This is a genomic window from Phytohabitans flavus (genome assembly GCF_011764545.1).
Classification (GTDB): domain Bacteria; phylum Actinomycetota; class Actinomycetes; order Mycobacteriales; family Micromonosporaceae; genus Phytohabitans; species Phytohabitans flavus.
On the sequence record NZ_AP022870.1, the window covers coordinates 1942282 to 1999952 of the forward strand.

49 protein-coding genes and 1 pseudogene (2 of these 50 only partly in view) are annotated in these 57671 nt (G+C 69.7%); 29 read left to right on the top strand and 21 right to left on the bottom strand.

Annotated features, from left to right (window positions below; translation table 11 throughout):
- The 6 genes from Pflav_RS08195 to Pflav_RS08220 all read right to left on the bottom strand — a co-directional run.
- Positions 1 to 531, bottom strand: partial view of a hypothetical protein gene (locus tag Pflav_RS08195; protein ID WP_173035026.1) — the 5' end (the start) only. It extends 1479 nt beyond the left edge of the window; the window shows 531 of its 2010 coding nt (coding positions 1–531); the start codon lies at positions 529 to 531; its stop codon lies beyond the left edge, outside the window.
- Positions 532 to 792: 261 nt separating this feature from the next.
- Positions 793 to 1662, bottom strand: coding sequence for an AraC family transcriptional regulator (locus Pflav_RS08200; protein ID WP_173035028.1), 870 nt, complete (start codon positions 1660 to 1662; stop codon positions 793 to 795).
- A 191-nt stretch (positions 1663 to 1853) separates the two neighbouring features.
- A complete protein-coding gene (locus tag Pflav_RS08205; protein ID WP_173035030.1) occupies positions 1854 to 2351 on the bottom strand; it encodes a MerR family transcriptional regulator in 498 nt (165 codons plus the stop codon).
- A gap of 9 nt (positions 2352 to 2360) precedes the next feature.
- Entirely contained in the window at positions 2361 to 3221 is an 861-nt protein-coding gene (locus Pflav_RS08210; RefSeq protein ID WP_173035032.1) for an SDR family NAD(P)-dependent oxidoreductase, read from the bottom strand.
- Between the two features lie 305 nt (positions 3222 to 3526).
- Positions 3527 to 3892 (bottom strand): hypothetical protein, encoded by a 366-nt coding sequence (locus Pflav_RS08215; protein ID WP_173035034.1) that lies wholly within the window; start codon positions 3890 to 3892, stop codon positions 3527 to 3529.
- Between the two features lie 79 nt (positions 3893 to 3971).
- Complete coding sequence (locus tag Pflav_RS08220; protein WP_173035036.1) at positions 3972 to 4133, bottom strand: hypothetical protein; 162 nt, start codon at positions 4131 to 4133, stop codon at positions 3972 to 3974.
- A 300-nt stretch (positions 4134 to 4433) separates the two neighbouring features.
- Between Pflav_RS08220 and Pflav_RS08225 the strand changes: the two genes are divergently transcribed.
- Positions 4434 to 7913: a galactose-binding domain-containing protein gene (locus Pflav_RS08225; protein ID WP_173035038.1), complete on the top strand. Its 3480-nt coding sequence runs from the start codon at positions 4434 to 4436 to the stop codon at positions 7911 to 7913.
- A 57-nt stretch (positions 7914 to 7970) separates the two neighbouring features.
- Here Pflav_RS08225 and Pflav_RS08230 read toward each other — a convergent pair whose 3' ends face one another.
- Positions 7971 to 11102: an RCC1 domain-containing protein gene (locus tag Pflav_RS08230; protein WP_173035040.1), complete on the bottom strand. Its 3132-nt coding sequence runs from the start codon at positions 11100 to 11102 to the stop codon at positions 7971 to 7973.
- Between the two features lie 645 nt (positions 11103 to 11747).
- Here Pflav_RS08230 and Pflav_RS08235 point away from each other — a divergent pair.
- A complete protein-coding gene (locus Pflav_RS08235; protein ID WP_173035042.1) occupies positions 11748 to 13379 on the top strand; it encodes a proprotein convertase P-domain-containing protein in 1632 nt (543 codons plus the stop codon).
- Between the two features lie 80 nt (positions 13380 to 13459).
- Here the strand turns inward: Pflav_RS08235 and Pflav_RS08240 are convergent, their stop codons facing one another.
- Both Pflav_RS08240 and Pflav_RS08245 read right to left on the bottom strand, forming a co-directional pair.
- Positions 13460 to 13969, bottom strand: a complete 510-nt coding sequence (locus Pflav_RS08240; protein ID WP_173035044.1) for a trypco2 family protein — start codon at positions 13967 to 13969, stop codon at positions 13460 to 13462.
- Between the two features lie 12 nt (positions 13970 to 13981).
- The gene (locus Pflav_RS08245) at positions 13982 to 16942 is read right to left on the bottom strand and encodes a CHAT domain-containing protein (protein ID WP_173035061.1); all 2961 of its coding nucleotides are present in this window, start codon (positions 16940 to 16942) and stop codon (positions 13982 to 13984) included.
- Positions 16943 to 17412: 470 nt separating this feature from the next.
- On the opposite strand from Pflav_RS08245, the gene Pflav_RS08250 reads away from it, so the two are divergent.
- Positions 17413 to 18069: an RICIN domain-containing protein gene (locus tag Pflav_RS08250; RefSeq protein WP_173035063.1), complete on the top strand. Its 657-nt coding sequence runs from the start codon at positions 17413 to 17415 to the stop codon at positions 18067 to 18069.
- 80 nt (positions 18070 to 18149) lie between these two features.
- On the opposite strand, the gene Pflav_RS08255 is transcribed toward Pflav_RS08250, so the two are convergent.
- The 3 genes from Pflav_RS08255 to Pflav_RS08265 form a co-directional block, all read right to left on the bottom strand.
- Positions 18150 to 20864 (bottom strand): helix-turn-helix transcriptional regulator, encoded by a 2715-nt coding sequence (locus Pflav_RS08255; protein WP_173035065.1) that lies wholly within the window; start codon positions 20862 to 20864, stop codon positions 18150 to 18152.
- 143 nt (positions 20865 to 21007) lie between these two features.
- Positions 21008 to 21283 carry a hypothetical protein gene (locus tag Pflav_RS08260; protein ID WP_173035067.1) on the bottom strand — a complete coding sequence of 92 codons (276 nt, stop codon included), beginning with the start codon at positions 21281 to 21283 and terminating at the stop codon, positions 21008 to 21010.
- 676 nt (positions 21284 to 21959) lie between these two features.
- Complete coding sequence (locus tag Pflav_RS08265; RefSeq protein ID WP_232071089.1) at positions 21960 to 23282, bottom strand: FAD-binding oxidoreductase; 1323 nt, start codon at positions 23280 to 23282, stop codon at positions 21960 to 21962.
- A gap of 140 nt (positions 23283 to 23422) precedes the next feature.
- Between Pflav_RS08265 and Pflav_RS08270 the strand changes: the two genes are divergently transcribed.
- From Pflav_RS08270 to Pflav_RS08305, 8 genes are all read left to right on the top strand, one after another.
- Entirely contained in the window at positions 23423 to 24340 is a 918-nt protein-coding gene (locus tag Pflav_RS08270; protein ID WP_173035071.1) for a LysR family transcriptional regulator, read from the top strand.
- Between the two features lie 202 nt (positions 24341 to 24542).
- The gene (locus tag Pflav_RS08275; protein WP_173035073.1) at positions 24543 to 25784 is read left to right on the top strand and encodes an ABC transporter substrate-binding protein; all 1242 of its coding nucleotides are present in this window, start codon (positions 24543 to 24545) and stop codon (positions 25782 to 25784) included.
- 19 nt (positions 25785 to 25803) lie between these two features.
- On the top strand, positions 25804 to 26658 hold the full coding sequence (locus Pflav_RS08280) for a branched-chain amino acid ABC transporter permease (RefSeq protein ID WP_173035075.1): 855 nt from the start codon (positions 25804 to 25806) through the stop codon (positions 26656 to 26658).
- Entirely contained in the window at positions 26655 to 27611 is a 957-nt protein-coding gene (locus Pflav_RS08285) for a branched-chain amino acid ABC transporter permease (protein WP_173035078.1), read from the top strand. Before Pflav_RS08280 ends, Pflav_RS08285 begins: the two co-directional genes overlap by 4 nt.
- Complete coding sequence (locus tag Pflav_RS08290) at positions 27604 to 28359, top strand: ABC transporter ATP-binding protein (RefSeq protein WP_173042304.1); 756 nt, start codon at positions 27604 to 27606, stop codon at positions 28357 to 28359. The genes Pflav_RS08285 and Pflav_RS08290 overlap by 8 nt, the downstream gene beginning before the upstream one ends.
- Before the next feature lie 11 nt (positions 28360 to 28370).
- Complete coding sequence (locus Pflav_RS08295; RefSeq protein WP_269474612.1) at positions 28371 to 29105, top strand: ABC transporter ATP-binding protein; 735 nt, start codon at positions 28371 to 28373, stop codon at positions 29103 to 29105.
- Entirely contained in the window at positions 29102 to 30373 is a 1272-nt protein-coding gene (locus tag Pflav_RS08300) for a metal-dependent hydrolase family protein (protein WP_173035081.1), read from the top strand. Before Pflav_RS08295 ends, Pflav_RS08300 begins: the two co-directional genes overlap by 4 nt.
- On the top strand, positions 30373 to 31338 hold the full coding sequence (locus Pflav_RS08305; RefSeq protein ID WP_232071093.1) for a dihydrodipicolinate synthase family protein: 966 nt from the start codon (positions 30373 to 30375) through the stop codon (positions 31336 to 31338). Before Pflav_RS08300 ends, Pflav_RS08305 begins: the two co-directional genes overlap by 1 nt.
- Before the next feature lie 8 nt (positions 31339 to 31346).
- On the opposite strand, the gene Pflav_RS08310 is transcribed toward Pflav_RS08305, so the two are convergent.
- Positions 31347 to 32072 (bottom strand): hypothetical protein, encoded by a 726-nt coding sequence (locus Pflav_RS08310; RefSeq protein WP_173035085.1) that lies wholly within the window; start codon positions 32070 to 32072, stop codon positions 31347 to 31349.
- 56 nt (positions 32073 to 32128) lie between these two features.
- Positions 32129 to 33598, bottom strand: a complete 1470-nt coding sequence (locus tag Pflav_RS08315; RefSeq protein WP_173035087.1) for an aldehyde dehydrogenase family protein — start codon at positions 33596 to 33598, stop codon at positions 32129 to 32131.
- 93 nt (positions 33599 to 33691) lie between these two features.
- Here Pflav_RS08315 and Pflav_RS08320 point away from each other — a divergent pair, with 93 nt between their 5' ends.
- The 7 genes from Pflav_RS08320 (at position 33692) to Pflav_RS08350 (ending at position 40766) form a co-directional block, all read left to right on the top strand.
- Entirely contained in the window at positions 33692 to 34495 is an 804-nt protein-coding gene (locus Pflav_RS08320) for an IclR family transcriptional regulator (RefSeq protein ID WP_197938216.1), read from the top strand.
- A gap of 134 nt (positions 34496 to 34629) precedes the next feature.
- Positions 34630 to 35937: an ABC transporter substrate-binding protein gene (locus Pflav_RS08325; RefSeq protein WP_173035091.1), complete on the top strand. Its 1308-nt coding sequence runs from the start codon at positions 34630 to 34632 to the stop codon at positions 35935 to 35937.
- Entirely contained in the window at positions 35937 to 36695 is a 759-nt protein-coding gene (locus Pflav_RS08330) for an ABC transporter ATP-binding protein (RefSeq protein WP_173035093.1), read from the top strand. Before Pflav_RS08325 ends, Pflav_RS08330 begins: the two co-directional genes overlap by 1 nt.
- Entirely contained in the window at positions 36692 to 37405 is a 714-nt protein-coding gene (locus Pflav_RS08335) for an ABC transporter ATP-binding protein (RefSeq protein ID WP_173035095.1), read from the top strand. Before Pflav_RS08330 ends, Pflav_RS08335 begins: the two co-directional genes overlap by 4 nt.
- A 1-nt stretch (position 37406) precedes the next feature.
- On the top strand, positions 37407 to 38273 hold the full coding sequence (locus tag Pflav_RS08340; RefSeq protein ID WP_173035097.1) for a branched-chain amino acid ABC transporter permease: 867 nt from the start codon (positions 37407 to 37409) through the stop codon (positions 38271 to 38273).
- Complete coding sequence (locus Pflav_RS08345) at positions 38270 to 39286, top strand: branched-chain amino acid ABC transporter permease (protein ID WP_173035099.1); 1017 nt, start codon at positions 38270 to 38272, stop codon at positions 39284 to 39286. The genes Pflav_RS08340 and Pflav_RS08345 overlap by 4 nt, the downstream gene beginning before the upstream one ends.
- Positions 39287 to 39302: 16 nt before the next feature.
- Positions 39303 to 40766, top strand: coding sequence for a benzaldehyde dehydrogenase (locus tag Pflav_RS08350; protein ID WP_173035101.1), 1464 nt, complete (start codon positions 39303 to 39305; stop codon positions 40764 to 40766).
- 18 nt (positions 40767 to 40784) lie between these two features.
- Here Pflav_RS08350 and Pflav_RS08355 read toward each other — a convergent pair whose 3' ends face one another.
- From Pflav_RS08355 to Pflav_RS08365, 3 genes are all read right to left on the bottom strand, one after another.
- Complete coding sequence (locus tag Pflav_RS08355; protein ID WP_173035103.1) at positions 40785 to 41354, bottom strand: sigma-70 family RNA polymerase sigma factor; 570 nt, start codon at positions 41352 to 41354, stop codon at positions 40785 to 40787.
- Positions 41355 to 41405: 51 nt separating this feature from the next.
- Entirely contained in the window at positions 41406 to 42170 is a 765-nt protein-coding gene (locus Pflav_RS08360; RefSeq protein ID WP_173035105.1) for a zf-HC2 domain-containing protein, read from the bottom strand.
- A gap of 125 nt (positions 42171 to 42295) precedes the next feature.
- On the bottom strand, positions 42296 to 42805 hold the full coding sequence (locus Pflav_RS08365; RefSeq protein WP_173035107.1) for a copper resistance CopC family protein: 510 nt from the start codon (positions 42803 to 42805) through the stop codon (positions 42296 to 42298).
- Positions 42806 to 42913: 108 nt separating this feature from the next.
- Between Pflav_RS08365 and Pflav_RS08370 the strand changes: the two genes are divergently transcribed.
- The 3 genes and pseudogenes from Pflav_RS08370 (at position 42914) to Pflav_RS08380 (ending at position 45305) form a co-directional block, all read left to right on the top strand.
- A complete protein-coding gene (locus tag Pflav_RS08370; RefSeq protein WP_173035109.1) occupies positions 42914 to 43486 on the top strand; it encodes a copper chaperone PCu(A)C in 573 nt (190 codons plus the stop codon).
- Positions 43486 to 44696 (top strand): annotated as a pseudogene (locus tag Pflav_RS08375) (Dyp-type peroxidase). Before Pflav_RS08370 ends, Pflav_RS08375 begins: the two are co-directional and overlap by 1 nt.
- Positions 44697 to 44807: 111 nt before the next feature.
- On the top strand, positions 44808 to 45305 hold the full coding sequence (locus Pflav_RS08380) for a YcxB family protein (protein ID WP_173035111.1): 498 nt from the start codon (positions 44808 to 44810) through the stop codon (positions 45303 to 45305).
- A 65-nt stretch (positions 45306 to 45370) separates the two neighbouring features.
- Here Pflav_RS08380 and Pflav_RS08385 read toward each other — a convergent pair whose 3' ends face one another.
- The 4 genes from Pflav_RS08385 to Pflav_RS08400 form a co-directional block, all read right to left on the bottom strand.
- Positions 45371 to 46282 carry a WD40 repeat domain-containing protein gene (locus Pflav_RS08385; protein ID WP_173035113.1) on the bottom strand — a complete coding sequence of 304 codons (912 nt, stop codon included), beginning with the start codon at positions 46280 to 46282 and terminating at the stop codon, positions 45371 to 45373.
- Positions 46283 to 46425: 143 nt separating this feature from the next.
- Entirely contained in the window at positions 46426 to 47655 is a 1230-nt protein-coding gene (locus tag Pflav_RS08390) for an Hsp70 family protein (protein ID WP_173035115.1), read from the bottom strand.
- Between the two features lie 466 nt (positions 47656 to 48121).
- Complete coding sequence (locus Pflav_RS08395) at positions 48122 to 48490, bottom strand: hypothetical protein (protein ID WP_173035117.1); 369 nt, start codon at positions 48488 to 48490, stop codon at positions 48122 to 48124.
- 104 nt (positions 48491 to 48594) lie between these two features.
- Positions 48595 to 49500, bottom strand: coding sequence for a LysR family transcriptional regulator (locus Pflav_RS08400; RefSeq protein WP_173035119.1), 906 nt, complete (start codon positions 49498 to 49500; stop codon positions 48595 to 48597).
- A gap of 153 nt (positions 49501 to 49653) precedes the next feature.
- Between Pflav_RS08400 and Pflav_RS08405 the strand changes: the two genes are divergently transcribed.
- The 8 genes in view from Pflav_RS08405 to Pflav_RS08435 are tightly spaced (at most 58 nt apart) and all read left to right on the top strand, a layout consistent with a single transcriptional unit that may run on beyond the window.
- On the top strand, positions 49654 to 51156 hold the full coding sequence (locus tag Pflav_RS08405) for an ABC transporter substrate-binding protein (protein ID WP_173035121.1): 1503 nt from the start codon (positions 49654 to 49656) through the stop codon (positions 51154 to 51156).
- Between the two features lie 49 nt (positions 51157 to 51205).
- Positions 51206 to 52177, top strand: coding sequence for an ABC transporter permease (locus Pflav_RS08410; protein ID WP_173035123.1), 972 nt, complete (start codon positions 51206 to 51208; stop codon positions 52175 to 52177).
- Positions 52174 to 53031 carry an ABC transporter permease gene (locus Pflav_RS08415; protein WP_173035125.1) on the top strand — a complete coding sequence of 286 codons (858 nt, stop codon included), beginning with the start codon at positions 52174 to 52176 and terminating at the stop codon, positions 53029 to 53031. Before Pflav_RS08410 ends, Pflav_RS08415 begins: the two co-directional genes overlap by 4 nt.
- Positions 53028 to 53441, top strand: a complete 414-nt coding sequence (locus tag Pflav_RS45100) for an ATP-binding cassette domain-containing protein (protein WP_232071095.1) — start codon at positions 53028 to 53030, stop codon at positions 53439 to 53441. The genes Pflav_RS08415 and Pflav_RS45100 overlap by 4 nt, the downstream gene beginning before the upstream one ends.
- Positions 53330 to 54820, top strand: a complete 1491-nt coding sequence (locus Pflav_RS08420) for an ABC transporter ATP-binding protein (protein WP_232072645.1) — start codon at positions 53330 to 53332, stop codon at positions 54818 to 54820. Before Pflav_RS45100 ends, Pflav_RS08420 begins: the two co-directional genes overlap by 112 nt.
- A 58-nt stretch (positions 54821 to 54878) precedes the next feature.
- Entirely contained in the window at positions 54879 to 56486 is a 1608-nt protein-coding gene (locus Pflav_RS08425; RefSeq protein WP_269474474.1) for a dihydroxyacetone kinase subunit DhaK, read from the top strand.
- On the top strand, positions 56483 to 56737 hold the full coding sequence (locus Pflav_RS08430; protein WP_173035131.1) for a (2Fe-2S)-binding protein: 255 nt from the start codon (positions 56483 to 56485) through the stop codon (positions 56735 to 56737). The genes Pflav_RS08425 and Pflav_RS08430 overlap by 4 nt, the downstream gene beginning before the upstream one ends.
- A protein-coding gene (locus Pflav_RS08435; RefSeq protein ID WP_173035133.1) for an FAD/NAD(P)-dependent oxidoreductase crosses the window boundary here: on the top strand, positions 56734 to 57671 show its 5' portion. 409 nt of this gene lie beyond the right edge of the window; only the first 938 of its 1347 coding nucleotides appear in the window; its start codon is at positions 56734 to 56736; its stop codon lies off the right edge, out of view. The genes Pflav_RS08430 and Pflav_RS08435 overlap by 4 nt, the downstream gene beginning before the upstream one ends.

The window sequence follows — 57671 nt, forward strand, 5'->3', positions numbered from 1 at the left end:
TGTGACCAGGTCGGACTTCGGCTCCAGCCATTGTGTCGCGGCGAGCAGGCGCGCTTTGGCCTGCGGCTCGTCCTCGACGGCGAGCCGGGCACGTAGCGCAGGCAGGCTGGCCTTCTTGCGCTTCGGGCACTGCGACAGCGCGAAGGCCACGCCCGCCCGTACCTCCGGATCCGGGTCGCCGAGCAGGGGCAGCAGCCGGTCGACCTCCGCGCTGACGGCGGCCCGGACGGCCGCGATGTGTCTGGTGCGCTGGTTGTTGTACGCGGCCATCTGGCCGAGCAGCCAGGCCAGCCCACCTCTGTGGTGCGTGCCGCCGCTGACCAGCAGCTCAGCCAGGAAGGGCACGACCGGAGCCGACACGGAGTAGGTGGTGCCCTGGTGGCAGGCCATCCCCTCGATCTGCCGCCGTGCCTTGCCGGCAGCCTCGGCGTCCGGCCCGCTCAGCGCCCGCAGCAGGTCGGGCACCTCCCCGGCCGGCCCGTACGCCCCGTGCAGCGCCGTCCAGTCCACCGCGTCGAGTCCGTCAAGCATGCGCGCGAATGTAACTCAGTACTGCGACAGTGCCCGACGAAGGACCTTTCAGGATAGGAAGGCGCCGTACGGGCCGTTCAGGATGCGATCCTTCTGCGTCTGGCTGAAGTGGGTGTTCGGATAGTTGTAGAAGGACGCGGACATCGGCGTGCCGTCGGTGGAAGTCGAGTCGGGCAGGCCGAATGCGTGGCCAGGCGCCGGCCCGACTCCCAGCGAGGAGGCGGGCCGGATCCTTGAGGCTGTTGGATTGGTGCAGGTCCGTCAGACCGGTTCGACGGGTAGCCACAGCTCGCAGGTGGCGGTGCTGAAGTCGTCCGTGTGATCGAGTACCGCGACGATCGAGGGGCCTGGCCGCAGCCGCCACGGGTTGGAGGGGAACCACTCGGTCGCGGTCGCGGCCCAGGTCTCCTGGAGGGTCTGCGGGTGGGGTCCGGCGGTGCGGAAGATCGCCCACCTGCCGGCCGGTACCTCGATGGCGTCGAGGTCGTCGGGGGCCGGCGTGTCCTGAGAGACAGCGACCCCGTGCAGGTAGGTCAGTTCGCTCCCCTCGGTGCCGTCGGGGTCGACGTCGTCGCTGACTTGCAGCAGGCCCATCGGCTCGGTGTCGCTGAGGGCCTTCAGTCGGACATGCTCGTCCTGCGGCAGTGCGGTGATGTGCTGCTGGATGTGCGGGTTGATGCCCTGGTGGATGAGCGGGACCCGGGCTGCGTGTCCGACGAGCCGGAACGCGGGGCGGTCGACGATGTGGGTGTCCATGGGGATGCTCCCTTCGACGGTCAGGCGGAACCTGAGCTGCGGTTGTGTGCGAAGGGGGCCTCCATTGCGGCGTACGTCACCGGGATTGGCGCCGTGGACCGCGCGGAACGCTCGTCCGAACGCCTCGGTCGAGCTGTATCCGTGCCGGACGGCGATGCTCAGCAGATCGTCCTCGCCCCGGACGACGCCGGCGGCGGCGACGGTCATGCGGCGCCGGCGCACGTACTCCGACAGCGGCATGCCGGCCAACGACGAGAACATCCGGCGCAGGTGGTACTCGGTCGTGCCAAGCGCCCTGGCCAATGCGATGACGTCGAACTCCTCGCCGAGGTGCTCTTCGACCAGATCGACAAGCCGGTTGAGTGCCGAGATCATGAGGCCTCCTATCGACGTCAACTCTGGCGGACGACAACCCGGCCGTGCCCGACCGCCGCGATCCGATCCGATCATCCGAACACGCCTGAACTGACGCGGAGCTGACGCAGGCTCATGCCGCGGACAGCGCCGCGCACTGTCATGCCTAATGCAGTGCAGGCGTCATCGGCACGGTTCGCGCGGGCCGGGCCCTACAGTTCGGTGGCGGTGTCGAGGGCCGCAGCGTCTGGTCCGGTCGAGCCGCCATACGTGGCGATCTTGTACTCGGTCGCCGCCAGGGAGAGGGTCAGCTCACGAATCCGGCGACGGATGATGTCGCGATGTTCAAGCAGCATGTCGAGCCGCTCGGGCACCGTGTCCTGCCCGGCGTCCACGAGCGAAATGTAGTGCTGTAGGTCGCGCATCGGCATCCCGGACAGCCGCATCCTGGTGAGGAACACCAGGCGCCGCACCGCCTCGGCGTCGTAGACGCGATGACCGTAGCGATCGCGGGCCACCTCGACCAGCCCGGCCCGCTCGTAGTAGCGCAGCGTGTGAGGCGTGATGTCGAGGAGGTCGGCGACCTCGGCGATCGTCATCGGCTCAGGGACGTCGGCCAGGTCGGTGAGGCGGCGGATCACCTCGACCGACAGCGGGCCGTCATCCCCAACCAATGCCAGGGCCCTGGTCATCAGATCGTCAGTGGCCATGACATCACCCTAGATCGGCCGGACCGACGCCGGGACGCCGTCGAAGTCGGCGCTGCGGGCAGTCTCGGCCCACCGCTCGACCTCGTCCAGACCACGCCGGTACACGCCCGAGATACGCTCGACCGCTTCGCGCCCGAGCGGCAGGCGCAGCGGCACCTCGTCGCTGTGCGCGAGGGACACGATGATCTCGGCCGCCCGCGTTGGGTCACCTTCCTGGCGGCCGTCGGTCCCGGCCATGTCCGCGCGGACGGCGGCGAGCAGGTCACGGTAGGTTTCGGACGCCTCGGTGAATTCGAGCACGTCGGCGGCGTTGAAGTCGGTCCGGAACCGGCTTGGTTCGACGATCATCACGCGGATCCCGAACGGTGCGACCTCCCCAGCCAGGGCCTCGGACCAGCCTTCGAGGGCGAACTTCGACGCGGAGTAGGCCGATACGCCGGGAAACGACATCCGCCCGCCCTGGCTGCTCATCTGCACGATCATCCCGGCGCCCCGGGTACGCATCGCGGGCAGCGCCGCACGCACGAGCGCGGCCGGGCCGAACAGGTGCAGATCCATCAGCTCGCGGAGCTGCGCGTCGCTGACCTCCTCGACCGCTCCGACCACAGCCCGGCCCGCGTTGTTGACGAGAACGTCGAGCTGACCGAAGCGGTCGAGGGTGGCCCGCACGAGCGACGCCGCCGCCGCGATGTCTCGGGCGTCGAAGCTTGCGATCAGAAAGTTGTCGGGGTATTTGGCCGCCAGGTCGGCCACGCTGTCCGGCCGGCGTACCGCCGCCACCACCTGGTCGCCCGCGGCGAGCGCCGACTCCGCCAGTGCTCGCCCGAAACCGCGGGACGCTCCGGTGATGATCCAGGTCTGTGTCGTCATGGCGGCGACGCTATGGCTTTGAGCGCGCGCGAACGCAAACCCGCTGTGACGCAAATCCTCTGGTCGGCCGTAAGGAGCAGTGTCTGCCCTGCGTCTTGGGCAGCGTTCGAAGAGTCTGTCCAAGGTCGTCCAAGGTCGTCCAGATTGGCCTACCGACGGTGCCCTCGCATTCATACTCGCCCCATCGAGGGACATCGACATTTGGAGGACACTGTGCGTCTACTCCGCTCACTGAGAACCAGTAGGTGATTCTCGTGGCCGATCGTCCCGACTGGAAGTCCGCGCTGGACGGCCTGGTGGTCGAGTCAGCTGTCGGTGACGTGGGCCCGGATCGCTGGGGTGAGTTCGTCGAGGACTGCGGCGACGGCATGGACCAGAGCTTCGCCGTCCGGCTTGCCCTCGACTGCCCAGACCTCCCGGTCTTCCTCATCAACCTGCGTCACCCCGTCAACCGCTGTCAGCGCCGCGTGGATCCGTTGGCGTAGCTGGCTTTCCAGTGGCTCGCTGCGCACGAATTCGGCGGCGGCCACCGTCACCATCCAGGGCCAACCACGCTGTGGAAGAAGCACGCTGACGCCGCGCACGTCGGGATCGTCGGTGTCCAGGGTCCACTCCTCGACACCGTCGACGAGGTGGTCCGGACGTCTGCGGACGGCATCGGGCACGATCATCAGCCTAGCGTGACCAGTTCGCCGTCGACGGGGGCGGCGAAAAGGCCCTCGTTGGTGTTGGCGGCGTGCAGGTCCGACCTTACCGAGCGGGGCCGTGGTACTTGATGCCTAGCGACGGGCGGGCCAGGGCGGCGACCGTGCGGTCGTCGCCCTCGTGCCAGCCGAGGTACGCCTGCTTGGTACCGCCGACCCAGCCCCAGCCGACCCGGCGGGGCGTGGTGCCGACCGCTCCATCAGCCACCGGCGTGCCGCCGTGTGCAAGGTCGATGAGTCCACGTCACAGAATCCCACGACCGCCGGGCATCGATCGTGGACTTTTCGAGTCTTCAATCAAAGTTGCAGATATGTCGACGGAACATCTGGACACGACGACAAAAGTCTCTTAGCGTGTCGGTCACGACATCGGTCTTCGGCGATGCCATGTCGGTCGCAACAAAGATCCACGTTTCCCTCCGGTGGGTGACGGTGACGGTGTCTTGACAACGTTGTCCCTGGTCAGGCCTTGCTGCCGTCGCCCCACCTTCCCGCTCAAGGAGAAGCGATGGGCACTTGGCAGCGATGGCGGCGTGGCCGCCACGCGAGCAGATCCGTCGTCATGGCGTTGGCCGTGGCGTTGACGGTCACCTTCGTTCCAACCCCGGCGCAGGCGGCTCCGCCACCACAGGAGCCGGGCGTGACACTGCGGGTCTACGACGTGCAGACACCACTCAACGAGATCTGCGCCCTCAAGTCGGGCCAGACCCCCAACGTCGACAAGCTGATGTCCACAGTCAACTGGTCGGCGGTCGCTGACTTCGGCTTCGACAACTTCTTCGTCGCCCACGTCCTCGGCTACGTCAACATCAGCACGGCCGGCAGCTACACGTTCCGGCTGACCAGCGACGACGGCTCGCGGCTGCTGATCGACGACACCCTGGTCATCAACCACGACGGCCTACACGGTCCCACGCCGATGGAAGGCTCGATCAACCTCACCGCCGGCTACCACGCATTGCGGATCGAGCACTTCGAGCGGGACGGCGGGCAGCAGCTCACCCTGGACTGGCGGCCCCCGGGCGCGTCGGCGTTCACTCTTGTGCCCAACTCGGTGCTCAGCACCGACGCCGGTGTCGTGCGGGTGACTGCCCCAGGCCGCAAGGAGTGCGAAGGCGCCGGCGACTCCCCGGGCGACGGCCTCCAGCTCACCGGTGTGCATCCCGGCTACACCCTGACCAACCTGCGACCCGGCACCTTCCAGCCGAAGGTGACTGGAATGGACTGGCTGCCGGACGGCCGCCTCGTCATCAGCACCTGGGGTGGCAGCGACGACTCCGGTACCTCGCAGGCCGGCGAGGTGTGGATCCTCGGCAACACCGGTGGCAACACCAGCCCGGGCAACGTGACAACGAAGCGGATCGGCAGCGCCCTCAAGGAACCCATGGGCCTGAAGATCGTCGACGGCACCGTCTACGTCACCGAGAAGCAACGGCTCACCGCGCTTGTCGACACCAACGGCGACGAGGTGGCCGACCGGTACGACACGATCGCCACCTGGCCGTACGGCGGTACATTCCACGAGTTCGCGTTCGGCCTGCTGTACAAGGATGGGTTCTTCTACATCAACCTCTCGGTGGGCATCGACTACGGTGGCAACACGTCCAACCCGCAGCCCGCGCCGAACCGGGGAACCACCATCAAAGTCAACCGGTCGAACGGCGCGGTGTCCTATGTGGCCGGTGGGCTGCGCACGCCGCACGGCATCGGCTGGGGACCGGAGGACGGCATCTTCGTCACCGACAACCAGGGTGGCTGGCTGCCGTCGTCGAAGCTGCTGCACATCAAGCAGGACCGGTTCTTCAACCACTACATGAACCCGGCGGGTCCTTTCGACACGAGGCCGCCGACCACGCCGGTGCTGTGGATGCCGCAAAACGAGATCGCCAACTCGCCAAGCACGCCGGTGCTCATGCCGACCGGCACCTTCGCGGGGCAGCTCGTGATCGGTGACGTCACCTACGGCGGCCTGCAGCGGGCGTTCCTGGAGAAGGTCAACGGCGAGTACCAGGGCGCCCTGTTCCGGATGACCCAGGGCCTGGAGGCCGGCGTCTCGGAGGTCAACCTCGGCCCCGACGGCGCCATCTACGTCGGCGGGCTCGGCGCGGGCGGCAACTGGGGCCAGACTGGCAAGCTGAGCTACGGCCTGCAGAAGCTGACTCCCAACGGCAGCAACCCCTTCGACATGCTCGCGATGCGGGCGCTGCCCAACGGGTTCGAAATCGAGTACACCCAGCCGCTGTCGGCCGCGACGGCCACCGCCCTGGCCACCAAATACCGGGTCAAGCAGTGGCGCTACGTGCCGACCGCGGCCTACGGCGGCCCGAAGGTCGACGAGGAGACCCTCGCTGTCAGCTCGGCCACACTGTCGGCGGACGGCAAGAAGGTCACGCTGGCCATCAACGGACTCAAGGCCGGGCGGGTGGTCCACATCAGATCGCCCAAACCGTTCAGCGCCGCCAACGGGCAGTCGCTGTGGAGCACCGAGGTCTGGTACACGCTCAACGCCATCCCGGGGCAGCAGGCCGTCACCAACCTGGCGCTGGGGAAGCCGGCGACGGCCGACAGTTCCTGCGCGACGTCCGAAGGCCCGGAGAAGGCGGTCAACGGCACGGCCACCGGCGGCAACCTGGACAAGTGGTGCTCGCTTGGCGCGAACAAGTGGCTGCAAGTCGACCTCGGTTCGGCGCAGACGGTCAGCCAGTTTGTCGTCAAGCACGCCGGTGCCGGCGGTGAGAACACTGCCTGGAACACGCGCGATTTCACTATCCAGATCAGTACCAACGGCACTACCTGGTCGACAGTCGCCACCGTCACCGGCAACACTGCCAGCACCACCACACACAACATCACCGCCACGCAGGCCAGATACCTGCGGCTCAACATCACCGCACCGACAAACACCACCGACGCCGCCGCACGGATCTACGAGTTCGAGGCGTACGGCACCGCGGCACCACCATCGGTCAACCTGGCCCTTGGCAAGCCGGCGACCGCGGACAGCTCGTGCAGCGCGAGCGAGGGTCCGGCTCAGGCGGTCAACGGCAGCACCACCGGTGGAAACAGCGACAAGTGGTGCTCGGGCGGCGCGACGAAGTGGCTTCAGGTCGACCTCGGTTCGGCGCAGACGGTCAGCCAATTTGTCGTCAAGCACGCTGGCGCCGGCGGTGAGAACACTGCCTGGAACACGCGCGATTTCACCATCCAGGTCAGTACCAACGGCACCACCTGGTCGACAGTCGCCACCGTCACCGGCAACACTGCCAACACCACCACACACAACATCACCGCCACACAAGCCAGATACCTGCGGCTCAACATCACCGCACCGACAAACACCACCACCGATACGGCCGCACGCATCTACGAGTTCGAGGCGTACGGCACCGGCTCGAACCCCGGGCGCGTGGTCCTGTTCGACGGATCCAACATGAACAACTTCGTCGGCAGCAACGGTGGCGCGGTGACTTGGCCGCTGGGCAACGGCGGAGTGGAGGTGCTCGGCGGTGACATCCGTAGCCGGCAGAGCTTCGGCGACTTCCGGCTCCACATCGAGTTCTGGGAGCCCAACCTGCCGGCGAACGTTACCGGGCAGGCCCGCGGCAACAGCGGGATCTACCTACAGGACCGGTACGAGCTACAGGTGCTGGACTCGTGGGGTGACACCACCCTGGCCAACGACGAGTGCGGCTCCATCTACGGCAAGCTCGCGCCGTCGGCCAACGCCGCGACCGCGCCAGAAACTTGGCAAACCTACGACGTCACTTTCCGCGCCGCCCGCTTCAACGCCTCGGGTGTCAAGACCGAGAACGCCCGCGTCACGGTCGTGTGGAACGGCGTCACCGTGCACAACAACGTCCAGATCGACGGGCCGACCGGCAACGGCGCGCCGGAAGGGCCGTCCGTGGGTCCGATCCGGTTGCAGGACCACGGCGATCCAGGCGCGAACGTGTTCTACCGCAACATCTGGGTCGAGCCGATGACCTGACGCGGTAGCGGGGCCGCCGTGCGCGGCGGCCCCGCTACCTTGGGTCATGGTCAGGGACTAACCGGCGCAGTTGAGGCCGGCGTACTGGACGGTGTAGACCGTGGTCACGGCCTTGCCGTCCACGGTCCCGGTCGCCCGGACAGTGGCCGAGCCCGCCGCGACCGAAGCAGCCCGGGTAGTGAACGACTGGTAGGCGTTCGCACCCGGGGCCACGTTCGCGACGGACCGCTCGCCGTACGCGGTCTTCAGGTCGATGCTCATCGGGCTGTCGTGGTCGTTACGGGCCTGGACCGCGACGTACGCCTTGCCGGCCAGGCACCGCGGCGTGGCGGTCACCGTGGCCGCGAGGAAGTCCGCGATCGTGAACGTGTCGGTGTACGCCTTGCGAATCGGGCGGGCAAGGTCCTTGGCCGCGGTGGGCCCGTAGAGCGGCGCGTCACCGGTGTCGCTCACAATCTCGACCTTCGCGCCGCCTGCGATCCGGTCGGGCATGATGCTGATCGCCTCCCACGCACCGCCGACCCGGGCGTCGATCGTGGGCAGGACCTGGTTGAACACCGGGGCCGCGGCCGGGTCGCCGTTCCACATGTAGAGCGCCCACGTGTCGTTCCCCAGGCCAGGGCCGGCCGAGATGAGGTACTCGTCGTGCGCGTTCTTGCGGATGTCACGGATCGTGCGTCCGCCCAGGTCGAGCAGGATCGGCGCGCCGAACTGCGGCTGGGGCGCGGTCCCGGCCACGAGGGTGTCGAAGTTCGTGACCGGCACGATAAGCGCGCGTTCGGTGCCGTCGACCGTGATCGACGGCGCCCGGAAGCTGAGGTATGCCGTGCTGGTCGAGCCGGGCGCGAACGCGAAGCCCTCGATGTTGAAGCCGTTCGGCGGGTTCGGCTGGACGCCGCTCCTGGCGCCCGCGACGAACTTCAGGCGGTTGGCTCCCAGCCCGTGGCCGTTGCCGGAGTCCCAGGCCAGCAGGGCGCTGAACAACGACGAGGGAGTGGCCGGCAGGACCGAGGCCAGCGTGAGCTCGGTGTTCGCCCCGGAGCCGGTCACCGTGGTGGTGAAGGTGGTCTGGCGCTCCACACGGGACTCGCCGTCGCGGTTGTTGCCGTACGACCCGATCCAGTAGACCAGATCGCCCACCCGGGCCGCGCTCTCGATGTCGAGCTCGCGTCCGCCGGGCACCGCGGCGAAGTCGTACTCCTTGACCGGGTTGCCGCTCTGGCCAGCCTTGTAGAGCTTGATGATCTCGTGCTCGTCGTCGGCCACCAGGATGTACCCGTCACCCGCGTCCACGGCGGCCGACGCGTCCGCGTCGCCGTAGTAGTACGTCGCCGTCGGCGAGGCCACGGCCAGGGAGGCGTAGTACTGTACCTGGACCTGGCCGGTGTTTCCGTCCGGGTCTCTGGCCGTGAACGTCAGCGCCGCCCCGTTGATCCGGTCAGCCGTGGCGGGTTCGATCCGTACGGTGCGGGTCGCTCCGGTACCGGTGATCGTGATCCGGTCGGCGGGGACCTGCGCGCTGTTGGACGACACCGTCAGCGTGACGTCCTCCAGGGGGTTGTCGCCGTCGGTCAGCGTCAGGGTCAGGTCCGCGTTCTCCTGCGTGCCGAGCGTCGTGGCGACCTGGGTGCGGTTCGCGGTGAGCCTCGGCTTCGGGGAGAGCCCGAAATCCGCCGTGACCGGCTGGGAGGTCGACGCGAGGAAGTACAGCGGCCGGTCCGGCGTGAACTCCGCGACGAGCTGCTTGCTGCCCGACGCCGTGACGGTCGCCGTGACCTGCGCGGTCCCGCCGGCGAGCGTCCCGGTGGTGCCGAGCGCGCTGCCGGTGGCCGAGTCCCGCAGCCGCACGGTGCCGGCGGCGGTGGCGGGGGAGACCGTGACGGTCGCGGTGAACGGGACATCCGCCCGCAGGTTGCCAGGAAGGCTCAACGTCGTGCTCGTCGGCTCGGCAACGATGGAGCCGGCGTCGAAGACCGCCGCCGTCGGCGCGAGCCGGACGCCCCGGCCGCCGTTACCGACCTGCCCCTGGCCGTTCGAACCCCACGCGTAGACCTTCGCGTCGGAGCCGAGGGCCACGGCCGTGGCGCCTCTGCCCGCGACCGTGGTCAGCTTGACCCCGTCGGGGATCTCGCCCTGCACGCTGGGTGTCAGCCTCGACGAACCGTCGCTCGCTCCGTTGCCGAGCTCGCCGGCGGAACCCTGGCCGCATCCGTAGGTCTTGCCATCGTCACCGAGCGCGAGCACCGTGCCTTCAAGGGCCGTGACCTGCACCAGGCGCACCCCCTCCGGCAGCGCACCCGTCGCGGCGACCGGAGTCGCCTGCTTCGTCTGGAAAGTGCCGACGCACAGCTGGCCGTACGAGCCCTCGCCCCAGCCGTAGAGCTTGCCGTCGTCGCCCAGAGCCGCGTTGAAGTAGCTGCCGCCGCCGACCTTGACCAGCTTCACCCCGGCCGGGATCTGCCCCTGCGGGATGGCGACCGGCGCCTGGGCCACGGTCACATTGCCCAACTGGCCGTTGGCGGCATTGCCACCCCATCCGTACGCCATGCCGTCGTCGCCCAACACGACCACGGTGCTGGCGCCGGCAGCGACGTCGACGAGCTTCACACCCGCGGGAATCACGCCCCGCGCGATCGGCCCCGGCGTCCGCCGGGCGACGGTGGAGCTGTCCCCGTCGCCGAGTGCGTTGAAGCTGTCCGAGCCCCAGGAGTAGAGCCAGCCGTCGTCGCCCAGGGCGTACAGCGTCGAGGCGCCCGCCGCGACTTTGACGATCTTCACGCCTTCCGGGATGGCGCCCTGCACGACCGGCCCGGGCACGTTCCGCTGGGTCGTGGTGCCGTCGCCCAGCTGGCCGTTGGAGTTCCAACCCCACGTGTAGACCTTGCCGTCGTCACCAACCGCCACGGAGGTGTACGACGACGTGATCTGGACGATCCGAACGCCCTCGGGGATGGTGCCCCGCTGCACCTGGACCGGCGTCGGCGCCTGCGTGGTCGTACCGTCACCGACCTGACCGAAGTTGTTCTGCCCCCAGGCGAACACCGCACCGTCGCTGCGGAGCGCCATCGTGTTGACGCTACTGGACGAGACCTGGGTGAAGGTCCACGACGACGCCGGGGGCTCCTCGGCGGCGGATGCCACGCTGACCCCCGCGGCGGGGGAGACCACGACCGCGACGGCGGCGAGCATCGCCGCCCACCGTCTTCTGGGACCGCGTCCTAGAACGTTCCATCGATGGCTAACGGCGTCATTTCGACCAGGAAACACTATGCCTCCACACCAAGGGGGAAGGGGGTCCAGCCGCACGCTCAGCGTCGGGTGACACCACCCCGCGACAGCCTCGATGATCTTGAACCCGCGTGGCCGCCAGAGACGATTACGGCGAACACTGCCCGAACAAGGTGCGACCAGACACCGCCGGCGAACTGCGATTTGGGTGCAGGGAGGTCGGGTCGCATTGATACACGAAAACGTAGACCACTTCCCGACGTCGGGCCGTATCCGCAGACAGGGCCTGTTGTCAAATCTTCCTACATTGCCAGGTGTTTGGTTCCTCACTTAGGTTTTTGCCGACCCGGAGAACCCGGGGAAATCCAAGGAGGAGCACGTGAAACAAGCATGGGGTGCCGTGGCCCGGGGAGCGATTGTCGCATTCCTCGGCGTGGCGTTCGGCTGTCTTGCCGCCGCGCCCGCCTACGCGAACACATTGGCCGGCACCGAAGCCAATAGCCCGGCCGGTAACCCCGTCGGCAGTGCCGCCACCGACCCGGCCGACGGCGGGATGTCGCCCCAGGTGGTCGGGGGACCCGGGCGGCGCAGGGTGAGTTTCCATGGATGGTGCGTCTGTCCATGGGATGTGGGGGAGCGATGTACACCCCGACTCTCGTCCTCACCGCGGCGCATTGCGTGGACAACCTCGGCACCGGACCCAACACCTCCGTCGGCGTAACGTGGGGCGTGGTCGACCTTCAGGACCCCGCGCGCACCACCCGCACCTCCAACTACATCCACATCGCGCCGGGCTACAACGGCAACGGCCGGGACTGGGCGCTCATCCGCATCTCCCAGCCGATCGACAGCCCCCTGCTCAAGCTCGCGACCGACACCTCGCTGCACAGCGGCAACTTCACCGTCGCCGGGTGGGGCGCGGCGACGCAGGGCGGGCCGCAGCAGCGGTTCCTGCTCAAGGCCGACGTCCCGTTCATCACCGACACCCAGTGCGCCAGCGCCGGCGGCGCGTACTCCGGGCTGATCTTCGACCAGGAGATCTGCGCTGGTAACTGGGCAAGCGGCGGCGTCGACACGTGCCAGGGTGACTCCGGTGGCCCGATGTTCAAACGCAACGCGGCCAACGAGTGGATCCAAGTCGGCATCACCAGCTGGGGCATCGGCTGTGCGCAGCCCGGGAATCCGGGTGTCTACACCGAGGTTCGCTACTTTGCCAACGACATCTGCTCGGCCGCGGCGTCGCTGGGCGGTTGCCAGTCCAGTAACGGCATGGCGGTCGGCAACCCCGGCAACCAGACGAGCACCGTCGGCACCGCCGTCTCTCCGGTCAACCACACCGCCGCCGGCGGGACCGCGCCTTACACGTGGTCGGCTACCGGCTTGCCCGCCGGTTTGTCGATCAATTCTTCGACGGGACTCATTTCGGGTACCCCCACGTCCGCCGGGACCTTCTCCGTCACCGTGACGGCCAGGGACAGCGCGGTGCCGGCTAAGACGGGAAGCACGTCCTACACGTGGACGGTCAGCGCCGCGCCCACGCCCGGCTGCTCGGCCACCAACGGTACCGACGTGACGATCCCGGACGTGTCCACAGTAGAGTCCACTATCGCCATCGCGGGCTGCGCGGGCAACGCCTCGGCGACGTCCACAGTGCCGGTGAGCATCATCCACACCTACATCGGGGACCTGGTGGTCACGTTGGTGGCGCCCGATGGGACCGCCTATGTGCTGCACAACCGGACCGGTGGGTCGGCTGACAACATCAACACCACCTACACCGTGAACCTGTCCTCCGAGGCGGCCAACGGCACGTGGCGCCTGCGGGTCCAGGACGCGGCAACGGGGGATGTGGGCCGCATCGACACATGGACGCTGAACCTGGGCGGCGGCTCACCTGCCTGCGCGGGCACCAACGGCACCGACGTGGCGATCCCGGACGTGTCCACGGTCACCTCGACCATCGCCCTGTCGGGCTGTACGGGCAACGCCTCGGCGACGTCCAAGGTGACGGTGGGCATCATCCACACCTTCATCGGCGACCTGGTCGTCACGTTGGTGGCACCGGATGGGTCCGCCTATGTGCTGCACAACCGGACCGGTGGTTCGGCTGACAACATCAACACCACCTACACCGTGGACCTGTCCTCGGAGGCGCGCAACGGCACCTGGAGCCTGCGGGTCCAGGACGCGGCGACCGCCGACGTGGGCAGCATCGACTCCTGGACGCTCAGCCTGTAACCAAACAAACGATAGGCCCCGTCGCTGCGTGCGGCGGGGCCTCATCATCCCAGCCGGGCAGTAAGACGGGCCTCGTGTGGTCAGGCTAGGGCGGAGCGGACCTGGAGATGCAGTACGTGCGCTATCTCGTCATGCAGTTCGCCGTCGAGGCCGAGCGAGATGGTGCCGTCCCGGGTCACCACGAAGCTGAGATCCACGGTGGCGGCGTCCAGGTCGAGTGGGTCGTCGCCGGCGGCTGCGGCCCGCAGTACGGCACGAATGGTTTCGATCGCCTCCACGAGGGCCAGCTGGACCTCGCCGCCGCGCACCTCGACCTCTTCCTTTGTCCGTGGAACGAGGGTCACCTCGATGGTGTGTGTCTGCTCGCGGGTCACCTTCTGGCCGACCTTGATCTGGGCGCCGATCACCGGTATCCGGAGTTCCAGCGCCGCGCCCCCGGCCGCGCGTGCTACCGCGCGCAAGGTGAGCCGGACCAGCTCGACGCGCAGGTCTCCGGTCGGATGTGCGCCCGTGACGCCGGCCCGCCGCAGGGAGTTCTTGACGTCGGCGATGAGCTCGTCGACGGGCACCGAGTCGTCAGCTACGCGCATCCATCTCTCCGGTCAGTTGGGTTCGGCAGTCGCGGCGGGGTCGCCGTAGACGCTGTATGCCAACCAGGTTGGGTCCGAGCCGTCGCGACTGTTTTCGATCCGGGCCCGCCGGGTGGCCTCGCCGAGCGACAGCCCGCCGAGCAGCGCTTCGTAGAACGACACCGCGAAAGCGGCGGCGCTCGTGCTCACGACATTCCACAGTGTACCGACGAACGCGCCCGCGCCGGCCGCCATGAACTGGTTGGCCCAGCTCATCATCCGCCGGTACTCGGCGGCACCCGACGCGCTCTGGCAGGCGTTGATGAAGACGACCGGGTGTCGCTCCGCCAGGCTCTGGCGGGTGACCGCTCGCTCGAGCAGGTCTGGCACGAACGGGCCGCCGGCCATCTCGATGGACGAGCCGCCCGTGGTGCGAAAGTCGTTGTGGCATGAGAAGTGGAGGGCGCCTGCGGTCCCGGAGTTCACCAGCCGCAGCAGCGCCTCCAGCTCGCTGATGACGTCGCCGCCGTGATCAATCTGCGCGAGGAGCCGGCGGATCGCGTGAATCTCGTCGTCGGCGTTCGACGGGCGGCGGGGTGGCAGGACGAACCGTAGGTCGCCGATGCACAGGCTCCTCGTGCGTCGCTGCCGATAGACGCGCCGCAGGACGGGAAACTGCTCCACCAGGAAGCCTTCGTCCTCGCTCGCCGACAGCGGATACAGCAGCTCCCAGGGGACCGTGTCGTTGGCCGCCGCGATGCTGAAGCTGGAGATGTTCTCCCGCAGTTGCCAGAACTGTTCCTTGATGAGCTGCGGCACCATGTCGTTCCACAGGGCGATCCCGACGCCCTCCATCCATTCCCGCGCGTTACGCCCTTCGTAGCCGGACCTGCCGACCCCGAGGCGGTGCAGCGCCTCTTTGGCACGCTCCACCGCTATCCCCGGGTTGGCCGTCAGCGCTTCCGCGATGACCGGCTCGAAGATGTACGGCTCGGACAGCAGCTGGAATGTGTATCGCCCGTCGTCGAATCGCACCTGAAGGGTGACCTCGCCCGGCTCGGCGCGCAGCGGCCCCAGGGGTGCGGTGCGGCGGAGTCCGTCGACGCTGGTCCCGTCCGCGGAGGCCGAAATCTCCACGGTGAGTTCGCCGAGCAGCGTGCCGCCGATCCACGCGGTCACCACGACCTGGTGCAGCCCCACGCCGGCCACGTACAACGAGATGCGCGCCGGATCTGAGTCACCTGACGGTGGAACCCGAATGACACGCTGCCTGCCGTCCACTGCCCAGAGCCCGACGGGTGTTTCGACGATGACGGTGACGTCTGTGCCCTCAGCGGCGACGGCGAACGGCTTGAGCGCGGCGCCCCGCGAGCCCGGAGGCAAGTTGCCGCGATCGATGATCCGCACCAGCAGGCTGACCTCCGCACCGACCGGGGCGCGATCGGGCACGTCCACGGCGAGCAGCCGCTCCGGATCCGTCGGGTCGGCACGACCGCCGGACGCGGGGACGCCCGGCTGCCCGGTTTCGGTGTACACCATCTTGTCGCCGGCAATCTGGTCTCCATGGATGGCGACCATGTCGCTGAACCGGATTCGCCCCGTGCCTCGGACAGCGTGATGGCGCGCCGGCGCGCGCGGGCGCTCTGCACGGGCGCCGCGGGCCGCGGCCATGGCGGCGCCAAGGTCGTGGTCTCGGCTGGCAGCGGTCAGCAGCACCTCGCGGAGCACCATCGCTGGCTTGTCCGCGCTGCGCAACAGGCTGTGCTTCTGCCTGGTCCCGCCGCGGGCCGACGGCCGCAGCAGCGAGTCCGGCGTGGCCGTGCCGACGACGATGTCCTGGCCTGGGTCGTCGCTAGGCTCGATCCTGATCCCCACCCACCAGCTCTCGCCCGCGATGTCGACCCCACCGCTCCGGAAGGGCCGGTTCGGATCCTGAATCGCCGGCAGGTCACGCAGTGCCCTGGCTCGGGCCAGGTCGAGGACCGTCGCCGGGGTCAGCGCCTCGGCCAGTTGATCCAGAGTCTGTGCCCACTCTGCGCTCGCCGTCGCGGTGGTCACAGTGGGCGGAGACGAGTCCGTACCCGGAGTGTCGCGGACCAGGACCCGCTCGGACCAATCGCCGTCACGCTCCGCCTCGGCGAGCAGGTGCTGATGGCGCGGGCCGGCCAGCAGTGCCGCATCGCATACTGGGCAGAAGCCGCCCTCGGCGAACATGAAGACGGCGCCTGCCGCCGGATCGGGGGACGGCTCGCCGGGGACCAGGAGCCCGAGCCGCTCCACGAAGGACGCCGTGGGGGCGCCAAGCTCCTCCAGAAGCGGGGCCTGTCCAGCCGCGAGACCGCCGCCGACGAGGTCGCTGCGCTGCCGAAGCTCGCCGGCGCGGGTGCTGTCACCGGCCGCGGTCATGATGCTGGCCACCTTGAGCAGGTTGACCCTGGTCTGCTCGCGGGCTTCCACATCGTGCGGCGCGAACCGCAGCAGCCGCTGGCTCGCCGCGACCGCTCGCCGGTAGGCGTTGATCGCTCCCGCGGCACGTCCGGTCGCGAGCAGGAGGTCGGCCAACCGGCTGTACGAGGCGTTGAGGTCCCGCAACCCCTGCATGTCGTCGGGGGCCTGACGCAGATCCTGCCGTCCGACCTCGATCGCCGCCCGGTAGTACCGCTCCGCGTGGTGCAGATGTCCGACCTGCAGCAGCCGATCGCCGAGCTCGTTGTGGGCCACGCGCAAGCCGTGCCGGGTGTTGCCCGCGTCGAAGGGGCCGGACGCCCGGGAGTCGGTGCGGTACGACAGGAAAAAGTAAGGGCGGTCGGTCGCCGGGTTCGCGTCGCCGGGCGAACCGCCGCGCGCCACCGTTAGGTAGCTGCTCGTGGGGACCGTGGGCAGCCCGAGCCGGTACTGGACGTCGAGAGCAGGCAGGACGAGCCAAGCATCCTCATCCGCAGCGCTAAATGGCACCGTGCCACGCGCTTGCGAAACGAAGATCCGTTCCCGCACCGTCCGACAACCTCCGCTCCGGGTCGGCAGGCGCGCAAACTAACACAGCCGGGCAACGCACGGTAACCGGTTCACGGAGGCAGTCGTGCATCGGACACCAGGTCGCCGCCGCTATCGCTGCTGTCCCTTTGTGGACAGTGGTCCGGCCCTGGGACCTAGGAGTTCTGCCCAGTCGCCTCGGGACGCGGTCCGGTGATCGTAGGAGGGGTTCCGGTGGCGCCATCCGAGCGCTGCCACACTCCACATCGGAAGGACAGGACAGTGATCCAGCAGACGAGGTCAGCGCGATCCCGGTGGATCAGCAGCATCGCCGTGGCGGCCGGTCTCGCCGCCAGCCTCCTCGCGGCTCCGGCCAGCCCGGCGGCCGCCGCGGCTCCGATCAACAAGGGCGTCTACCAGTTGGAGTTGCGCGCGCCGGGCACGGAGGCGCTCAACTACGCCATCGACGTCCCGAGGGCTCCACGGCGCCGGTGGAACAGCCCATCCTCTTCCCGCGCCACGGCGGCGAGAACCAGCAGTTCGAGCTCCGTGACGCCGGCGGCGGCTACTACAAAATCATCACCCAGCACACGCTCGTTCAGAACGGCGAGGCGGGCAAGCTCTGCCTCGACGTCCGGGGCGCCTACGGGCACGCGGGCGCGGCGGTCATCCAGTACCACTGCATCGCCGCGGACAACCAGGCGTGGCGGATCGCCCCGCTGGGCAACGGCTACTACAGCATCCAGGCCAAGCACAGCGGCATGTACCTGTCGTACGACCTCGGCCACGGCGTCATCCCCTGGGCCCGGATGGTCCAGGAGACCAACCCGGTCGCCTGGCAGCTCACCCCGAGCAGCTACAGGATCAAGTCCGGCTCCACGACCGTCGTCTCGGGCTGGCCGAGCACGCTCTACGTCGGCCCCTGCGCCTCGGGCTGGCACTACCGTTGGGAGGACGAGTTCCGCCACCGGGTGAGCTACGAGAACGCGGGCGACTCGCGCTGGTCGAACGATTCCGACGCCCACACCTCCAACTACGCGGCCGACAACGGCAGCCACGTCCGCTTCGAGCTCTGGTGGTATGCCCTGGTCATCGGTGACCCGTACAGCATCACCGCCCAGGTGCGCATCTTCTGCGACCCCAACTGAGCTGACCGCCGGCACAGCCCGACCCGTGGGGGTCCGCGTTCTCCGGAACGCGGGCCCCCGCTTCGCCGTACCGGTGCCACTCAGCTCAACACGGCGAACTGCCCAGGCTCACGTCGGGCGAGGTCGGCGAGCTGATGGCGGTTCGCCACGCCGGCCTTGGCGTAGAGGTTGGACAGGTGGTAGCCCACCGTCTTGCGGGTGATGAACAGTTCGGCGGCGATCTGCGCGTAGCTCATGCCCTTGCCGACCAGGGCGAGCACGTCGACCTCCCGCTCGGTCAGCCCGATCCGTGATCCTGCCCGGCCGTCCTGGACCGCCCTCGGCCCTGGCTGACCCGACAGGGCCGCCTCGACCCGCGCCAGATAGCCGACGGCGCCGATCGCGCGGTAGCCGTCCGCGGCGTCGCGCAACGCCTGCCGCCCGCGCGCCTCCTCCCCGGTGGCCCGCAGCAGCCGCGCCTGGTCGGCCAGGATGTGCGCCCGGTACAGCGGCAACGTCATCGGCGGGCCGGATGTCGCCGCGTCGAGCATCGCCAGCGCGCCGGTCCGATCACCGGTCGCCTCGGCGGCCAAGCCACGCAGCCACGAAGCACCGGACCGCGCCCAGGGCGTCACCGGCAGCGCCGGCGTCATCAGGTCCGCGCAGATCTCGGTGAGGTCAGGGCGGTCGGCCCACAACGCCGCCGTACCCGCGCTGATCAGCACCCGTACCGTGCTGGCGGCCGGCTGCGGCCCCCGGACCCGCCGCCCGATCTCGCCGACCAGCCGGGCGCCGATCTCGCGCCGCCGGGCCGGGTCGTCGCCGGCGTGCCCCCGCGCGATGAGCAGGTGTAGCGCGTTCTCGAACCCGGCGCGTGGCGAGCGGCCGAACGTCGGCAGCAGCCGGTCGAGATAGTCGTCCGCCTCGGCCAGCCGGTCCTGCCCGATGAGCAGGTACGGCAGGTACCTGCTCAGGCCCCGCATGTCGTGCGCGAGATGCAGCCACCGACTGGCGGAACTCCAGTCGCCGAGCAGATAGTGGACGTAGCCGAGACCGTCCGGTATCCGCCCGTCGGCCAACGAGAGGATCCCGTCCCGGCAACGGCGCATCACCTCGGTGAGGTCGTCGCGGGCGACCTCGTAGAGTCCGATGTGGACCGCGGCGATCGCCCGGCGGGCCAGCTCCAGCGTCGCCGCCACCGGCACCGCCGCTGGCGTGCCCAGCGCCGGGTCGATGCTCGCCCAGTGCCGCACCGGTCCGAGGAGTTCCTCGTCCACGAACGTGCGCGCCAGCCGGGCCTGGAACAGCAGGCAGGGGTCGATCACCTTGAGCCCTTCGGCGGCCCGCAACACCGTGTCCACCTGGTCCGCCGGCTCGCCCTGCTCCCGCATCGCGGTGGCCAGCAGCACGCCGGCGCGGTAGCGGGTGACCGGATCGACGGACTCCTCGGCAAGCGCCAGCACCTGTTGGGCCGCGGCGACCGTGGCCGCCGGGTTGCCGTCAGCCAAGTCGAGCAACGCCCGCAGCATCGTCTCGGCGGGATCGTCGGTGGCGGCCTGGGCGGCCAAGCCGGCCCGGGCAGCAGGCAGGTCGGGGATCAGTGTGGTGTCCACAAGGGACTCCAGCCACCGGCGTCGGCGCCGGCCGGGCTGTGCGGTGACGGCGGCGGCGCCGCGCAGGTAGCGGGCCGAGACCCGCCAGATCCGCCGGGTACGCAGCCGCTGCGCGTACGCCTCCAGCGTCGTCGCGAGGTCGTCGTCGTAGCCGTTCGCCGCGGCCAGTCGATGGTCGAGCACCTGCCCCTCGTCCACCAGCACCTGTGCCGCCCGGGCGTGCAGCCGCTTGCGCTCGGCCAGCGGCAGCTGCTGATGGACGGCCGAGCGGATGAGGGCGTGCGCCGGCCGGACGGCGTCGCCGGAGCCTGCCGCCCGCACCTGTAGCAAGCCGGCATCGGTGAGCTGCTGCGCGGCCACTGCGGAATCGTCCAGACCGGCCACGGCGGCCGCGTCGGCCAGCGGATGCCACCCCGTGCCGAGCACCGCGACCGCGCCGAGCAGCCTCGTCGCCGCTGGCGCGAGCCGACCTGTGCGGGCCGCGACTGTGCGGGCGAACCGTGCCGGCGCCGGCAGCACCTCCCGGTCGGCCAGCTCGGCGGGCTCGTACTCGTCGAGCAAGGCGCGCAGGTAGAGCGGGTTGCCGGAGGTGTGCTCCCAGAGCAAGGCCGGGAAACCTTCAGGCACCGCGCGACCGTCTGCCGCGACAAGGGTCGCCACCTGGTCCCGTGACAGCCCGGAGAGCTCGATCCGGACGACCTGCCGGCGGTTGCCCAGCCACCGTTGCCAGGCGGGATGCTGGTCGGCGTCGAGCGGGCGGGCGCCGACCGCGACGAGCAGCCGATCCCCAGCGGCCCGGCGCAGGAGCCAGAGCAGGGCATTCACCGATTCGGCGTCGGCCCAGTGCAGGTCGTCCACGCGCAGCAGCACGGGCCGCCCGCCGCAGCTGTCGAGCACCGCCCGCAGGCGTTGGGCCATGACGAAAGGGTCGACGTCACCGCCGCCCCGCACGGCCACCCCCACCTGGGCCAGAACGCTGTAGGGGAAGCCGTCGTCCTCCAGACCCTCCGCGGCCAGCACGGTGAAATCCGCGGCCCGGGCGACTAGGTCGTCGAGGAACGACGTCTTACCGACGCCGGCCGGGCCGCTGACCACGAGTGTCGTCGGCTCTCCTGTCCGCGCCCGCCGAATCGCCCCCTCAAGGTCGTCGAGCTGTTCCGGGTGCCATAGGTGGGCCGCTTCCGCCGTGTTCCGCGCAGACACGACGATGATTGTCCCGTCCCCGAGGGCACCGACGGCGGGTTGAGTCGACAACCCAACTGTTGCGGCGCCCTGCCCACTGGCGGCCCGCATTGCCGAGACACCGGCGTCACCAACGAGCGAGGTGAGGCTTCGACCGCCGGCGATCAGGCGTCGAAGCTTAGTAGGAAGATCATCAGCGACATGAACGCCAGGAGGAGGCCGGCCGAGAAACCGCCGGTCTTACCGAGCTTGCCGCGCCAAGCCACCGGGAATCGATCCCCGGCGACCGGTTTGGCCATCCGGATGACGACGGCGGAGGTGATGTTGAGCAGGAAAGCCAGGCAGGCCAGGTAGGGCAGCAGCGGGTTGCCGAGATCGGCCGCCGCCATGGGCCAAGCCACAAGCAGCGCTGCCAAGGCGACGAAGAAGAACAACGTCATCCATTTGGCCGCCCATCGAGCGCGACGATCGCGCCGCCGCCCTTGCTTCGCGGGGACCGCACGGCGCACAGGGCGCCGCTGTCGTACTCGCTGCATCCGGCCAATGTAGACCCGAAGATCAAGTCTCCGCACCCGTTCCACAAGCTCCGGCAGGCTGTCCTGCCTCGCCGAGGTGCGATCGGCGGCGGCTGCGCGGGGCTCCTCGCCACGATGCGCCGGCACGTGGCGCAAGGCGGTGTCATGTCGCGGATAACGATCCAAATGCAAGGAAGTCGAGCTACCGCGACGTTCGTCGTGGTCCGGACCGTCGCTCCCGCGGCCTCACCCTTCGCGGTTGGCCAAGCTCACCCCCGGGTCGTGGTCGGCCGACCACGACCTTCGCTGCCGGGTCCGCGCTCCGGTCCGACCTTGACCTGGCTCGGCGGTTGGGCCGGGGGGCCATCCGAGCCAGGCACGCGCCCAAAGGGCGCTCGGTTCCCCCTTGATCGGCGCTACGACGGGCTGCCGTCTGGCAGATCGTGGTATTCAACTGCCGCTGGTGGGGCAGTTAAATACCACGATCTCTCGCGTGCACCAGCCCGACCGCGCCTATCAAGGGAGCGGGTCTGCGGGTTGCTGTGGGATCAGCATCAGCCAGGACCACGCGGCCTTCGCAGTGGTCAGCGGGACTACTGGGTCACCGCCAGCCGAGTAGGCCTGCCGGGTCCATGGCCTCACGAATCCTGTCCGTCAGGGCCCGGGCTGCGGGCGGCGTCAGGCGCAGATAGGTGTCGGCATTCTTCGGACCAACTCCGTGTTCGGCCGAAAAGGTGCCGTCGAATTCAAGGACGGCCGTGTCGTAGACGAGCCGCACCAACGCTGCTCGAGCATCGGGGGTGGCGGCTGCCGGTGTGAGGGGCAGGATCAGGTGCAATCCACCATCGCCGTAGTGACCCAGCTCCACCGGGACCAGGTCTGGATGTCTGACCGCGATCCGTTCGACGACAGTCCTTCGAAACTCGTTGAGCTTTCCGCGTGGTGTCGCGACGTCGAAGCTCAAAACCGGAGACATTCGTTCGGTGATGGTGGGGATGACGTGTCGCACCTCCCACAACTCGTCTGGTGTGCCGACGACCGTGTCGCCGATCAGACCCTGCTCGTCCAGCTCCTCCAGCACGGCGACCAGGACGTCCTCCGCGCCACCCCACGACGTACCCACCTCGACGAGCACACAGTCGCCGTCGGTGGCGGGCAGTCTCTTGAGCAGTCCCGCGTAGTTGTCGGCGAGCAGGGCGATCGCCGAGCGGGAGACGAGCTCGAAGGCCGTCAGCCACTCGCCGCACCGGCGCTCGAACGAGCGCAGGACGCCAGGCAACGTGCTGCCGTCGGGTATGGCGATCCATGCCGTCGCACGCGACGACGGCTCGTAGGCGAGTTCGAACGATGCCGCCGTGACGATCCCGAAGGTGCCGCCCGTCCCGATGAAGAGCTGGGTGAGGTCGAGGCCCTCGTTCTGCTTGCGCAACGGACGAAGCAGGTCGAGCACGGTGGTGTCGGGGTCGGCCAGGACTGCCTGTACGCCAAGGGTGCGCCGCCTCGCATCGCCGTATCGAATCACGTTGGAGCCAGCGATGTTCGTGGAGACCATGCCACCCACCGATGGGTCCGAGCCGACTTCGATAGGGAGGCGTAGCCCCCACTCGGCCAGCCGCTGGTTGATGTCCGACAGGAGCCACCCTGCCGAGACGGTCAGGGTCCGGGAGTCGACGTCGAGGTCGAACGTCCGGCGCATTCGCTCGGTCGACAGGATCACCTGTGTCCCCGACCCGTCGGGAAGCCCGGCACCCACAAGGCCGGTGTTCGCCCCCTGAGGGACGATATGCGCGCCGTGGCTTCGGCACGTGGTGAGGACACGGCGTACCTCATCCACCGATGCGGGCCGGACCACCAGCGCGGCGATTCCGGACAGGTTATTCGGGCTTTCCTGGTAGCGCGCCAGGTCGTCGTCGGGGGTGAGCACCCCGTGCGGGCCGACGATCGCGGTGAGAGCGGCAGTGAGGGAGGGCAGCAAGGCACTACTCCTTCGGGGTGGGCTTCCTACTACACCCTGTCATCCCGGGACCGTTGACATATACCGTTAGCGCAGATTCCATTGCCAGAATGGCTAAGAATCCGACGCTGCCGCAGTTGCGTGCGTTTCGGGCCGTGGCGACCGAGCTTCATTTCGGGCGGGCCGCGGCACGGCTACACACGTCCCAGCCGCCGTTGACGCGCCACATCCAGGCGCTTGAGGAGGCCGTGGGCGTCGCCCTCTTCCAGCGCAACACGCGCAACGTCGAGCTCACCTCGGCGGGTGTCGCGTTCCTGGCCGAGGTGGAGGTCGCCATCGCCCGGCTGGACCGCGCGACCGCGCTTGCGCAAGCGGCCGCCGCCGGGCAGTCCGGTGGGTTGTCGATCGGCTTCGTAGAGCCCCTGGGAGTCTCGATCCTTCCCCAGGTCATGAGCCAGTTCATCCTCCTGCATCCGAACATGGACCTCGATCTGTACCAGCTCGACACGCGGGACCAGATCGCTCGGCTCCACGAGGGCAGCCTGGACTGCGGGTTCATTCGAGCCCCGGCGAACGTCGACCCGCGGCTTAGCTTCGAGCCGGTGTGCACCGATGTGTTCGTGGCCGCCCTGCCGCACAATCACCCGCTGGCCCTCGCGGGAGCCGCGCGGATCGACCTGGCACAGCTGGCGGACGAGCCGTTCATCTCGTACCAAGGCGCCATCGGGCAGGGGATGATCAGCGCACTGCTGTCCGGTTGTGCCTCGGCCGGATTCACGCCGGTGGTGCGGCGACAGGTTCAGAGCACGGTCATGGTGCTGGCCCATGTCGCTGCCGGTGACGGGGTCGCCCTCATCTCCAGCGAGATGGCGCGGATCCCACGCAAGGGCATCTACTTCGTCCCCCTGACTGGGGATCCCGCCGGCTCGACGATCCTTCTCGCGTGGCGTCGCGGGGAGACGAGCGCGGCCCGGGCGAACCTGCTCCACCTGACCCAACGCGCGACATCCACCACGTCGAAGAGATGACGGTGATGCCTTGTAGGGCATGAAACTTGTCGCAATCAGCATCAGTGTGCGCTGTGTGGCTCATTAGCATCGAGCCACCGAGCAATACAAGCGTTGCGTCACCACTGCCGCCCTCGGCGGTGACCGTTGACAAGACCCGCCCCGGCGTCACCGCACCCAGCATCCCGTTGGGTCTGCCCCGGTCGACGATCAGGAGATAAAGATGCCCAGAAGAACTCGTTGCGCGGCGATCATCGCCGCTGCCTGCGTCGCCGTGGCGACCGTCGGTGGATGCTCAGGAACGGACTCGGGGAGCGGCGACTCGTCCAAGCCTATTGCGGTTGGTGGGCTGCTTCCGCTCTCGGGCGGTGGCTCCGTCTACGGACCCGACATCGAGACGGCCCTCAGGGTCGCTGTGGACGAGATCAACCAGAAGCCGCCGATGGGACGCAAGTTCGACCTGCACATCGCCGACGACCAGACCGACCCGGATGCGGGTACCCGCGCTGCCCAGAAGCTGATCAGCGTCAACCGGGTGTCCGCGATTCTCGGTATCTGGTCGAGTTCGGTCACTTTGGCGGTGGCACCCATGGCGATACAGAGCGACGTGATGGTCGGAACAGCAGCCGGAGCGGGAGATGTGACGAAGCTCGACGACCGCGACCTGGTCTGGCGGTTCTACCCGCCGGGCAAATACACCGGTGAGGCCATCGCCCAAGCCGTGAAAGCCCAAGGTTGGGATAGCGCCGTCGCGATGTCTCGCAACGACCCCAGCGGCCTGACCATCATCGACAGCTTCCGCAAGAGCTTCGAGGCCAAGGGCGGGAAGATCCTGGACTCGGTCACCTACCCGCCCAGTCAGTCCAGCTACACCGGCGAGGTACGCAAGGCGATCGACGCCAAAGCGGACGTCGTCGTCAACGTCGGCTACACCCCTGAACTGTCGGCGATGCTCAAGGACGCGGCGAACACTCCCGACAAGGGAACCTGGCTGTCGGTGGGTTGGTCGGTCAACGGCGACCTGTTCAAGGCAGTAGGCGACGCCGCGGCGGAGGGAATCTACTCCGTCGACGCGGCACCCAACGTCGACGGCGGCGCCTTCCGCCACGTCAGCGAGGCGTTCCAGAGCAAGACGGGCAAGGAGCTGTTGCCGAGCAACACGTTCGTCTTCTCGGCATACGACTCGGCCGTCGTGGCGGCCCTCGCGATGACCGCCTGCACGTGTACGAAGGGCAAGGCGTTCACCGACGCCATCCGCGCAGTGTCCGGCGGGCCCGGCGAGGAGGTCGACACGTATGCCGCGGGCGTCGCCGCTTTGGCGAAGGGTGCCGACATCAACTACCAGGGCGCGTCGAGCAACCTCGAGTTCGACGACAAGGGTGACCAGCTCTCGGACTACGGCATCTACCAGGTGCGTGCCGGCAAGATCGATTTGGTCCGAGCGTTCTCACTTCAGACACCGTGACCGGTACAGGTGACAAGCGATGATCCAGGCAGTGGTCAACGGAATCGCCGATGGCATGCTCATCGGACTGATGGCGCTGGGCATCACGCTGATCTACGCGGTGCAGAAATTCCCCAACGTCAGTCATGGTGCCCTCGTGACGGGCGGCGCGTATCTCACCTACCTCAGTCAGGCACTGACCCAACGCTGGTACCTCGCGGTAGCTCTGGGGCTGGTCCTCAGTGTCGCGCTCGGCATGGCGGCATACCAGGTGGTGATCAGGCCCTTCATCGCCGCACCACTGATGACGCTCATGATCGTGACGATCGGCCTGGAGTTCGTCCTCGACTACACCATCGCCCTCGTATGGGGAAACTCGTTGCGCACATACGACTTCGGGCTCACCGGCCAGACCACCGTCGGTGGTTTCTACACCACGCATGCGGCCCTGGCGACCAGTGCGGTGGCGCTGCTCGCCATGGCCGGAACCGCGGTGGTCCTGACCCGGTCGCGACTTGGCCGCGACATGCGCGCCCTGTCAGACGACCCCTCGCTGGCCCAGGTGGCCAGGGTGTCCCGCCAGCGGACACTCCTGTTCACGTGGGGCTTGGTCGGCCTGCTCGCCGGGTTGGCCGGCGTCTCCTACGGAGTGAAGGCGCAGCTCACTCCGATGCTCGGATGGCACCTGCTCCTGCCCTCATTCGCCGCCGCGATCCTCGGCGGGCTCGGCAGCTTTACGGGAGCGATCCTCGGTGGCGTTCTCATCGGTGTCGGCATGGAGGTCTTCTCGCTCCTGCTGCCCACGGTCTACAAGCCCGCCATGGCCTTCGTCGTCCTGACCGTCCTCCTGCTCGCGCGGCCGCGCGGACTCTTCGGGAAGGCGGTCCGGGTATGAACGCCTACCTTCCAGGTATCGCGACGGTGGCGTTGATGTACGGCGCACTCGGATTGTCGCTGAATCTGCAGGTCGGACGCACCGGAATCATCAACTTCGGCCACATCGCGTTCTTCGGAGTCGGGGTCTACACCACCGCCCTGCTGTCGCTGCACGGCATACCGCTGTGGCTGTCGGTGCCGGCTGCCGCTGTCGCGGGTGGGTTGTGCGCCATTCCGCTCGGCTGGGCCGCCGCCCGACTCACATCGCACTACCTGGCCATCGTCACCATCGGCTTCGCCGAGGCCCTCCGGGTGGTCCTGCTGAACCTCGAGGTCACGGGCGGGCCGTCCGGCCTCGTCGGCGTCCCGCGTCCGCTCGGTGACGCTCCACTGGAGACATTCTCGATGGTGTGGCTGGTCCTGGCGGCTGGCCTGCTCGCACTGACCTACGGGCTGGTACGGCTCTTCACGCGAGGGCTCCTCGGGCTGAGCCTTACCGGAATTCACGACGACGAGCCGGCGGCCGCCATGCTCGGGCGTAGCGTCGCGGCCTACAAGACCCTGGTGCTCGCCTGGGGATCCATGCTCGCCGCCCTGACGGGAGCCTTCTACGTCCACTGGATCGGGTACGCATCCACGGAGCAGTTCGACCCTCGCGTCACCTTCTACCTTTGGGCAGGGATCGTGGTGGGCGGGGCGAGCAACGCCGGCGCATGGCTAGGGTGTGCGGCCATCGCCGGTCTCTTCGAGGCCACCCGTTTCATCGGTGACTTCGGTTTCACCGCGTTGTCCGAGACGCAGATCGCCTCGGTGCGGTGGATCATCATCGGGCTGGTCCTGATCCTCACAATGCGATTCCGCCCGCAAGGCCTCCTTCCCGTACGCACCCGGTTGTCGCGCTCCGCCGCCCCGACGGTGACCGCACCGGCGGCGAGCGGGGACCGCCGGGTGAAGGAGAGCGCGGATGCTTGAGACCCGAGCATTGAACGTGCGCTTCGGAGGCATGCGGGTCGTCAAGGATGTTTCGCTCACCTTCGCCGCTGGCCAGGTCACCGGCCTCATCGGCCCCAACGGTGCGGGCAAGACCACGCTCTTCGACTGTGTCACCGGCTTCGTCAAGGCTCATACCGGCACGGTCCTGGTCGACGGCCGGCCACTGCGGCGGTTGGCCCCGCACCTGGTGGCCGCCGCTGGGGTTGCCCGGACCTTTCAGACGCCGCGCATGTTCGACAGCCTCACCACTCTCGAGAATCTCGTGGTCGCTGGAGCGCCAGCCTCGTCGTTGTCCTCGTTCCTCACCACGTTTCGAGCCCGCCATCATCGGTCGCTGGTGGACCTGCTCACGACCCGAGCCCGTGAGCAGGCGGCATTCGTCGGGTTGACCGAGGTGCGGGAAAACCGGGCGGACGCCCTCTCCGGCGGGCAGCGAAAGCTTCTGGAGATCGGTCGTGCGCTCATGCGCGAGCCCAAGGTACTTCTCCTCGACGAGCCGGTGGCCGGTGTGAACCCTGTGCTGGCTCGGCAGATCGCGGCCACCATACGGCAGGTCGCCGAACGAGGCGTTGCCGTCGGTGTGATCGAGCACAACATGGAGTTCGTCATGGCGAACTGCACGCACGTCTACGTGATGGCTCAGGGATCGGAGCTGGCGTCCGGCGCGGCCGACGACGTACGACGACGTCCCGAGGTGCTTGAGGCATACCTGGGAGGTCACCAGTGACGGCCGTCAGGGTGTCGGGTCTGTGCGCCGGCTACGGCGGCGCGCAGATCCTGAACGGAGTCGACTTGGAGGTCGGCGAGGGAGAGGTTGTCGCCGTCATCGGACCGAACGGTGCCGGTAAGTCCACCTGCGTCAAGGTCATCGCTGGGCTGCTGCCCTGGACGCGCGGCGAGATCGAGGTGGGTGGTGTACCTGTCACCTCGGCGGGTGGGCAGGATCCAGCGCGTGCGTCGCTTGGCTACGTGCCACAGGTACGCAACACCTTCCCGAGCCTGAGCGTGCGGGAAAACCTCCAGGTGATGGCGCCACGGTCGTGGAGTCGACGTCGGATCGGCGCGAGAGTCGCCGACCTCTTGGAGCAGTTTCCCCAGATCACCCGGTTGGCAGAGCGGCCGGCTGGCCTGTTGTCGGGTGGCGAGCGGCAGAGTCTGGCGCTGGCCATGGCCCTGGTCCGTGAACCCAAGGTGCTCCTGCTCGACGAACCCGCGGCAGCGCTGTCTCCCAAGGCGGCCACGGAGGTGTTCGCGATGGTCGGACGCTTGCGTGAGCGTGGCGTGAGTGTCCTGGTCGTGGAGCAGAACGTCCGGCTCGCACTGGCAGCATCGGATCGTTGCTACGTCCTCGAAGGCGGCCGGGTGGCCCTCGAAGGGACAGCCTCGGACTTGCTGGATGATCCCCGGCTCGGCGGCCTGTACCTGGGCGGCGACGTGGCCACCCCGGAGCAGCAAGGGAGAGCTCGACAATGACCGACACCTACCTCGTCAATGCCGTGGTGATCGACGGCGCCGGAAACGATCCGCTTGAAGGCGCTTGGGTGCGCTTGACCGATGGGATCATCACTGGCCTGGGCACCGGTGCCGCTCCACGCTCGGAGAAGGCCACGACGGTCGACTGCGCTGGCCGTACGGTCATGCCGGGCCTGATCGACGCCCATGCCCACATGGCGGCTGTCGACTATCTCGACCGGCTCCTGGACAGCCCTCGACCGTTGTTCGCGGCCCGCGTCCTCGCCGAAATCGAGTCGACGCTCGACCACGGCTACACCACCATCAGGGACGCCGGCTACACCGATGCGGGGTTCAAGCAGGCAATCCGTGACGGGTTCGTGCGCGGACCACGCCTCTTGACTTCCAACGGTCCGCTGAGCCAGACAGGCGGGCATTCCGACCTCAGGCCGGCGCACCAGCGCGAGGCTGTCCCCACGACTGACGGCCTGGTCTGGCCGGGAGTCGTCGTCGACGGAGTGGACCAGGCTCGACGGGGCGCCCGCGAGGTCCTGCGAGCCGGGGCCGACCAGGTGAAGGTCATGGCCAGTGGTGGCTGCGCCTCGCATGGGGACGACGTGACCGAGCCCCAGTTCACCCGGGATGAGCTGTCAGCCATCGTCTACGAGGCACAAGCGCGAGGGAAGTTTGTGATCGCGCACGCATACAACCCCGCGGCGATCGCGAACGCTGTGGCGGCTGGCGTCAGGTCGATCGAGCACGGCAACCTGCTGGACGAAGAGGCGGCCGCCCTCATGTCGAGCGCCGGCTGTTTTCTGGTGCCGACCATCCCGACGTTCCAGCTGCTGTCGCTGGAGGGGACCAGCATGGGAATGACGCAGGAGCAGGTCGACCAGGTGGACACTGTGCTGAAGTCCGCGTTCACGTCGATCGAGATCGCCGTCGCCGCCGGCGTCCGCGTCGGGTCGGGGTCCGATGTCCTCGCGCGACACCAGACACGCAAAGCCCTGGCCCTCGAACTCCAGGCCCGCGTGTTGGGCAACTTGGGAGCTCTGAGGGCGGCCACGTCCGTCAACGCGGAGCTCATCGGGCGCGGGGCCGACCTCGGACAAGTGGCCGAGGGCTTCGTTGGCGACCTGCTGATCGTCGACGGTAACCCGGTGGACGACATTGACGTACTCCAAGACAAGTCACGCATCCACGCCGTTCTGCAACACGGTGCCTTCGTCGTCGATCGACGTCCGGAAACCTCTCACTCCACTGTCGACACCCAAGGAGCACAACGCTGATGGACCGCAACGACGTGACCTGGCGCGGCTATTGGTCCGCCGCTGTGACCCCGTTTACGAGCACAGGAGCTGTCGACGAACAGGCTCTACGTGACGTGGTGACCCAGTCGGTCGGCCAGGGTGTCCACGGCATCTGTGTGAACGGAAGCACCGGGGAGTGGTTCAGCCAGACGTTGTCCGAGCGTAGGCGAGTCGCGGAAGTTGTCGTCGAAGCCGTAGGTGGCCAGACCCCAACCGTCGTGGGAGTGACCGCGACTCGGGTGTCCGACGCCGTGGACCTCGCCAAGCACGCCGCGCAGATCGGCGCCGACTCCGTGATCGCCGCTCCGCCACCGCTTGCCCGTCCGACGTACAGGGAGCTGGAGTCCTACTACAGCGAGATCTTCGATGCGACGGACCTGCCCGCCTGGCTCTACAACTTCCCGCAGGACAATGGGCACGCGATCTCGGTCGACGAGCTCGTCAGGCTTAGCGCCATCCCGACCGTGGTCGCGGTCAAGCAGAGCGCTCCCGGCATCGAGGAGCTGATCGCCACGATCGAGGCAGTGGGCTCGACCCTGCGGGTGTTCGGCAACATGCTGAGCCGGCTCGGGGCGGCCCTGATTCGGTCAGGCTTCGGCGGAGACGGGCATTTCGGCAGCGGCATGCTGCTCGGAGCCCAGATGCCGGCCTTCTTCGAAGCGACGTGGAAGGGCGACGTCGCTGGCGCCGAAGAGATCGCCGCCCGCTACGCCAGGCTGATGGACCGTATCGCCGGGGCACGCCCGGACGGCTACAACTGGGCCTTCGGCGGGATGCAGTCGACCCTGAAAGCAGCCATGAACGTTCTCGGAGAGAGCGGGGGCTATCCCCGCCAGCCCAAGCTGCCGGTCGACGACCCCCAGGACCTCGCCCAGATCCGCGAGATCCTGCGCGAGGCCGGGTTGTTGCGCGCCGCCGCGTCGGCCGGCCACTCGGCCAGTTGAGCAACCGCTCAGACAACGGCGACGCCGACCGCCGCCAGACTGAGCGCGATCGACAGGAGGATGGCCCATGCCAAGCCAGTCCCGCCGCGGATGGGCGGCGAGTCGGTGCGCGGCGGCCACGACCGTGGTCGCCAGAGCGGTTGAGGCTCCAGTACCAGGTAGAGCAGGACGCCCACCTGACCGACGGTGAACAACCAGAACCACGCCCATCTGTTGGCGTACCGATGGTGGCTATGGCCGAGCATGAGCAGGAACGTCCCCACCCAGGCGGCCAATGTCGCCACCTGCAGCGGTTCCCACACGACATTGGCGGGCCACCAACCGGCCTCGCGGTCGGCGCGGATTCTCAGCGATATTGGACGGTCCGACGCGTTGATTTGCTGCTGGAGCCACGCCAACGCGGCGTCGCTCTCCGGATAGATGGCGTCCGGCCGTTCGATGTTCTCCTGCCACGACACCAGCGTGGTCGTCCGCCACCGCCACCACCCGTTGGCCCATCGGACCCTGTGGTCGCCGCGTTCGTAGTCCAGGTAGGTGATCCGACCCGCGGCGAGGTCCGCGGTCAGGTCCGACTCCGACCGCTCAGGTGGGCGGATCGAGGCCATGGTGGTCGCGGCACCGGCGACAAGGACAAAAAGGAGCAGCACGCGGAACGCGGCGCTCCACCAGTCGCCGGGACGCCAGCCGAGGGCGGGCGCGGACCCGGCGACCGGAACCGATTCAGGTACGACCATGTCGACTCCCGACCGCGTGGGCTCCGCCACCTAGGAGTGTGCCATCCGGACGCCGGTTAGAACCGGAACGTTCGATCCTGCTCCCGGGCGGAGATCCACTGTAGTTCGGCGAATTCCTCGGCGGCGAAGCCGATGCCGAAGCGGCCCCAGCCGGTGTCCTTCACACCGCCGAAGGGCATCTGCGGCTCGTCGTTGACCGTCTGGTCGTTGACGTGCACGATGCCGACCTCCAGCCGGGCCGCCAGGCGCATGGCACGTGGCACGTCGCTGGAGATGACGGACGCGACCAGGCCCAGGTCCGACCGGTTGGCCCGGTCGACCGCCTCGTCGGCGGACTCCACGACCTCGACGGTGACGATGGGCCCGAACGTCTCGCCCTGGGCCAGTTCGGTGTCCGCCGGTACGTCGGTCAGGACCGTCGGGGGATAGCACGGGGGCTGCGGCTCACCGCCGGCGACTACCCGCGCGCCGGCGTCGACCGCCTGCTTGACCCGGCGCTCGAGCATCGCCAGCGCCCACTCGTTGATGACCGGGCCGATGATCGTCGCCGGGTCGGCGGGGTCGCCGGTGGGCAGGGCGCGCACCTTGGCGGCGAACTTCGCCAGGAACTGCTCGGCCACCGGCCGGGCCACGTAGATGCGGCGGGCGCACATGCAGACCTGGCCCTGGTGCAGGAAGGCGCCGTACGCCGCGGCCTCGACGGCGTAGTCCACGTCGGCGTCCTCCGCGATGATCATCGGGTTCTGGCCGCTCAGCTGGAGGACGATCCGCTTGAGGTGGACCCCGGCCTTCTCGGCGAGGCGCCGGCCGGTCGGGGTGGAGCCGGTGAAGTTGATCCGCTTGACCCGCCGGCTGGCGAGCATCGCGTCGGCGATCAGACCCGCCTCGCCGGGTGCGTGCGTCACGACGTTCAGCGCGCCACCGGGCAGCCCCGCCTCCTGGAGGATCTCGGCCCACAGCGCACCACCGGTGTACGGCGATTCCTCGGACGGTTTCAGCACTACCGTGTTGCCCAGCGCCAGCGGGCCGGCGATCGCCCGTCCGCTCAAGGCCAGCGAGGCGTTCCACGGCGCGATCGCGCCGACCACCCCGACCGGGCGGCGGACCGCCAGTGCCTGGGTGCCCGGGATGTCGGACGGCAGCAGCTCACCGATCGGCCGGTAGGCCAGCTGTGCCGCCTGGCGCAACAGGCTCACCGCGAAGTCGACCTGGATCTCGCCGAACGGCGCGCCGCAGCCGGTTTCGAGAGCCAGCGCCCGCAGGACGCTGGGCCGGCGGCCCTCCAGGATGTCGGCGGCGCGAAGGAAGACGGTCTGCCGCCGGCCCGGCGCGGCTTGAGACCACCCGGAGAACGCGGTGTGCGCGTGCTCGATCGCCCGGCGGGCGTCCTCGTCGTCGCCGGCCGCGACCGGGCCGATCACCGCTCCTGACCAGGGCGAGCGGTTGTCATAGGTGCGTCCCGAGACCGCCTCGGCCCAGTCTCCGCCGATGAAGTGGCGTACGGCGTCCATGGCCCTCGCTTCCATGTGGGTACGGCGCGATTCTATGAGCGGCGACGGCCGGCACCTCGTCAACCAGTGGTTCGGATGGGTCGAACAACTCTCTCCTATCCTGAACCCATGACGCAGCCAGCATCCGCGGATTTCTCGGTGTCGCTCGAGCGCGGCCTGAAGATCCTGTCCGCCTTCGGCGGCGGCCGGCCGGTGCTGGGCATCGCCGACCTCGCCCGGATGGTCGGGGTCACGAAGAGCACCGCCCACCGGTACGTCGCGACGCTGGTGAAGCTGGGCTACGTCGAGCAGGACCCGGACACCCGGAAGTACTCCCTCGGCCCGCGGGTCGCCGACCTGGGCTTCGCCGCGATCGAGTCGATGGACCTGACCCGGGTGGCGGCACCGCTGCTACAGGGCCTCGCGGACGAGACAGGTTTCACGGTCAGCATGGCGGTCTGCGAGAGCCGCGACGTGGTGTACGTCGACCGCCGGCGCAGCGCCCGCCGCAACACCTTGGCGATGGATCTCAACCTTCAGGTCGGCTCCCGCCTGCCCGCCTACTGCACCGCGATGGGCAAGGCGATGCTCGCCTACAAGGACCCGCAGGCGCTGCGGCAGATCCTCGAACGCTCCGACCTGGCCCGCCGCGGCCCGAAGACGATCACAAACCGCGAGGAACTGCTGGCGGCGCTGGCCAGGGTGCGCCAGGCCGGTATCGCCGTGAACGACGAGGAGCTCGCGCCGGGCCTGCGCTCGTTCGCCGCCCCGGTACGCGACCGGACCGGCGAGGTCGTCGCGGCGGTGAACGTGGCGATCCACCTGAGCGCCGCCCCCAGCTCGATCGAGTCGCTCGCCGCGCAGATCGAGCCGCACCTGCGGCGTACCGCGCGGGAGATCTCGTACCGCATGGGGCACCGTTCGGAAAAGTAAAAAACTGTTTCGGTATCCCGAACGCAGTGTTGCCCGCGTCACACGGGGCTCTTACGTTCGTCGCACGCCAGCGCCCCCGTTGCCCGCAACGCAGGCGATGCGCGGTCTCCGATCACCCCTTGAAGGAGTCCAGCGTGAGCGACACGTCATCCGGCGCTATCAGCCGTCGTTCTCTTATACGGGCAGTGGGCCTCGGCACCGCCGCCATCGGCAGTACCCCGTTTCTGAGTGCCTGCGGTGGACTCAAAGGAACGGGCGGCTCCTCGTCCGACGTACTGAAAATCGGCTACGTCAGCCCGCAGACCGGCCCGCTGGCCAGTTTCGCGACCGCCGACAACTTCGTCGTGTCGCAGATCCAGGAAGCGGTCAAGGCCGGCTTCGACGCCGGTGGCAGGAAGCGCCAGCTGGAGATCGTCGTCAAGGACACCCAGTCCAATCCGAACCGGGCCACCGAAGTCACTCGGCAGCTGATCACCAGCGACAAGGTAGACCTGATCGTCGGCTCGTCGACGCCGGACACCACCAACCCGGTCGCCGACCAGTGCGAGGCCAACGGCATTCCCAACGTCACCACGATCGCGCCGTGGGAAGCCTGGTTCAAGGGCCGCGGTGGTAAGTCGGGCGAGGGCTTCAAATACACCACGCTGTTCTTCTTCGGCATGCAGGAGTTCGCCGACTGCTTCTTCCCGATGTGGCAGCGCGCCGGCGCCACCAGCAAGAACGTGGCCGCGCTATGGCCGAACGACACCGACGCCAACGCGTTCCGGCAAGGGCTCGGCCCGATGATGCAAAAGGCCGGCTACACCCCGATCGACGGCGGCGCATACCAGGATGGCGCAACGGACTTCACCGCTCAGATCGCGAAGTTCAAGAGCTCCGGCGCCGAGCTTTTCACCTGTACGCCGATCCCGCCGGACTTCCAGACCTTCTGGAAGCAGACCCAGCAGCAGGGGTTCCGCCCCAAGCTCGCCACGGTCGCCAAGGTCATGCTGTTTCCGTCTGAGGCAGAGGCGCTCGGCCAGCTCGCCGAGAACATCGCCACCGACTGCTGGTGGAGCCCCGCCCACCCGTACAAGTCCACACTGGACGGCAAAAGCGCCAAGGACCTCGCCGACGGGTTCGCCGCCTCGGCCGGCAAGCAATGGACTCAGGCACTCGGCTCGATCTACTCGCTCTTCGAGATCGCGATCCAGGCCTTCAAGGACGCCGGTGACCCGAAGGATCGCGACGAGGTGGCGTCCAAGCTGCGGACCATGAAGATCAGCTGCATGAGTGGCGACCTGGACTTCAACACCGGACCGGAGCCGGGCATCGCGATTCAGCACCCGGTGGGCGTGCAGTGGCGCAAGGGCGAGAAGTTCCCCTGGGACATCGTGGTCGTCGACAACACCGCCAACCCGGCGGTACCGATCGGCGGCGACCTCAAGCCCACCAACGCCTGATGGCACCGCTGCTCCACCTGGAGAACATCACCAAGAGCTTCGGCCGGGTCACCGTCGCGAAGGACATGACGCTTTCGGTCGCGCCCGGCGAGGCGCTCGGTATCGTCGGCCCGAACGGCGCCGGTAAGTCCAGCCTCTTCGCGATGATCTCCGGCGATCTGCGGCCGGATCGCGGCACGATCCGGTTCGACGGGCGCGACATCACCGGGGCCGCGCCGCACGCCCGGACCAGGGCCGGCATCGGCCGTACTTACCAGGTCCCGCGGCCGTTCGAGCACCTTACGGTCTTCGAGAACGTGTTGGTGTGCGGGCACCAGGGCGCCCGGCTCAAGGGCCGGGCGGCCTGGCAGCGGACCATGGAGGTCCTTGATCGCACCGGCCTGGCTCCGCTCGCCAACACCCCGGCCGGCCGCCTCGGGCTGCTGCAACGCAAGCGCCTCGAGGTCGCACGCGCCATGGGTACCGGCCCGCGGCTGGTGCTGCTCGACGAGGTGGCCGGCGGGCTGACCGAGCCCGAGGTGCTGGAGCTGGTCACCGTGGTCAGGCAGCTGCACACCGAGGGCCTGGGCATCGTCTGGATCGAGCATGTCGTACACGCGCTGGTGAAGACCGTGGGCCGGATGGTGTGCCTGGCCGGCGGCGACGTGGTCGCCGACGGCGACCCGGTCGAAGTGCTCGCCGACCCGAAGGTACGCGAGCTCTACCTCGGCGCAGGCCCGGAGGCCGGCGCAGGCACAGCAGCGGAGGTGCTGCAATGACCCTGCTGTCGATCCGGGACCTCACCGTCCATCATGGACAGCTGCGCGCCGTGGACCGGCTCAGCCTGCGGGTCGGCGAGGGCGAGGTACTGGCCGTCATCGGCGCGAACGGCGCGGGGAAGTCGTCGCTGCTGCGCGCCGTCGCCGGACTCACCCCACCCTCCTCGGGCAGCATCCACCTGCGGGACCGCGATATCACCCGGCTGCCGGCCCACGAACGGGTCTGCGCCGGGGTGGCGCTGGTGCCCGAGGGACGGCGGCTGTTCCGTTCGCTGACGGTGCAGGACAACCTGCTGACCGGTACCTATCGCAAGCGGCCCGGCCCGTGGACCCTCGCCCGGGTGTACGAGCTGTTTCCGTGGATGGCCGACCGGCGCCGGCAGAACGCGGCCCAGCTGTCCGGCGGCGAGCAGCAGGCTGTGGCGATCGGCCGGGCGCTGCTGTCCAACCCGGACCTGCTGCTGCTCGACGAGTTGTCGCTGGGCCTGGCGCCGGTGGTCGTCCGGCGGATCTACGAGGTGCTGCCCGGCATCGTCAGCGGCGGGACGGCCGCCCTGATCGTCGAGCAGGACGTGGCGCAGGCGATGCGGGTCGCAGGCAGGGTGCACTGCCTGCTCGAGGGTCGGTCGGTGCTCGAAGGGCGGCCCCAAGACCTCAACGCCGCACGGGTCGAGCACGCCTACTTCGGCATCGGAGAGGAACGGCACTGACATGGAGATACTCAACGCCGTCATCCAGGGGCTGCTGATCGGCGGCCTGTACGCGCTGTTCGCCGCCGGCCTGTCGCTGATGTTCGGCGTGATGCGGATCGTCAACCTGGCGCACGGCGACCTCGCCGTGGTCGCCGCCTTCCTCGCGCTGGCGCTGGTCAGCGGCACCGGCCTGCCCCTGTGGCTGGTCGTACTCGTGACCGTTCCGATGTTCGCGTTGCTGGGTTACCTCACCCAGCGGGTGCTTCTGCAACGGAGCTTGTCGTCCGGCCCGCTGGCCACACTGCTGGTCACCTTCGGCCTGTCGATCGTGCTCCAGAACGTCCTGCTGGAGGCGTTCTCCGCGGACACCCGTACGCTCGACGGCGGCTCGTTCGCCACCGGCTCGTTCCGGCTCAACGCCGCCGTCTCGATCGGTTACCTGTCGCTGGCCACGTTCCTGCTCGCGGTGCTCGTACTGATCGGGATCCAGCTGTTCCTGTCCCGCACCGGTCTGGGCCGGATGCTGCGCGCGTCCGCCGACGACCGGGAAACGGCCGGCCTGGTCGGCGGGAACCCGCGGCACATCTACGGGATCGCCACCGCAATCGCGTTCGCCACCGTGGCGATCGCCGGGCTGATGTTCGCGATGCGTTCCTCGTTCGACCCGTCGATCGGGCCGTCCCGGCTCATCTTCGCGTTCGAGGCGGTCGTCATCGGCGGGCTCGGGTCGCTTTGGGGCACTCTGCTCGGTGGTGTCGTCCTCGGCGTCACCCAGTCGCTCGGCGCCCAGATCGACCCCGCGCTCACGCTGCTCGCCGGTCACCTGGTCTTCCTCGCCGTGCTGGCGTTCCGACCGCAGGGCCTGATCCCCGGACGGACCGCATGAGCCTGTCCGCCGCCCTCACCAGCCGGGCCGCCGCCGCGGTCGACGTCCGCCGGGCCGGCCGATCCGCCACGGTGTCCGCGCTGATGCCGCTGGCCGCCGTCGTGGTCCTGGCCGCGTTGCCCTTCCTGGTGTACGCCGGAGTCACCGACACCCTGGTGAACCTCTTCGTCCTGATCGCGCTGGCCAGCATGTGGAACCTGCTCGCCGGGTTCGGTGGCCTGGTCTCGGTCGGGCAGCAGGCCTACATCGGCATCGGTGCCTATAGCGTGATCGCCTTCGCCGGGCAAGGGGTGCAGCCGTACCTCGCGATCCTGCTCGCCGCGCTGACCAGCGTCATTTTCGCGGTGCCGACCTCGTGGTTGGCGTTCCGCCTGCGCGGCGACTACTTCGCGGTCGGCACCTGGGTGATCGCCGAGGTCTACCGCCTGGTGGTCGTCCGCGTCGACAGCCTCGGCGGGGCCAGCGGCAAGGGGCTGACCGGGCTGGCCGGCATCGACCAGACCCTGCGCGGCGCGCTGACCTACTGGGTGGCACTCGGCCTCGCGTTCGCCTCGATCGCCACCTGCTATCTGCTGCTGCGCGGCCGGCTCGGCCTGTCGCTCATGGCGGTTCGCGACGAGGAGACAGCGGCCGGTTCCGCCGGCATCGACGTACGGCGGGCCAAGTATCTGGTCTACCTGGTAGCGGCGGCCGGATGCGGAGCGGCCGGCGGCGTGATCACGGTCAGCTCGCTCAGCGTCAACCCCGACGCCGTCTTCAGCGTGCAGTGGTCGGCCTACATGATCTTCATTGTGGTCATCGGTGGCATCGGCTTCATCGAGGGCCCGCTCCTGGGCGCCGTCGTCTTCTTCGCCCTGCAACAGTTCCTCGCCGACTACGGGTCCTGGTACCTGGTGCTGCTCGGCGCGATCGGTATGGCCGCCGCGCTCTGGCTCCCCGGCGGGCTGTGGGGCGTGATGCGCGACCGCACCGGACTCAGCCTGTTCCCCGTCGGCTATCACGTCAGACTCTGAGGAAAGGAGCCACGCCATGGGTTTGCTCGACAGCGTCGGCTGGCAAGGAAACATTTTCAAGAACGGGACGTGGGTGGCCGGTGGCGCCGGCGACTACCCGGTCGTCGAACCGGCCACCGGCGCGACGCTGGGCCGGATGGGCCACGCCAACGCGCGGGACGTGGCCGAGGCCGGTGCCCACGCCGCCGAGGCGCAGAAGGAGTGGGCCGCGTTGCCGCATACCGCTCGCGCCGCGGTGCTGCGCCGGGCCGGAGACCTCTGGCAGCAACACGCCGGCGAGATCAGCGGCTGGAACGTCCGCGAGGTCGGCGCGGTGCCGGGCATGGCAGGCTTCGCGCTGCACGTCGCGGCCGAGGAATGCTACGAGGCGGCATCGCTGCCCAGCCGGGCGATCGGCGAGCTACTGCCCTCCGAACAGCCCCGGCTGTCGATCGCCCGCCGCGTGCCGGCCGGCGTGGTCGGCGTCATCTCGCCGTTCAACGTGCCGATCATCCTGGGTATCCGCTCGGTCGCTCCGGCGCTCGCGCTCGGCAACGCGGTGATCCTCAAGCCGGACCCGCGCACCGCGGTCACCGGCGGCACGCTGATGGCCCGGATCTTCGAGGAGGCGGGCCTGCCGGCCGGGCTGCTGCACATGCTGCCGGGCGGTGCCGACGTGGGCGAGGCGATGGTGACCGACCCGAACATCCGGGTCATCTCGTTCACCGGGTCAACCCCGGTCGGCCGCCGCATCGGCGAGCTCGCCGGCAAGCACCTCAAGCGGGCTCATCTCGAACTCGGTGGCAACTCCGCCCTGCTGGTACTCGACGACGCGGACGTCGACGCCGCGGTCAACTTGGCCGCATGGGGGTCCTTCTTCCACCAGGGCCAGATATGCATGACCACCGGCCGGCACCTGGTCGCCGCGCGGATCTACGACGAGTTTGTGGAGCGGCTCGCCGACAAGGCCGGCAAGCTGCCCGTCGGCAACCCGGCGACCGAGCAGGTCGCGCTCGGCCCGATCATCGACGCCGGTCAGCGCGACAAGATCCACGGCATGGTTACGGCCAGCGCCGACCAGGGCGCCAAGGTCATCGCCGGGGGATCGTACGAGCAGCTGTTCTACCGGCCGACGGTGCTGGCCGACGTGCCGTTGACCGCCCCGGCCTTCGCCGAGGAGGTGTTCGGCCCGGTCGCGCCGGTCACCCGGGTCTCCACTGTGGACGAGGCGGTCGAGTTCGCCGGGGCAAGCGAATACGGACTCTCGCTCGGCATCGTCACCCGGGACGTGATGCGCGGCCTAGCCGTCGCCGAGCAAATCCCCACCGGGATCGTGCACATCAACGACCAAACCGTCAACGACGAGGCCAACGCCCCGTTCGGCGGCGTCCGCGCGTCCGGCACAGGCTCCCGCTTCGGCGGCGCCCCGGCCAACATCGACGCCTTCACCGAAACCCGATGGATCACCCTGCGCGGCGAACCAGCCACATACCCCTTCTAAAGCCGTTGGTGTACCGCGTCAGGCGGAGTCGTCGCGGCGCACCTTGCCGCCATCGGTGTTGGTCATGGCGGCGACGAGGTCGTCGCGGGCGCGGGCTACGCGGGAGCGGATGGTGCCGACGGGGCAGTCGCAGACCTGTGCCGCTTCGGCGTAGGAGAGGCCGAGGATCTGGGTGGCGACGAACGCTTCGCGCCGCTCGGGTGCCAAGCCGGTCAGCAGTCGCCGCAGCACCACCTGGTCCTCGACGGCGGAGCCGGTCGCGGCTCGGGAGTCGGCCGCAGCCTGCCAGTCTTCCAGCGGGCGTGGTCGAGGTCGGGCGGCTGCCGCGCGGTGGTGGTCGACGACGACGCGGCGGGCGATCACGTACAGCCAGGTGCTGGCGGAGGAGCGGGCGGCGAAGCGGGGCAGGCTGCGCAGCGCTCGGATGTAGGTTTCCTGCGTCAGGTCGTCGGCCTCCCCTGCGCCGGCGAGGTGGGCGATAAACCGCCAAACCTGCTGCTGGGTGGCGCGGACAAACGCGGCCGCGGCGGCTTGGTCTCCGCGACCGGCGGCGACCGCCAGCCGCGTCGTCTGGTGCTCGTCGTCCATGTATTCCTCCATACCGGCGTCACGTACGGTGCTCTCGCCCGAGGCTCTGTGTCACGCTGCCCACCGGTCGTCCGCTCGCGCATGAACAGCGCCGGTTGCCCGGAGTTGGCCGGGTACGAGCCGGAGGGTGGGTCGGGCGGGTGCTGTCTCCGGCTCGGGATCGAAGCTGGCCCGCCACCGATCGCGGCGATCGCCCCTGCCGGCGGGCGGTTCACCTGGGCCGATGCCGAGCCGGGACATGACCAGGATGATCGCGTAGCCGGCGACGATGATCGAGTGGCTTAGCACGCGGGTCAGGTCGACTCGGCCGGCGATCAGGTCGTTCATGGTCAGCAGCGTGAGCGCGCCGACGAACGCGGTGAGGGTCGGCACGATTCCGGTCGGCCGGGTGCGACGCAAGGCGATCCAGGCGAACCCGGCGGCGACGGCGAGGTTCCACGCGGCCGACTCGTGCCACAGGTGACCCCCGGCGCCGGCACCGGCGGCGTGCAGGTGCTGCGTTGCCGCGGAGCCGCCGATCTGGGCGGCGCCGAGCAGAAACTGGGCGAGCCCGAACGCGCCGAGCAGGATCCGCAGCGCCGCCGAGAGGCGGGCCCGGCGCGGGCCGGGCGCCGCCTCGAGGACCGTGTCGTCGACCGCGATGCCCGTCGGCGCCGGCGCGGTGCGCATCAGCCGGGTAACCCTGGCCGCGGCGTCGAACCAGTCGCGGCAGGCCACGCACCCGGCCAGGTGCGCGTCCGTGGCTTCGCGTTCGGCAAGGCTCTCCTCGCCGTCGAGGCGGACCGACAGCGATTCCCGGAAGTGTTCGCACCCCATGTACTGGTAGTCGGTCCAAGACGCCGGAAGGTTCCCGGAGATGACAGGTCAGGTTCCGGACTGTCGCCGGCGGCGCCACAGCAGGCCGCCGAGCGCGGCGAGGGCGAGGACCGCGACGGCCACGATCACCCATACGACACCCGAGGATGACGAGGAGTCGCTGGCCTGGCCCACCGGGGTCGATGACGGCGCGGCGGCGCTGGTGGCCGGGGCCGTGGTCGGATCGAGGCTCGGGCTCGGCTCCGCTGAGGGGTGGGCGGCGCGACCTGGTTGGTGAACGTGAAGCTGCCCTCCATCGGGTGCCCATCCGCGGCGAAGGTGCGCCACGCCACGGTGATAGCGCCGACCGGCAGCGCGTCCACCTTCTGGGTGATCGTCTTGTCCACGACCTCGGCGGCGCCGGCGCTGTAGGAGGTCTTGTCGGGGCCAGTCACCACGATCGTCGTACCCGGCTTCTTGATCAGCCCGGTGAACGTCAGCGTCACTTCGGCGACCGGCTTGGTCGTGGTGCTTTTCGCAGCCGGGACGGTGCTTTTCAGCTCGGTGTGTGCCGACGCGGGCGCGGCCGGCAGGACGACGACAAGTGCCGCGGCGAGAGCGGCGGTGGCGGCGGACAGCAGTCGGTAACGGTTCACGGCGCCCACCGTAGCGCCTCACCCCTGGTGGGTTGTCAAGGGAACTTTCCGCGGGCCGCTAGCGACAAACCTCTCTGACCGAGCCTCATCGTGGGAGGGCAAGTTCGAATGATGGTGACGAAGGCCGCACGCGGAAACCGACGCCGGGTGCTGGGGTGCGGCGTACTCGTGGCCGCCGTACTGCTCGTGGGGGCGTGTTCCGACGACGCCGAGCCTTCGGGCGGCGCTTCACCGTCCGCGCGGGAAGCCGCGCCCGCGGCGGCGCGGCCGCTGGAGGTGCGGGACATGTGGGTCAAGACCGCAAGCTCGGGGATGTCGGCCGCGTTCGGCATGCTGATGAACATCACCGGCACGGATGTCACGGTGGTCAAGGCGACCTCGACCGCGTCGCCGATGGTGGAGCTGCACGAAGTGGCCACAGTGGACGGCAAGATGGTGATGCGGCCGAAGGACGGCGGTTTCACGATCCCCGCCGGCGGTACGCACGAGCTCAAGCCGGGCGGCGACCACCTGATGCTGATGGACGTGAAGACGCCGGTTACCGCCGGCACCGAAGTCACCATCACGCTGACGTTCGCCGACGGCAAGACCATGGAGTTCACCGCGGTGGGCAAGGACTTCGCCGGCGGCAACGAAAGCTACCAGCCGGAGATGCCTGGCATGTCGCCGAGCGCTGGCTGATGGGCCGCGTCAGCAGGCGCCACCTGCTGGCCGGCGGGGCACTGACCGCCGGTGGCGCTGTCGCGGGCGCCGCTGGCGTCGCTCTCGGCCAACCCCAGGAAGCCCCGGCCACCATCGTGGCGGAGCCGGTGGCGCACGGCACGCAGACGGTCCCGTTCTACGGGGTACATCAGGCCGGCATCGACACGCCGGCGCAGGCGCATGCCGCGTTCGTCGCGTTCGACCTGGTCGCCGGCGTGGACCGGGCGGCGCTCGTCCGGCTCATGCGCCTGCTGACCGACGACGCGGCCCGGCTCACGCGGGGCGGCCGGCGCTGGCCGACACCGAACCGGAGCTGGCGGTACTGCCGGCCCGGCTGACGGTCACGTTCGGGTTCGGTCCGGGCTTCTTCGCCGCCGCCGGACTCGACAAGCTCCGCCCGAGGTCGGTCGCGCCGCTGCCCGCGTTCGCCATCGACCGGCTGGAGGAGCGGTGGTCCGGTGGTGATCTACTCATCCAGGTCTGTGCCGACGACCCGCTCACCGTCACCCATACCCAACGCATGCTGCTCAAGGACACCCTCGCGTTCGCCCGTCCACGATGGACACAGCGCGGGTTTCGGCGCAGCCGTGGCAGCCAGGACGACGGCGTCACACAGCGAAACGTCATGGGCCAGCTCGACGGTACCCGCAACCCGCCGCTGGGCAGCCCGGAGTTCGACGGCGCGGTATGGGTCGACAGTGGACCATCGTGGCTGCGCGGCGGTACCACACTCGTCGTGCGGCGTATCCGCGCCGAGATGGAGAAGTGGGACGCGGTCGACACCATGGGCAAGGAGTTCGCCGTCGGCCGCAAGCTCGACACCGGCGCGCCGCTGACCGGCACCCAGGAACACGACCTGCCGGACTACCGGGCCACGAACGAGCTGGGGTTGACCGTCATCTCCGAGACCTCGCACATCGCCCGCGCGCACGTCGATTCCAACCGGCAGCGGATCTTCCGCCGCCCCTACAACTACGACGAGCCACCGGGCCCGGACGGCCGGCCGGACATGGGGCTCATCTTTGCCGCCTACCAACGCGACGTGGGCGAACAGTTCCTGCCGATCCAGCGCAACCTCGCCGAGGCCGACCTCATGAACGACTGGATCACCCCGATCGGCTCGGCGGTCTTCGTCGTCCCACCCGGCTGCGCCGAGGGCGGCTGGATCGGTGCGGCGCTGCTGGGTTGAGCGACCCGCCCCGCACGCCGCTGATTGCTGCTACCTCGACGTTGTTGCAGATGAGGGCTCCGCCTGGAGTATCGCCGCCCCAGGGCGAGTCGGGGGCACTATCGTTCTGGCGTGCACATCCGTTTTGACGTCCCAGCCGATCCCGACTACCCAGGCCGCGTGGCCGCCGCGCTCAGCCGTGTTCGGCTGCGCAAGTACGGCTATGTCGGCGCGGTGCTGGCGGCGGTCGGGGCGATCGGTCTGGTCGTCTCGCGAGGGTTCTCGTGGGGCGACAAGCTCTCGCTGCTGTGCACGCCGCTGGTCGTGGGTGGCCTGCTGTCGATGTTGTGGGCGCCGTGGGTGCGGTGGCGCGCCCAGCGTCGCTCCAGTCGCTACGCCGTCGAGGGCGCGTACGACATCACCGACGACAACATCATGATGCGCAGCGGCTCGGAGTCCGGCGGCATCGCCTGGGATGGGGTCGCCCAGGTCAAAGACACCCCGGAGTTCTGGATCGTGTACGTCGGACGGATGCCGGCCACCGTGATCCCACGCCACTTGATGTCCGCGGAGGACGCCGAGACGTTGCGGGCCTATATGGCCAAACGCGGGCTACTCGAGCGTCGCTGACGCCATCTGCCGCGAACTGGTTGTCCACCAGGACCGCCTCGACGCGGCGGCGGGACGCACAGGGGTCACCCGTTGGCCAGCACAGCGGAGAGATCCCACACCTGGGCGCCCCCGAACGACCCGAGCGCGAGGAAGCGGCTGTCCGCGCTGAACCGCGCCTCGTCGAGGCCGGCTGGCCCGGCGAAGGCGTCAACCAGCGGGCGGCGTGTGGCAACATCCCAGAGCTGGGAGACCCCCTTCGCATGCGTCCACAGGTACTTGCCGTTCGGGCTGAACTCCACGCGGATGTCGGGAGTGCTCGTCGCGGGAACCACCGGCACCGTCGCGACCTGCCGCCGGGACGTCGTATCCCACAGCGATATGCCGTCAGCCGCCGCGATAGCCACCAGGGTCCCGTTGGGCTGTACCGCCGGGACCGAGTAGTACGGGAGGTCGAACCGCTTTATGACGCTCGGACCGGCCATGTTCCAGACGTAGAAGGTCTTGTAGTCGGTGACGTTGCCGACCCCGATGCGACCGTTGTCACCGAGCCGGAAGTTGACGATCCCGCGACCGCTCACCTCAACGGCGATGCCCTGACGGGTGAATCCGCGGGTTTCCCAGCGCTCCACCCTGCCCCCAGTTTTGACCAGCAACCACTTCCCATCCGGTGCGAAGGCGATGTCGTCGATGCCGAAGAACGCGGCGTTGACGCCCACGTTGCCCGTTGGCGGGGCGACCACGGGGTTCGCGATCCGGCGCTTCTTGGCGATGTCCCAGACCCATACCTCGGTGCTCTTGCCGCTGGCCGCGAGCAGCCGGCCGTCGGGGCTGAACGCCAACTCCTGGATGTCGCCGGGGAACCCGGCGAACTCCACCGCGACTTTGGCGGACGCGATGTTCCAGATCACGATGCGGCCGTCGTGAGACCCGGCCAGCAGGTTGCCGTCACCCGGCCTGAAACGTAGGTTCGAGTACCCGATCAGGCCTGCCGCCACGGCTGGGCTGTCCCCAGCCGCCCTACCGATCACAGGCGCGGTCGCGGCCGACGACGGCTGCGCGGAGGCCGTAGGCGGGGCTGTGGTTGGTGGCCCGGACACCGGTCGGCGCCCATTACCCGCTGACCACCACAGCAGGACTGCTACCACGACCACCGCCAGGACCACCATCGCGACAGCGGCCGGCTGCCCGCCATTCGCCTGTTCCTCTGTCGGTGGGGCAGTGACGGCGTCGGCTCCGGGACGCTCGGTGGGGGAGCCTCGACGGTCGAGGGCTCCGGGTCCGCGACAGGGACGATCGGCGTCTCGACTTCCGCGTGGAGCGCCCCTTCTGCCACCACCATCTCCGGCTGGTCGGTCAGGACCGGAGCGACGCCGAGCGCACGGTGGAGCGTCGTGGCGACCAATGGCATCCGGCAGGCGCCGCCGACGAGGAACACCCGCTGCGGCGGACCGGACAGCGAGGCCGATCGGAGAATGGCCCGGACCTCGCGGACGGTGAGGTCGAGTACCGGCTTGGCGAGGTCCTCAAGCTTCTCCCGCCCGAGCGGGAGGTCGTCGTCGAAGAGGGGAACTGGCACAAGGCTCGTGGCGGTGCGGGCGAGCGACTCCTTGGCCGACCGGATGTCCGCCCACAGTTGCAGGCGGGCTCGCCGGTCGACTACGTCGCCGGAGTTGGCCAGGCGGCTCCACAGCGGACGGTCACGATCGGCGAGCAGGCGACCGAAGTAGGCGAACACCGCCGCGTCGATGTCGAGACCACCGGACTCGGGCAGGCCGCCAGAGGCCAGGACCGTCGCCCTGTCGCCGTCCTGCCGCATCAGGGTGATGTCGAGGGTGCCGGCGCCGAAGTCGTAGACCAGCCCGGTTTCGCCCGATCCCAGCCCGAGGCCCGCGGCGGTAGCGAAGTAGCTGGCCGCGGCGACCGGCTCGGCGACCAAGCCGACCGGCTCCATGCCGGCGCGCACAGCGGCCTCGACGAGGATCGCGCGGCGCTGGCGCCCCCATCCGGCGGGGTAGGTCAGCACGACCGGAGGCACGTCACCGCCGGTGGTCCGGGTCGCCTCGGCGAGGACACGGCGCAGCACCGCGGCGATCACATCGGTGACCGGCAGCTCCCGCGACCCGAGCAGCACGGTGCCGTGGTCCAGGCAGCGCTTGGGGTGAAGCTCCGCCGACTCGGGCCGGGACCTGGCGGCGTGGAGCGCGTCGCGACCGGTGAGCAACTCACCGTCAGCATCGACGCAGACAGCTGACGGCAACAACGGCGAGCCGTCGAACAGCAGCGGCCGGACGCGATCCGCCCAGGCCAGGACCGCCACAGTGGTGGATGTCCCAAAGTCCACACTGAGCCGTAGTTCGCGACCTGGCACCATCCAACCGTAGCGATGCCCGCAACAGCAGGACATTGGAAGGGCACGCGCAGCGTGCGCCCTGGTGGTGGGGATTGGCGAGGTCCGACCTCGGCGTCATGTCGCGGTTAAGGATTCAAAATCATGGAAGTTGAGCTACCGCGATGTCCGTGGTGGTCCGGACCGTCGCTCCCGCGGCCTCGCCCTTCGCGGTTGGGCGAGCTCCCCCCCGGGGCGGTGGTCGGCCGACCGTGACCTTCGCTGCCGGGTCCGTGCTTCGGCCAGCCTTGACCTGGCTCGGCGGTTGGGCGGTGGGTCCGTCCGAAGGCAAGCACGCGCCCAAAGGGTGCTGGGTTTGCCTTGATCGACGGTACGGCGGGCCGCCGTCTGGCAGATCGTGGTACTTAGATGCCCCTGGAGGGGCAGTTCGGTACCACGATCTCTCGCGTACCCCACCCGACCGCGTCGATGATCAGCCTCAGGTGATTCAGTCGACGGGGCCGCCGAGGTCGCTGCCGGGCTGGTCGCCGCTCAGCAGGATCAGGGCAGCGAGGACGCCTGCGAGTGCCAGACCACCGAGCAGCACCCATGCGCTGCCGGTAACGAGGCCCACAGTTACGGTCAGGCCGGCGATGACGATCACGAACTGCCCGGCGAGTGCCACCCCAACACCCCACCGCTTGTGGTCGGCCAGGTAGAACCATGCGGCGGCCGCGACGAGCGCCGCCCAGAGGGACAACCAGGCGAGCCCGCCCGGCGCCACACCCGCCAAAACCAGGCACAGGAAGCCCGCGACGGCCGCGGTGCCGAGCGTCGTGCGCACGGCCTCGCCGAAACGCGCGTATGTACCCGTCACGCCCATCTCCTTGGTAGTAGCTGGAATGCGATGCCAGGACTATCGAGCGCCGGAACCCAGCGTAAAGCTTCTGGGCCATGACCCCGGCTTATGAAAGAGTGGCGTTAGTCGATCGTCTCTGGATGGGGTTGCGGGGCCAGCGCGGCCAGGTGGTGCAGGAACGCGGCCGCCGCCGGGGCGCGCCGCCGGCGGCGGCGCCAGATCAGCATCAGGGACGGCCGGATCGGCGGGTCGAGGGGCCGGCTCCAGATGGGGTACGGGCTCTGCTCGATGAACGCGACCGGCAGGATGGCCAGCCCCAGCCCGTGCCCGACGAGTCCGACGAGCACGGGCATCTCGTTCGACTCGACGATGATGTTGGGAGTCGCACCCGCCGCCCGGAGCACCTTGTCGGCGGCGGCGCGCAGTCCGGCCCCCTCGCGAAAGCTGATGAGGTCGTGGCCGTCGAGCTCGCGGGCGGGCACCGACTCGTAGTCCTCGAACGGGTGCCCGGGCGTCCCGGCCAGCCGCAGGTCGTCGGTGTCGATGACGAGCCAGCCGACGCCGGCGGGCAGCTGGTCGGGCTCGGTGGAGACCATGGCCAGGTCGATGGTGTCGTCACGGACCATGTCGATCAGCTCCGGCCCGGTGCCCTCGCGCAGCCGTACCCGCACACCGGGGTACGCGGAGCGGAAGTCGGCGATGATGGCCGGCACATCGAGCGTCGCGGACGGCACCGTCGCGCCGAAGCTGACCTGGCCCACCGTGTCACCGCGCAGGCTCACCGCCTCGTCCCGGGCGGTGCTCACCTCGGCCATGATCCGGCGGGCCCGGGCGGCGAACAGCTCGCCGGCGGGCGTGGGCGTGACGGTCGGACGGGCCCGGTAGAGCAGGCTGACGCCGAGCTCGCGCTCCAGCGCGCCGACGTGGTGCGACACCGCGGACTGGGCGATGTGCAGGCGGTGCGCGGCGCGGGTGAACGTGCCGTAGTCGATCACGGCGAGCAGGTACTCCAGCTGGCGCAGCTCCATGACCCAGCAAGATAGCGCCATCGATCATCTGAAAACCAGATGATCGCTAGCTTGAACTCCTCATGGACCGATGGTTGCGGCGGCGGCAGAATGGCGGCACGCGAGGCAATTTTCCCAGGTGGGGCGCGATATAGAGGCCGAGGAGGCAGGGTTATGACTGCGGGTACAGGCTGGAGCAGACGCCGGTTTCTTCACCTCGCCGGAGCGGGTGCGGTCGCGGTCGGACTGGGCGGTTGCGGCGCCAGCGACGGCGACGACTCGGCGACCGGCCAGGCCGGCGGCACGCTGCGGATCCTCGCCAACGACGGGAGCACGAACGACAGCCTGGACCCGCTGCGGCTGGAGCGCAGCTTCCAGATCCTGGCCGCGCCGCTGATCTACGAAGCGCTGGTCGACCTGGACGAGCAGCTACTGCCGCAGCCCCGGCTCGCGGAGAAGTTCGAGACCACCGACGGTGGCAAGACCTGGACGTTCACGCTGCGGCAGGGCGTCACCTTCCACGACGGCTCGCCGCTGACCCCAGCGGACGTGGTCGCCTCGATCAGCCGCGCGCTCGACCCCGAGGCCGGTTCCGGCAACTCGCTCGCCGGCCAGCTCGACAAGATCCTGTTGCCCGCCGGCATCAAGGCCGTCGACGACCGCACCGTGCGCTTCAGCCTTGAGCAGGCGTACGTCTTCTTCCCGAACGCGATGGCCACCCGGTTCGCGCGCATCTACAAGGCGGGCACGACCGACTTCGCCAAGCCGGTCGGCACCGGGCCGTTCACGTTCGTCTCGCTGACGCCCGGCCGGGAGTTCGTCGCCCAGCGCAACCCGAACTTCTGGCGCAACCAGGTCACGCTCGACCGGGTCGTCATCACCAACGTGGCCGACGACTCCTCGCGGGTCTCGTCGCTGCTGGCCGGCGACGCTGACCTGGTCTTCGAGATCTCGCTGGCCGCCGCGCCGGACATCAAGAACAGCGACGGGTACACGATCCTGGAGCAGGCGAACGCCAGGTGGCTCGCGATGGGGCTGGACGGCACGGTCGCGCCGTTCGACAAGCCCGACGTGGTGAAGGCGATCAAGCTGGCCCTCGACCGGCAGCAGATCATCGACAACGCGCTCGGCGGCTACGGCACGATCGGGTACGACACGCCGATCGCCGCGCAGGACAAGTGGTTCGCCAACCTGCCGCAGCCGACCCGGGACGTGGCCGCGGCCAAGCAGTTGCTGGCCAACGCCGGCTACCCAGACGGGCTGGACCTGCCGGCCGTAGTGGGGCTCTCCGACGAGCCGGCGACGATGGCGTTCCTCCAGGTCGCCCAGCAGCAGCTGAAGGAGGCCGGCATCCGGTTCGAGATCAAGCCGGAGTCGGGCGCGACCTACTGGGACAACTCGTGGCTCAAGGTCGCCTCGTACTCGAACACGTACCTGCGCCGCCACCCCGACGAGATCATGAAGCTGGTCTTCCTGAGCAGCGGCACCTGGCACCAGTCCAAGCTGAAGGACGCGGAGATCGACCAGGCTATCAACGCGGCCGGCCAGACCACCGAGCTTGACCAGCAAGTCGCCGCGTACTCCCAGGCCCAGCGCCTCATCGCGGAACGGGACACCACGGTCGTGCCGGCGCACTTCCCCGGCTCTCCGGCCTCAGCACGAAGGTCAAGGGTGTGAAGACCAATCCCGTGTCGTTCCTCGAAGTCGACCAGGCGGCGGTCGCCTGATGCGCGCCATCCTGGTCAAGGCGCTGGCCGGGCTCGTGACCGGCCTGCTCACCGTCGTGCTCGCCAGCATGGTGGTCTTCGCGGCGGTCGAGGTGCTGCCCCGCGACCCGGCCCGCACCGCCCTTGGCAACGAGTCGACGGAGCAGCAGCGAGCGGCCTTCCGCGAGGAGTACGGCCTCGACGACCCGGCGCCGGTGCGGTACGCGCGGTGGGCCGGCGGCATGCTCCGCGGCGACTTCGGCGACTCGATCATCTCCCAGCGCCCGATCGCCGACGAGCTCTGGCCGAGGCTCGGCCGCACCGCGCTGCTGGCCCTGACCGCGCTGCTGATCAGCGTGGCGGTGGGCATCCCGCTCGCCGCCCGCGCCGCGAGACGCCCCGGCGGCGCCTTCGACACCGTCGCCAACCTGCTCTCCACCGGGGTGAGCGCGGTGCCGGAGTTCGTCGTCGGCATCGGCCTCGTGTACATCTTCGCCTCCTGGCTCGGCCTGCTCCCGGTGCTCAGCAACGGAGTCGACAATGGACAGTGGGCGGGCCTGATCCTGCCCGCGCTCGCACTGGGCCTGGCCGCCGTGTCGTACGTGTTCCGCTTCGCCCGGATCGGCGTGGCCGAGACCGCCGGCTCGCCGTTCGTCCGCTCGGCCCGGCTGCGCGGCTTCTCCGAGCGCCGGCTCACCTGGCGGCACGTGCTGCCGGTGGCCAGCTCGGCGGTCGTCAACGTCGTCGCGCTCAACGCCATCTACCTGCTCGGCGGCGTCATCGTGGTGGAAAACCTCTTCGCCTATCCCGGGCTCGGCACGATGCTCATCGGCGGGGTACGCGACAACGACCTGCCGACCATCGAGGCGGTCGCGGTGGTGACAGCCGCGCTGCTGGTCGCCGTCAACGTCGCTGCGGACGCGCTCGTCGCAGTGCTCAACCCGCGTACCCGCCAGCGTGTCCCGGTCGCGTCCGAGGCGGTGATCCCGTGACGACCACTGTGGACACGATCGCCGCCCCTTGGCGCAAACGGTCCGCCGCCTCGTCGGTCGGGGTGACCGTCGGCGGCGCCGCACTGCTACTGGCGCTCGGCGTGGCGCTGCTGGGCCCGCTGCTCGCACCGTTCGACCCGGTCGCGATCGCCGGCCGGCCCCGGCTCGGCCCGTCCGCCGAGCACCTGCTCGGCACCGACCAGCTCGGGCGCGACCTGCTGAGCAGGGTGCTGCACGGCGGCTGGAGCGTGGTCGCGGTGCCGACGCTCGCGACGCTCGTGGCGTTCGGCATCGGGGCGGCGATCGGGGTGTGGACCGGGCTCGCCGGCGGGCACCGCGACCTGGTCACCTCCCGCCTGGTCGACGTGCTCATCTCGCTGCCGCCGCTACTGATGGCGATCGTCTTCATCTCGGCGTTCGGCTCGTCGGCGGTGGTGCTGGTCGGCGTGACCGCGCTCTTCTTCGTGCCCCGCGTCGTGCGGGTCGTACGCGGCGCCACCGCCGCCGTCGTCGCATCGGACTACGTGGCCGCCTCCCGGGCCCGCGGCGACAGCACTACGCAGATCCTGCGCCGCGACGTGGTGCCCAACATCTCCGGCCAGCTCGTCGTCGAGTTCGGCGCCCGGCTGTCCAATGTGGTCATGTTCGTGGCCACGCTCAACTACCTCGGCCTCGGCGTACACCCGCCGCAGCCGAGCTGGGGGCTGATGGTGGCGGAGAACACCCTCCTGCTGCGCACAAACCCGCTCGCCGTGCTTGTGCCGGCCGCCCTGATCGCCGCGCTCGCGGTCGGCGTGAGCCTGGTCTCGGACCGGGTCGCCGAGCGGCTCGCGGTGGATGTGGTGGCGCCGTGACCGCCGTACTGCGGGTCAGCGGCCTGACCGTCGACTACCGCGGCCCGTCCGGGCCGGTGCGGGTGGTCCGCGGCGTCGGCTTCGAGCTGTACCGGGGCCGGGTGCTGGGGTTGGTGGGGGAGAGCGGCAGCGGCAAGTCGACCGCCGCGCTCGCCGCCATCGGCGTCACCGAAGGGCTGCGCCGGGAGGCCGGTGCGAGCCTGCTCGACGGCGACGACCTGTGCGCGCTGCCGCCCGGCCAGGTGCGGCGGGTCTGGGGCGGCGGATCGGGTACGTGCCGCAGGAGATCGGTGGCGCGCTGCACCCCACATACCGGGTGCGGACCCAGTTTCGGGAGACGCTGCGGCTCAACGCCGGGCTCGACAAGCGGGCCGCCGACCGCCGCGCCGCCGAACTGCTCGCCTCGGTGAACGTCGCCGCCGCCGCACTGCGCCGGTATCCGCACGAGCTTTCCGGCGGCCAGCTCCAGCGGGTCGCGCTCGCCCTCGCGCTCGCGCCGGACCCGGAGGTGCTGGTACTCGACGAGCCGACCACCGGTCTCGACGTCAACAGCCAGCAGCAGGTCGCCACGGTGCTGCGCCGGGCGGTGCGGGAGCGGGGCGTCGCGGCCCTGTTCATCAGCCACGACCTGGCGCTGCTGTCCGAGGTCGCCGACGACGTCGCGGTCATGTACGCCGGGGAGATCGTCGAGACCGGCCCGGTGGCCGCGGTGCTGCACGAGCCGCGCCACCCGTACACCCGGGCGCTCCTCAACGCCGTGCCCTCACCGCTGGAGGCGGTAACCACCGAGGGCATCCCCGGTGTGCCGCCCGGCCGGGTGGTCGACGGCGAGTGCGGCTTCGCGGCCCGGTGCCCGCACGCCGCGGCGTCGTGCCGGGCGGCGGTGCCGGCGCTGGCGTCCATCGAGGACGGTCGGACCGTGCGCTGCGTGCGCCACCGCGAGTTGAGCCTCACCGTGGTCGCCGACCGCCGGCGGGCCGCCAGCGAGCCGGACACCCGCACGGCCCTGGAGGTCGTCGACGTCACCTGCGCCTACGGCACGACGACCGCCGCGGCCGGCGTGTCGCTGCGGGTGCACGAGGGCTCGGTGACCGCGCTGGTGGGGGAGAGCGGCAGCGGCAAGTCCACATTGGGGCGCGCGGTGGCCGGGCTGCTCCGCCCGGTCTCCGGCGAGATCCGGCTGGACGGCGAGCCGCTACCCCTGGACCCGCGCCGGCGCACGGTCGAGCAGCGCCACCACATCCAGCTCATCTTCCAGAACCCGAGCACCTCCCTCAACCCGCGCCGTACCGTGGGCGACCTGCTCCGGCACGTCACCAGCCGGTTCGTCGAGGGCGACCGGGCAGCCCGGGACGAGGCGATCGCGCAGACGCTGGCCGCCGTGCAGCTCGCGCCCGCCGTGCTGGACCGATACCCCGGGCAGCTCAGCGGCGGGCAGCGGCAGCGGGTGGCGATCGCCGCGGCCTTCGTGGCCCGCCCTCGGCTGGTGGTCTGCGACGAGATCACCTCCGGGCAGGACGTCTCCGTGCAGGCCGCGATCCTGGCCACCCTCGCCGATCTGCGCCGCCGCCTCGGCACGTCGGTGCTGTTCATCTCGCACGACCTGGGTGTCGTGCGCTCGATCGCCGACCACGTCTACGTCATGCGGCACGGCCGGATCGTCGAGTCCGGCCGCACCGAGGAGGTGTACGGCGCGCCACGGGACGAGTACACCCGCTCCCTGCTCGACGCCGTGCCCGCGATCGCGCCGGTGGTGCCGTCCGAAGCAGTTCAAGAGAGGTCAGCATGAACTCGTTGGAAGATGTCGTCCGGCTCGCGGCGCAGGCCGCGGTCGACCACAGGGCCGAGTGGAACGCGCTCGACGCCGCCGTGGGCGACGGCGACTTCGGCACCACCGCGCACCGAGGCTTCTCGGCGGTCCTGGGCGCCTGGTCCACGTTGGACCGAGGCAGCCCCCGGCACTGCTGCGCGGGGTGGCCGAGATCCTCAGCCGCGAGATGGGCGGCAGCTCCGGTCCACTCTGGACTATCGGGCTTTTCCGCGCCGCCGGGTCACTCGACGCCGACCCGGGTGTGGGCCCGGCGCTGGCGGCGGCCGCCGCCGGCATCAGCGAGTACGGCGGCGCCAAGGAAGGCGACAAGACGTTCCTCGACGCGCTCCTGGCGGCCGCATCGGCGGTGAGCGCCCTGCCGGACGGCGCCCCCGCGGCCGAGGTCGCGCAGGCCGCGGCCGAGGGTGCCTGGGCGGGAGCGGCGCGGACCGCGGGCTACGCGGCACGGCGGGGCAGGGCGGCCTACGTCGGCGACCGCGCGGTGGGCCGCTTCGACCCGGGCGCCGCCGCGGTCGCCATGATGTTCGGCGCGGTCGCCGAGGCGTACGGCTCGCCGGTGCGGCCGCCGGCCAGCTACTCGGCCAGCCGGGTCGAGCTGGCCCGGCCGGGCGCGGCCGAGCCGGCCGGCACCAAGCAGTTCGTCAACGACCCGGACGACGCGGTCACCGAATCCCTCGTCGGCTACGCGCTGGCCCACCCCGACCTCGTCGTATGGGAGCCGGGCGACCGCTTTCTGCGCCGCCGGCAGCCGAGCCCCGGCCTGGTCGGGCTCGTGGCCGGCGGCGGCTCCGGGCACGAGCCCATGCACGGCGGCTTCGTCGGCACCGGCATGCTCACCGCGGTCGCGCCCGGGCCGGTGTTCGCCTCGCCGACCGTGCACCAGGTGCTCGCCGCCACACTCGCGGCCGACGCCGGCGCGGGCGTGGTGCACCTGGTCAAGAACTACACCGGCGACCTCATCAACTTCGGCATCGCGGCCGAGCTCGCGCAGGCGCGCGGCGTGGTCGTGCGGCGGGTGGTGATCGCCGACGACATCGGTGTGGACAGCTCCCGCCACGACGTCGGACGGCGGGGCACCGGGGCGACTGTGCTCGCCGAGAAGGTGGCGGGCGCGGCGGCGCAGGCCGGACGCCCGATCGACGAGGTGGTCGCGGTGACCGAGCGCCTTTTGCGAGGCGCACGCAGCTTCGGTATCGCGCTCGGCTCCTGCTCCCCGCCCGGCGCCGCGCCGATCCTCGCGCTCGGCGCGGACGAGATCGAGATGGGCGTGGGCATCCACGGCGAGCCGGGTCGGGAGCGGGCGCCGTACCGTCCCGCCGCCGATCTGGTCCGGATGGCCGCCGGTGAGCTGCTCGCCAGCCTCGCCCCGCCGCCCGGCGCGTCGCTGCTCGCCCTCGCCAGCGGGCTCGGCGGCACCACACTCATGGAGCAGTACCTGCTCTTCGGCGAGCTGCACGCGCGGCTCACCGCGGCCGGCCACCGGGTCGCGCGCAGCCTCGTCGGCCCGTACCTGACCGCGCTCGACATGGCCGGCGCCGTGCTCACCGTGGCGGTCCTCGACGAGGAGCTCACCGCGCTGTGGGACGCGCCGGTGGCGGCTGCCGGGCTGAGGTGGGGCGCGTGACCTCCACTGTGGAGATCGAGGTGGACGGCCAGCCGGTCCCGGCCCGCACCGGGGCCTCCGTCGCCGTCGCGCTGCTGGAAAGCGGGCGGGTCGCGTGGCGTACCACCGCGTCGGGCCGGCCGCGCGGCCTCTTCTGCGGTATCGGCGTGTGCCACGACTGCACGGCCACCGTCGACGGGGTACCCGGCGTGCGAACCTGCGTGACGACCGTCGCGCCGGGACTGCGCGTGGCGACGGGTGGTGCGCCGTGAGCGCCGACGTCGCGGTGGTCGGTGCCGGAGCGGCAGGACTGCGGGCCGCCACGGTAGCCGCCCTGGCTGGACTCTCCACAGTGCTCGTCGACTCCTACGAGCGCTCCGGCGGCCAGTACTACCGCCAGCCGGTCTCCACACCGCACCTGCCGTCGCGCACCCAGGTCGAAGGGCGGCGGCTCGTCGACGCGGCGTACACGGCCGGCGTCGAGTTGCGCAACAGCACCAGCGTCTGGGACGCCACCGTGAGCCCGGACGGCGGCGTGACACTCCGGCTCACCAGCGGCGACCGGCTGTCCACGTTGGAGTGCCGCGCGCTGGTCGTGGCCACCGGTGCACACGAGCGGGTGGTCCCGTTTCCGGGCTGGACCCTGCCGGGCGTCTACACCGCTGGCGCCGTGCAGGCCCTGCACAAGGCACACGGCGTGGCGGTCGGGCAGCGGGTACTCTTCGCCGGCACCGGACCGCTGCTGCTGGTCGCCGCCGCCGGCACCCGCGCCGTCGAGGTGCTGGAGGCGAGCCGCCTGGCCCAGGCCGGTGCACGCCACCCACTGGCGACCGCCGCCGGACTGTGGCGCCAAGGCGAGCGGCTGCGTGAAGGGCTCGGCAGCGCGTGGCGGTTGCGGCGCGCGGGCACCCCGCTCCGCACCGGTTGGGGCATCGTCCGGGCGCTCGGCGACGACCGGGTCGAGGGCGCGGTCGTCGCCCGCCTCGACGCCGACTGGCGGCCGGTCCGCGGCTCCGAGCGCGCCCTCGTCTGCGACGCGATCGCCACCCACTACAGCCTGGTACCCGACACCGACCTGCTCCGCCTGCTCGGCGCCGCCATGGAGCACCGTCCCGAGCTGGGCGGGTGGGTGCCGTCGCGCGGGCCGCTCATGGCCACGTCGGTTCCGGGCGTCTTCGCGGCCGGCGACTGCACCGGCATCGGCGG

Excerpts from the sequence above, each read along its gene's own strand:
- Pflav_RS08200 (WP_173035028.1), bottom strand. The coding sequence starts at position 1,662 with ATGATCTCGGCACTCAACCGGCTTGTCGATCTGGTCGAAGAGCACCTC.
- Pflav_RS08205 (WP_173035030.1), bottom strand. The coding sequence starts at position 2,351 with ATGGCCACTGACGATCTGATGACCAGGGCCCTGGCATTGGTTGGGGAT.
- Pflav_RS08210 (WP_173035032.1), bottom strand. The coding sequence starts at position 3,221 with ATGACGACACAGACCTGGATCATCACCGGAGCGTCCCGCGGTTTCGGG.
- Pflav_RS08215 (WP_173035034.1), bottom strand. The coding sequence starts at position 3,892 with ATGATCGTGCCCGATGCCGTCCGCAGACGTCCGGACCACCTCGTCGAC.
- Pflav_RS08225 (WP_173035038.1), top strand. The coding sequence starts at position 4,434 with ATGGGCACTTGGCAGCGATGGCGGCGTGGCCGCCACGCGAGCAGATCC.
- Pflav_RS08230 (WP_173035040.1), bottom strand. The coding sequence starts at position 11,102 with ATGCTCGCCGCCGTCGCGGTCGTGGTCTCCCCCGCCGCGGGGGTCAGC.
- Pflav_RS08235 (WP_173035042.1), top strand. The coding sequence starts at position 11,748 with ATGGTGCGTCTGTCCATGGGATGTGGGGGAGCGATGTACACCCCGACT.
- Pflav_RS08240 (WP_173035044.1), bottom strand. The coding sequence starts at position 13,969 with ATGCGCGTAGCTGACGACTCGGTGCCCGTCGACGAGCTCATCGCCGAC.
- Pflav_RS08260 (WP_173035067.1), bottom strand. The coding sequence starts at position 21,283 with ATGACGTTGTTCTTCTTCGTCGCCTTGGCAGCGCTGCTTGTGGCTTGG.
- Pflav_RS08270 (WP_173035071.1), top strand. The coding sequence starts at position 23,423 with ATGGCTAAGAATCCGACGCTGCCGCAGTTGCGTGCGTTTCGGGCCGTG.
- Pflav_RS08275 (WP_173035073.1), top strand. The coding sequence starts at position 24,543 with ATGCCCAGAAGAACTCGTTGCGCGGCGATCATCGCCGCTGCCTGCGTC.
- Pflav_RS08280 (WP_173035075.1), top strand. The coding sequence starts at position 25,804 with ATGATCCAGGCAGTGGTCAACGGAATCGCCGATGGCATGCTCATCGGA.
- Pflav_RS08285 (WP_173035078.1), top strand. The coding sequence starts at position 26,655 with ATGAACGCCTACCTTCCAGGTATCGCGACGGTGGCGTTGATGTACGGC.
- Pflav_RS08290 (WP_173042304.1), top strand. The coding sequence starts at position 27,604 with ATGCTTGAGACCCGAGCATTGAACGTGCGCTTCGGAGGCATGCGGGTC.
- Pflav_RS08300 (WP_173035081.1), top strand. The coding sequence starts at position 29,102 with ATGACCGACACCTACCTCGTCAATGCCGTGGTGATCGACGGCGCCGGA.
- Pflav_RS08305 (WP_232071093.1), top strand. The coding sequence starts at position 30,373 with ATGGACCGCAACGACGTGACCTGGCGCGGCTATTGGTCCGCCGCTGTG.
- Pflav_RS08310 (WP_173035085.1), bottom strand. The coding sequence starts at position 32,072 with ATGGTCGTACCTGAATCGGTTCCGGTCGCCGGGTCCGCGCCCGCCCTC.
- Pflav_RS08315 (WP_173035087.1), bottom strand. The coding sequence starts at position 33,598 with ATGGAAGCGAGGGCCATGGACGCCGTACGCCACTTCATCGGCGGAGAC.
- Pflav_RS08320 (WP_197938216.1), top strand. The coding sequence starts at position 33,692 with ATGACGCAGCCAGCATCCGCGGATTTCTCGGTGTCGCTCGAGCGCGGC.
- Pflav_RS08330 (WP_173035093.1), top strand. The coding sequence starts at position 35,937 with ATGGCACCGCTGCTCCACCTGGAGAACATCACCAAGAGCTTCGGCCGG.
- Pflav_RS08335 (WP_173035095.1), top strand. The coding sequence starts at position 36,692 with ATGACCCTGCTGTCGATCCGGGACCTCACCGTCCATCATGGACAGCTG.
- Pflav_RS08340 (WP_173035097.1), top strand. The coding sequence starts at position 37,407 with ATGGAGATACTCAACGCCGTCATCCAGGGGCTGCTGATCGGCGGCCTG.
- Pflav_RS08345 (WP_173035099.1), top strand. The coding sequence starts at position 38,270 with ATGAGCCTGTCCGCCGCCCTCACCAGCCGGGCCGCCGCCGCGGTCGAC.
- Pflav_RS08350 (WP_173035101.1), top strand. The coding sequence starts at position 39,303 with ATGGGTTTGCTCGACAGCGTCGGCTGGCAAGGAAACATTTTCAAGAAC.
- Pflav_RS08355 (WP_173035103.1), bottom strand. The coding sequence starts at position 41,354 with ATGGACGACGAGCACCAGACGACGCGGCTGGCGGTCGCCGCCGGTCGC.
- Pflav_RS08360 (WP_173035105.1), bottom strand. The coding sequence starts at position 42,170 with ATGGGGTGCGAACACTTCCGGGAATCGCTGTCGGTCCGCCTCGACGGC.
- Pflav_RS08370 (WP_173035109.1), top strand. The coding sequence starts at position 42,914 with ATGATGGTGACGAAGGCCGCACGCGGAAACCGACGCCGGGTGCTGGGG.
- Pflav_RS08400 (WP_173035119.1), bottom strand. The coding sequence starts at position 49,500 with ATGGAGCTGCGCCAGCTGGAGTACCTGCTCGCCGTGATCGACTACGGC.
- Pflav_RS08405 (WP_173035121.1), top strand. The coding sequence starts at position 49,654 with ATGACTGCGGGTACAGGCTGGAGCAGACGCCGGTTTCTTCACCTCGCC.
- Pflav_RS08410 (WP_173035123.1), top strand. The coding sequence starts at position 51,206 with ATGCGCGCCATCCTGGTCAAGGCGCTGGCCGGGCTCGTGACCGGCCTG.